Origin of the sequence: Psychroflexus planctonicus, from assembly GCF_014640195.1 — a bacterium.
In the GTDB taxonomy this organism is placed as follows: domain Bacteria; phylum Bacteroidota; class Bacteroidia; order Flavobacteriales; family Flavobacteriaceae; genus Psychroflexus; species Psychroflexus planctonicus.
Genome location: NZ_BMGM01000004.1, coordinates 230,687 through 275,357, shown reverse-complemented (window position 1 = coordinate 275,357; position 44,671 = coordinate 230,687). Strand labels below are relative to the sequence as shown.

At 33.4% G+C, this 44,671-nt stretch carries 41 protein-coding genes and 1 tRNA gene (1 of these 42 only partly in view); 24 read left to right on the top strand and 18 right to left on the bottom strand.

Features of this window, described 5'->3' with window-relative positions; all coding sequences use genetic code 11:
- Positions 1 to 124: 124 nt before the first annotated feature.
- Together IEV72_RS06125 and IEV72_RS06120 are read right to left on the bottom strand one after the other, a co-directional pair.
- Positions 125 to 301, bottom strand: a complete 177-nt coding sequence (locus IEV72_RS06125; protein WP_188458212.1) for a hypothetical protein — start codon at positions 299 to 301, stop codon at positions 125 to 127.
- Between the two features lie 765 nt (positions 302 to 1,066).
- Complete coding sequence (locus IEV72_RS06120; RefSeq protein WP_188458211.1) at positions 1,067 to 4,519, bottom strand: pyruvate carboxylase; 3,453 nt, start codon at positions 4,517 to 4,519, stop codon at positions 1,067 to 1,069.
- A gap of 193 nt (positions 4,520 to 4,712) precedes the next feature.
- Here IEV72_RS06120 and IEV72_RS06115 point away from each other — a divergent pair, with 193 nt between their 5' ends.
- Positions 4,713 to 5,819 (top strand): alkene reductase, encoded by a 1,107-nt coding sequence (locus IEV72_RS06115; protein ID WP_188458210.1) that lies wholly within the window; start codon positions 4,713 to 4,715, stop codon positions 5,817 to 5,819.
- A gap of 66 nt (positions 5,820 to 5,885) precedes the next feature.
- Here IEV72_RS06115 and IEV72_RS06110 read toward each other — a convergent pair whose 3' ends face one another.
- The 7 genes from IEV72_RS06110 to IEV72_RS06080 all read right to left on the bottom strand — a co-directional run bounded on the left by IEV72_RS06110 (position 5,886) and on the right by IEV72_RS06080 (position 13,841).
- Positions 5,886 to 6,341 (bottom strand): DUF4168 domain-containing protein, encoded by a 456-nt coding sequence (locus tag IEV72_RS06110; RefSeq protein WP_188458209.1) that lies wholly within the window; start codon positions 6,339 to 6,341, stop codon positions 5,886 to 5,888.
- A 111-nt stretch (positions 6,342 to 6,452) separates the two neighbouring features.
- On the bottom strand, positions 6,453 to 7,238 hold the full coding sequence (gene mazG, locus IEV72_RS06105; protein ID WP_188458208.1) for a nucleoside triphosphate pyrophosphohydrolase: 786 nt from the start codon (positions 7,236 to 7,238) through the stop codon (positions 6,453 to 6,455).
- A gap of 1 nt (position 7,239) precedes the next feature.
- A complete protein-coding gene (lysA, locus tag IEV72_RS06100; protein ID WP_188458207.1) occupies positions 7,240 to 8,469 on the bottom strand; it encodes a diaminopimelate decarboxylase in 1,230 nt (409 codons plus the stop codon).
- A gap of 121 nt (positions 8,470 to 8,590) precedes the next feature.
- Positions 8,591 to 9,328: a hypothetical protein gene (locus IEV72_RS06095; RefSeq protein ID WP_229731819.1), complete on the bottom strand. Its 738-nt coding sequence runs from the start codon at positions 9,326 to 9,328 to the stop codon at positions 8,591 to 8,593.
- A gap of 86 nt (positions 9,329 to 9,414) precedes the next feature.
- Complete coding sequence (pheT, locus tag IEV72_RS06090) at positions 9,415 to 11,838, bottom strand: phenylalanine--tRNA ligase subunit beta (protein ID WP_188458206.1); 2,424 nt, start codon at positions 11,836 to 11,838, stop codon at positions 9,415 to 9,417.
- A gap of 216 nt (positions 11,839 to 12,054) precedes the next feature.
- Positions 12,055 to 13,410, bottom strand: a complete 1,356-nt coding sequence (locus IEV72_RS06085; RefSeq protein ID WP_188458205.1) for an NAD-dependent succinate-semialdehyde dehydrogenase — start codon at positions 13,408 to 13,410, stop codon at positions 12,055 to 12,057.
- Between the two features lie 29 nt (positions 13,411 to 13,439).
- Positions 13,440 to 13,841: a DUF2452 domain-containing protein gene (locus IEV72_RS06080; protein ID WP_188458204.1), complete on the bottom strand. Its 402-nt coding sequence runs from the start codon at positions 13,839 to 13,841 to the stop codon at positions 13,440 to 13,442.
- Between the two features lie 149 nt (positions 13,842 to 13,990).
- On the opposite strand from IEV72_RS06080, the gene IEV72_RS06075 reads away from it, so the two are divergent.
- Entirely contained in the window at positions 13,991 to 15,778 is a 1,788-nt protein-coding gene (locus IEV72_RS06075) for a DNA polymerase III subunit gamma/tau (protein ID WP_188458203.1), read from the top strand.
- 3 nt (positions 15,779 to 15,781) lie between these two features.
- Positions 15,782 to 16,363: a MiaE family protein gene (locus IEV72_RS06070; RefSeq protein ID WP_188458202.1), complete on the top strand. Its 582-nt coding sequence runs from the start codon at positions 15,782 to 15,784 to the stop codon at positions 16,361 to 16,363.
- Positions 16,364 to 16,621: 258 nt separating this feature from the next.
- Here the strand turns inward: IEV72_RS06070 and porQ are convergent, their stop codons facing one another.
- From porQ to IEV72_RS06055, 3 genes are all read right to left on the bottom strand, one after another.
- A complete protein-coding gene (porQ, locus tag IEV72_RS06065; RefSeq protein ID WP_188458201.1) occupies positions 16,622 to 17,638 on the bottom strand; it encodes a type IX secretion system protein PorQ in 1,017 nt (338 codons plus the stop codon).
- Positions 17,639 to 17,753: 115 nt separating this feature from the next.
- On the bottom strand, positions 17,754 to 20,204 hold the full coding sequence (lon, locus tag IEV72_RS06060) for an endopeptidase La (RefSeq protein WP_188458200.1): 2,451 nt from the start codon (positions 20,202 to 20,204) through the stop codon (positions 17,754 to 17,756).
- Between the two features lie 893 nt (positions 20,205 to 21,097).
- Positions 21,098 to 21,598 (bottom strand): hypothetical protein, encoded by a 501-nt coding sequence (locus tag IEV72_RS06055; protein ID WP_188458199.1) that lies wholly within the window; start codon positions 21,596 to 21,598, stop codon positions 21,098 to 21,100.
- Positions 21,599 to 21,758: 160 nt separating this feature from the next.
- Between IEV72_RS06055 and IEV72_RS06050 the strand changes: the two genes are divergently transcribed.
- Genes IEV72_RS06050 through IEV72_RS06035 form a run of 4 tightly spaced genes read left to right on the top strand, consistent with a single transcriptional unit; the run spans position 21,759 to position 25,622 of the window.
- On the top strand, positions 21,759 to 22,820 hold the full coding sequence (locus tag IEV72_RS06050) for a 3-oxoacyl-ACP synthase III family protein (RefSeq protein ID WP_188458198.1): 1,062 nt from the start codon (positions 21,759 to 21,761) through the stop codon (positions 22,818 to 22,820).
- Between the two features lie 26 nt (positions 22,821 to 22,846).
- Positions 22,847 to 23,731: an FkbM family methyltransferase gene (locus IEV72_RS06045; RefSeq protein ID WP_188458197.1), complete on the top strand. Its 885-nt coding sequence runs from the start codon at positions 22,847 to 22,849 to the stop codon at positions 23,729 to 23,731.
- Positions 23,732 to 23,776: 45 nt separating this feature from the next.
- Positions 23,777 to 24,751, top strand: coding sequence for a T9SS type A sorting domain-containing protein (locus IEV72_RS06040; RefSeq protein WP_188458196.1), 975 nt, complete (start codon positions 23,777 to 23,779; stop codon positions 24,749 to 24,751).
- A 10-nt stretch (positions 24,752 to 24,761) separates the two neighbouring features.
- Positions 24,762 to 25,622, top strand: coding sequence for a glycosyltransferase family 2 protein (locus IEV72_RS06035; protein ID WP_188458195.1), 861 nt, complete (start codon positions 24,762 to 24,764; stop codon positions 25,620 to 25,622).
- A gap of 9 nt (positions 25,623 to 25,631) precedes the next feature.
- Here the strand turns inward: IEV72_RS06035 and IEV72_RS06030 are convergent, their stop codons facing one another.
- Positions 25,632 to 26,930 carry an NAD(P)/FAD-dependent oxidoreductase gene (locus IEV72_RS06030; protein ID WP_188458194.1) on the bottom strand — a complete coding sequence of 433 codons (1,299 nt, stop codon included), beginning with the start codon at positions 26,928 to 26,930 and terminating at the stop codon, positions 25,632 to 25,634.
- Positions 26,931 to 27,051: 121 nt separating this feature from the next.
- On the opposite strand from IEV72_RS06030, the gene IEV72_RS06025 reads away from it, so the two are divergent.
- The gene (locus IEV72_RS06025) at positions 27,052 to 27,738 is read left to right on the top strand and encodes a cell division ATP-binding protein FtsE (RefSeq protein WP_188458193.1); all 687 of its coding nucleotides are present in this window, start codon (positions 27,052 to 27,054) and stop codon (positions 27,736 to 27,738) included.
- Here IEV72_RS06025 and IEV72_RS06020 read toward each other — a convergent pair.
- A complete protein-coding gene (locus IEV72_RS06020) occupies positions 27,735 to 28,556 on the bottom strand; it encodes a 2OG-Fe(II) oxygenase (protein ID WP_188458192.1) in 822 nt (273 codons plus the stop codon). The genes IEV72_RS06025 and IEV72_RS06020 overlap by 4 nt on opposite strands.
- A 55-nt stretch (positions 28,557 to 28,611) precedes the next feature.
- On the opposite strand from IEV72_RS06020, the gene IEV72_RS06015 reads away from it, so the two are divergent.
- From IEV72_RS06015 to panB, 4 genes are all read left to right on the top strand, one after another.
- Positions 28,612 to 29,523, top strand: coding sequence for a glycosyltransferase family 2 protein (locus IEV72_RS06015; RefSeq protein ID WP_188458191.1), 912 nt, complete (start codon positions 28,612 to 28,614; stop codon positions 29,521 to 29,523).
- Positions 29,516 to 30,454, top strand: coding sequence for a glycosyltransferase family 2 protein (locus tag IEV72_RS06010; protein ID WP_188458190.1), 939 nt, complete (start codon positions 29,516 to 29,518; stop codon positions 30,452 to 30,454). The genes IEV72_RS06015 and IEV72_RS06010 overlap by 8 nt, the downstream gene beginning before the upstream one ends.
- Positions 30,455 to 30,524: 70 nt before the next feature.
- Positions 30,525 to 31,790: a mechanosensitive ion channel family protein gene (locus IEV72_RS06005; RefSeq protein ID WP_188458189.1), complete on the top strand. Its 1,266-nt coding sequence runs from the start codon at positions 30,525 to 30,527 to the stop codon at positions 31,788 to 31,790.
- A gap of 110 nt (positions 31,791 to 31,900) precedes the next feature.
- A complete protein-coding gene (gene panB, locus IEV72_RS06000; RefSeq protein ID WP_188458188.1) occupies positions 31,901 to 32,719 on the top strand; it encodes a 3-methyl-2-oxobutanoate hydroxymethyltransferase in 819 nt (272 codons plus the stop codon).
- A gap of 189 nt (positions 32,720 to 32,908) precedes the next feature.
- On the opposite strand, the gene IEV72_RS05995 is transcribed toward panB, so the two are convergent.
- Genes IEV72_RS05995 through IEV72_RS05985 form a run of 3 tightly spaced genes read right to left on the bottom strand, consistent with a single transcriptional unit; the run spans position 32,909 to position 34,151 of the window.
- On the bottom strand, positions 32,909 to 33,157 hold the full coding sequence (locus IEV72_RS05995) for a DUF6952 family protein (RefSeq protein ID WP_188458187.1): 249 nt from the start codon (positions 33,155 to 33,157) through the stop codon (positions 32,909 to 32,911).
- A complete protein-coding gene (locus IEV72_RS05990) occupies positions 33,138 to 33,452 on the bottom strand; it encodes a thioredoxin family protein (RefSeq protein ID WP_188458186.1) in 315 nt (104 codons plus the stop codon). Before IEV72_RS05990 ends, IEV72_RS05995 begins: the two co-directional genes overlap by 20 nt.
- Positions 33,453 to 33,512: 60 nt before the next feature.
- Positions 33,513 to 34,151: a peroxiredoxin gene (locus IEV72_RS05985; protein WP_188458185.1), complete on the bottom strand. Its 639-nt coding sequence runs from the start codon at positions 34,149 to 34,151 to the stop codon at positions 33,513 to 33,515.
- A gap of 277 nt (positions 34,152 to 34,428) precedes the next feature.
- On the opposite strand from IEV72_RS05985, the gene IEV72_RS05980 reads away from it, so the two are divergent.
- From IEV72_RS05980 to IEV72_RS05970, 3 genes are all read left to right on the top strand, one after another.
- Positions 34,429 to 36,048 carry a family 16 glycosylhydrolase gene (locus IEV72_RS05980; RefSeq protein ID WP_188458184.1) on the top strand — a complete coding sequence of 540 codons (1,620 nt, stop codon included), beginning with the start codon at positions 34,429 to 34,431 and terminating at the stop codon, positions 36,046 to 36,048.
- Positions 36,049 to 36,171: 123 nt separating this feature from the next.
- Entirely contained in the window at positions 36,172 to 36,474 is a 303-nt protein-coding gene (locus IEV72_RS05975) for a nucleotidyltransferase domain-containing protein (protein ID WP_188458183.1), read from the top strand.
- Complete coding sequence (locus IEV72_RS05970) at positions 36,464 to 36,805, top strand: HepT-like ribonuclease domain-containing protein (RefSeq protein WP_188458182.1); 342 nt, start codon at positions 36,464 to 36,466, stop codon at positions 36,803 to 36,805. The genes IEV72_RS05975 and IEV72_RS05970 overlap by 11 nt, the downstream gene beginning before the upstream one ends.
- 597 nt (positions 36,806 to 37,402) lie before the next feature.
- Here the strand turns inward: IEV72_RS05970 and IEV72_RS05965 are convergent.
- A tRNA-Gly gene (locus IEV72_RS05965) sits at positions 37,403 to 37,475 on the bottom strand.
- A 132-nt stretch (positions 37,476 to 37,607) separates the two neighbouring features.
- On the opposite strand from IEV72_RS05965, the gene IEV72_RS05960 reads away from it, so the two are divergent.
- The 9 genes from IEV72_RS05960 to crtID all read left to right on the top strand — a co-directional run.
- Entirely contained in the window at positions 37,608 to 38,162 is a 555-nt protein-coding gene (locus IEV72_RS05960; protein ID WP_188458181.1) for a ClpP family protease, read from the top strand.
- Between the two features lies 1 nt (position 38,163).
- Complete coding sequence (locus tag IEV72_RS05955; protein WP_188458180.1) at positions 38,164 to 38,601, top strand: GNAT family N-acetyltransferase; 438 nt, start codon at positions 38,164 to 38,166, stop codon at positions 38,599 to 38,601.
- Positions 38,594 to 39,334, top strand: coding sequence for a M15 family metallopeptidase (locus IEV72_RS05950; RefSeq protein ID WP_188458179.1), 741 nt, complete (start codon positions 38,594 to 38,596; stop codon positions 39,332 to 39,334). The genes IEV72_RS05955 and IEV72_RS05950 overlap by 8 nt, the downstream gene beginning before the upstream one ends.
- A gap of 73 nt (positions 39,335 to 39,407) precedes the next feature.
- On the top strand, positions 39,408 to 40,925 hold the full coding sequence (gene gpmI / locus IEV72_RS05945; protein WP_188458178.1) for a 2,3-bisphosphoglycerate-independent phosphoglycerate mutase: 1,518 nt from the start codon (positions 39,408 to 39,410) through the stop codon (positions 40,923 to 40,925).
- The gene (locus IEV72_RS05940; protein WP_188458177.1) at positions 40,922 to 41,482 is read left to right on the top strand and encodes a thioredoxin family protein; all 561 of its coding nucleotides are present in this window, start codon (positions 40,922 to 40,924) and stop codon (positions 41,480 to 41,482) included. Before gpmI ends, IEV72_RS05940 begins: the two co-directional genes overlap by 4 nt.
- Positions 41,483 to 41,493: 11 nt before the next feature.
- Positions 41,494 to 41,922 (top strand): BT0820 family HAD-type phosphatase, encoded by a 429-nt coding sequence (locus IEV72_RS05935; RefSeq protein WP_188458176.1) that lies wholly within the window; start codon positions 41,494 to 41,496, stop codon positions 41,920 to 41,922.
- Positions 41,923 to 42,723, top strand: a complete 801-nt coding sequence (map, locus tag IEV72_RS05930) for a type I methionyl aminopeptidase (RefSeq protein WP_188458175.1) — start codon at positions 41,923 to 41,925, stop codon at positions 42,721 to 42,723. It abuts the gene before it with no gap.
- Between the two features lie 158 nt (positions 42,724 to 42,881).
- Entirely contained in the window at positions 42,882 to 43,781 is a 900-nt protein-coding gene (locus IEV72_RS05925) for a MerR family transcriptional regulator (protein WP_188458174.1), read from the top strand.
- A gap of 1 nt (position 43,782) precedes the next feature.
- A protein-coding gene (crtID, locus tag IEV72_RS05920; protein ID WP_188458173.1) for a bifunctional phytoene desaturase/3,4-desaturase crosses the window boundary here: on the top strand, positions 43,783 to 44,671 show its 5' portion. The gene runs 569 nt beyond the window's last position; the window shows 889 of its 1,458 coding nt (coding positions 1-889); it begins with the start codon at positions 43,783 to 43,785; the stop codon falls past the right edge of the window.

The following is a 44,671-nucleotide window of genomic DNA, read 5'->3' as shown; positions in this document are numbered from 1 at the left end:
ATCTAGCATAATTACTAATCTTATTAGGAAGAACTATACTAACACTAAAAGATTTATTATGGAGCCAATGTGCCAAATTCTCATGATATACACCAGTTGCTTCCATTACAAAAATTAAATCAGATTAATTAGTCTGCAGTTCTTTAAGCCATTTGAGAAGCTTTGAAAATCCTTTGCTGTTATTTTTAAAGGTTGCAAAAGTTCTAATAAATGTTTTTAAATCATCTGATAATACTGCATAACAACAAACCAGTTCAACTTGGGCAACATCAATACCCACAATTTGCTTTAATAATTTCATAATTAAGTTTTACAGGTTAATAAATAAAAGTGGATGTCTCCCTTCGTTTTTTCTCCTGGTTGAATATTGTTGCTACAAAAACTAGAAGCTTATGTGCATTACATTCTGTTTAAACTCTAAGAGAAAGAAAGAGATGAGGCTATGATCTTCGCATGAATATACTTTGAAAAAGCTATTAAGTTTGCAATAGGCTCTCATCTCTCACCACTACTTTTTAAAGATAAAACAAACATAGGAGTTTGCAACTTCGCAGAGTCAGTAAGAAGTTAGGTTAGAGTTATACTCGGATTTCAAATCCGAGTTATCACAGTTTTAGCATCGAGCGAAGTCGAGATGTGGCTGGTTCTCGACGCTATGCGAAGTTTGCAACTTCTCATCATTCAAAATGTATCATTTCATTCAGTTTATACTTTTTACAACTTGCTGCGAAGTCTCAGACTTCGCAGTGCTAGTTTTGTAATTTTATTTAATATAAAATAATATTTTTAGTACTGTTTTAGCATCGAGCGAAGTCGAGATGTAGCTAGTTCCTCGACGCTATGCGAAGCTTGCAAATTCGCAGAGTCAGTAAGAAGTTAAGTTAGAGTTATACTCGGATTTCAAATCCGAGTAATCACAATTTTAGCATCGAGCGAAGTCGAGATGTAGCTGGTTCTAGACTTCGAAAAGCTAAGTTGTACTCGGATTTCAAATCCGAGTAATCACAATTTGCAAAATACTAGCGCTATGCGAAGCTTGCAACTTCGCAGCATTCAAATTAGCTAATTATTCCAAACGAATAACCAAATCGTCAGCAAAAACCATGACACCAGGTTGCAATACCACTTCTTCCACTTTTCCGGAAGCGTTTGCGGTTACTGTGGTTTCCATCTTCATGGCTTCAATCACAAACAAAGCTTGATTTTTCTCCACCGTATCGCCTTTCTTCACCAAAATTTCAGTTAAAGAACCTTGCAGTGGTGCACCGATGTGTTTTTCGTTTTCCTTATCAATTTTCTGGTGTTGAACTTTATCGACCTTAATGCTTTCATCGCGAATTAACACCGTTCGGGTTTGTCCGTTTACTTTAAAGAAAACGGTTTTAAGCCCATTATCGTCAACTTCGCCAAAGGAAACAAAAGTGATTAACAGCGTCTTTCCGCGATCCAGTTCCACTACAATTTCTTCTCCGGGTTCCATTCCATAGAAAAAATTCTTGGTGGGTAAATTGAATACGTTTCCATATTTCGCGTGGTTTTCATGCGCATCCTTGAAGACTTTTGGATATAATTTATACGAAAGAAAATCGGTTATTTCTAGTTCACGATCCATTCCATCAGCAAATTCTTTTTGAAAAGCCTTGAACTCCTTATCAAAATCGATAGGTTCTAAATGTGCATTTGGTCGATCGGTATAGGGTTTGTCGCCTTTCAAAATAATTTTTTGAATACGTTCTGGAAAACCACCCACAGGTTGACCTAAATCGCCTTTAAAGAAATTGATGACCGACTGCGGAAAAGAAAGGCTTTCGCCTTTGTCCAACACATCTTGAATACTCAAGTTGTTGCTCACTAAATACTGTGCCATGTCCCCAACTACTTTGGAGCTAGGCGTTACCTTGATGATGTCTCCAAACAACTGATTGACTTGCGCATACATATCGGTAATTTCATGGAAACGGTCTGCCAATCCAAGCGATTCGGCTTGTGGTTTTAAATTGGAATATTGTCCACCCGGGATTTCATGTTTGTATACTTCTCCACTACCCGACTTCAGTCCAGATTCAAATGGATAATAATAGGTTCGAACTTGTTCCCAGTAAATAGAATATTCATTCAGTTTTTCTAAATTTTGTGGATTTTCGCGTTTGTGGTACTTCATCACTTCAGCAAAAGCGTTGAAATTGGGTTGTGAAGTTAATCCTGATAAACCACCTAATGCAACATCTACCACGTCTACTCCTGCTTCTACCGCATTCAAATAGGTTGAAGCTTGCATGGAAGTGGTGTCGTGCGTGTGTAGGTGAATAGGAATGTTGATTTCCGACTTCAAAGCTGTAATCAATTCTGTTGCGGCTTTGGGTTTCAACAAACCTGCCATGTCTTTGATGGCTAAAATGTGTGCACCCGCATTTTCTAAATCTTTGGCAAGTTGAAGGTAATATTTTAAGGTATATTTTTTTCGATTTGGATCTAAAATATCGCCCGTGTAACACATGGCAGCTTCCGCTAAACCTTGGGTGTTATTTCTTACATATTGTATACAAGGCTCAATGGATTTCATCCAGTTTTGTGAATCGAATATTCTGAAAATATCTACACCATTTTCCCAAGATTCGGTTACAAATTTTTCGATTAAATTATCAGGATAAGCAGTATACCCTACTCCATTTGAACCGCGAAGCAACATTTGCAACAACATATTCGGCATGGCTTTTCTGAGTAAACGTAAACGTTCCCAAGGATTTTCATATAAAAATCGCATACAGACATCAAAAGTAGCTCCACCCCAAACTTCCATCGAAAACACTTCCGGATGATTCTTAGCAAATCCTTCGGCTACTTTCATCATGTCATAGGTTCGCATTCGGGTTGCTAACAAACTTTGGTGCGCATCGCGCATGGTGGTATCGGTATACTGAATTTTGTTTTCGTTCTTCAACCAATTGGCAAATTGCTCTGGTCCTAATTCGGTTAACTTATCTTTTGTTCCTTTCGGATAATCTCCTTTTACATCAAATTTGGGTACAGCCGGTTTTAGGAATTTGGCATCTGGATTCTTCTTTTTTACGTTGGGATTTCCGTTTACGGTTACATCTCCGAGAAAGCTCACTAATTTTGTAGCTCGGTTTCTAGGTTCTTTGATGTCAAACAATTCAGGTGTGTTTTTAATGTAATTCACCGTTACTTTTCCATCACGGAAAGTTTGATCTTTTAGAATGTTATCGAGAAAAGCAATATTGGTTTTTACACCACGTACTCTAAACTCCGCTAACGCACGGCGCATTTTTTTACAAGCATCATCTAAAGTTCGGCTGCTTGCTGAAATCTTTACTAACATGGAATCGAAAAACGGGGAAATGGTTGCCCCTTGGTAAATGCTACCTGCATCTAAGCGAATTCCAAAACCGGAAGCACTTCGGTAAGTGGTGATGGTTCCGTAATCCGGTTTAAAGTCGTTTTTAGGATCTTCCGTAGTAATTCTACATTGTACGGCAAATCCGTTCAACTCCAACTGTTCTTGACTTTCGATATTGATTTCTGGGCTGTTTAATGGATAACCACCAGCAACATACAATTGGGTTTTAATTAAGTCAACTCCGGTAACTACTTCGGTAACCGTGTGTTCTACTTGAATTCTTGGATTTACTTCAATAAAATAAACGCTTCCATCATCATCTACTAAAAATTCAACCGTTCCAACATTATTGTAGTTTACTGCTTTGCAAATTTTCACTGCATAAGCATACAATTTTTCTTTCAAATCGTCACTCAAACCGTATGATGGTGCCAGCTCAATTACTTTTTGGTAGCGGCGTTGAACCGAACAATCCCGTTCAAATAAATGCACGGTGTTTCCGTGGTTATCAGCTACAATTTGAACTTCAATATGCTTGGGATTTTCTACAAATTTTTCTAGGAAAACGGTTTCATCTCCAAAGGCATTTTTGGCTTCACGTTTGGATTCAGTGTAGGCATTTTTAAGTTCTTCAATAGACCTTAGCACACGCATACCACGTCCGCCGCCGCCAGATGCGGCCTTCAACATTAATGGAAACCCGATTCTGTTAGCTTCTTTGGTGGCAATTTCAAGATTGGTAAGCGATTCTTGATTCGATTCGATAATAGGAATGTCGTTTTCAATAGCCACGGTTTTGGCCATGATTTTATCCCCTAAGGATTCTAAAACAGAAACTTTGGGTCCTACAAAAATGATGTTGTTTTCTTCACAAGCTTTAGCAAACTTGGCATTTTCAGAAAGAAATCCATAACCGGGATGAATAGCATCTACATTGTTCTTTTTGGCAACCCGAATAATTTCATCGATATCTAAATACGGTTTCAGCGGTTCTTCATCTTGACCCACTTGATAAGATTCATCTGCTTTATATCTATGTAATGAATACCTGTCTTCAAAAGTGTAAACTCCAACGGTACGAATTCCCATTTCTGTGCAAGCTCTGAATATTCGAATAGCAATTTCTCCACGATTGGCGACCAGTACTTTTTTAATTTTCATCTTGATTTGTTTAGGGTGATTGTAATTTTCTTAAAAATATAAATATTATAAATGGAAAGCTGAATCTATTGAAAATTAAAAGCTAATTTTAACAAACAGACTTATTAGATGGTGTTCTTATTTATTCTATTTCATTTATTAAAGCTTTAACTAGCTTAAACTTATCTATTAAATACATTTGAATAAAAAATTTATGAGTGAAAAACAAGCCTTATTACAACCAATGCAACTAGGTGCAGTTGCTTTGAAGAATAGAGTTATTATGGCTCCTATGACCAGAAGTAGAGCTGACAATCCAGACAAAGTTCCTACTGATTTGCATGTAGAATACTACAAACAAAGAGCAAGTGCTGGATTAATTATTACCGAAGGTGCTCAGGTTTCTGAACGTGCCGTTGGATATGTAAACACACCAGGGATACATACTATAAAACAGTTAAATGCTTGGCGAAAAGTTACCAAAGCAGTTCATGAAGAACGCGGAAGAATTTTCATACAATTATGGCACGTAGGTAGAATTTCGCATCCAGATTTTCATAACGGAGATAAACCTTGGGCGCCAAGTGCTATAAACCCTAAGACCAAATCTTTTACACCGGATGGTTTTAAAGATACCGTAACTCCACATGAAATGAGTACTGATGAAGTTAAAGCCACCGTACAAGAATTTAAAACTGCTGCTAAGTTTGCAGTTGATGCAGGTTTTGATGGTGTTGAAATTCATTCTTCAAACGGATATTTATTTCACCAGTTTTTCAATAATTCATCTAACCAACGTACAGATGAATACGGCGGAAGTGTTGAAAACAAAACACGTTTCTTTTTTGAAGTTTTAGAAGCAGTCAAAATTTTCTTTCCAGAAGATCGAATTGGAGTTCGATTGAACCCTTCTTTACATGGAATTTTTGGAATGGAAGCTGATGAAGAAACCATTCCTACTTTTGAATACATCGTGAAGCAGTTGAACAATTATGACTTGGCTTACTTACATTTATCTGAACCTTTTAACGATGTAAGTGAATATGATTTTTTAGTAGATAACATCGCTAAACATTTCAGACCGCTTTACCATGGGAACTTAATGATTAATGCAGGATTTGATAGAGAAAGTGGAAATGAAGTAATCAATAATGAAGAAACAGATTGTGTTGCATTTGGAAAGCTTTTTATTTCCAATCCGGATTTAGTGGAACGATTTGAAGATAAAGCCATGTTAGCTGATTGGGATGAAGATACATTTTATACGCCTGGTAAAAAAGGATATACAGATTATCCAAAACTTCCCGTTAACCAAGATTAGGACTTGAATTTATGCAAAAAAAAAGCTCGCAAATTTGCGAGCTTTTTTTTTATAAAATAGTGGAATTTATTTTTGACCTTGACCTTGTTGACCTTGTCCTTGGAAACGTTCCATCAATTTTTGTTGCATTTCTGGATCAGTTTGTACCAATTGGAAAATTTCTTGGTATTTTTCCATGCTTAAACCTGAAGCTTTAATTTTTTCTTCCATCTGAGCTTGCAATTTTTCATTTTTAGCTTCTAACTTAGATAATGCTGCTTGATGTTGCTTCTTTTCTTTAGCAGTAGCATCAGATTCTGTATTAAGATCTATACTTGCTTGATGAATTGTATTAAAACGTTCTGCAGTTAAACCTTCTTCTTCAATAACAGCAACCATTTCCATCTGAGCTTTGTTATTTTCTTGTTGAACAGTTTGAAATGCTTTTGCAAACTTGTCAAATTGCTCGTCTGTAACTTCTTGTGCGAATAAAGCAGTTGTACCAAGAGCGAATACAAGTGCAAATGCGAATACTTTTTTCATTTTTAAAATATTTAAGTTTTTTGCGAATATAAAGATAAGTGCTAAAAATGAAAATTAGCAGAAAAAATGTTTAACTTTTTAACCCTAATTTATAGAAATGGGATACAAATGTTAAATTTTCTTTTCTTTTTGTTTTGCTTCATTCCAAAATACATCCATTTCGTCTAGGGATAAATTTTTTAAATTCTTGCCTTTTTCTTTGATTTTGTTCTCCAAAAATTGAAAACGATTAATGAACTTTTTGTTGGTACGCTCAAGTGCATTTTCAGGATCAATATTCAAAAAACGAGCATAGTTGATCATCGAAAATAACACATCGCCAAACTCTGCTTCCATTTTTTCTTGGTTTTGTGTATGTACTTCATTTTGAAATTCTCCTAATTCTTCTTGAAGTTTTTCAAAAACCTGTTCGGGCTTTTCCCAATCAAAACCAACTCCAGCTGCTTTATTTTGAATGCGATTTGCTTTTACTAAAGCAGGTAAACTTTTTGGCACTCCGCTTAAAACGCTTTTGTTTCCTTCTTTTAACTTTAGCTTTTCCCAGTTTTGCTTTACTTCTTCTTCGTCTTTAACTTCAATGTCTCCATAAATATGCGGATGCCTATCAATGAGTTTTTCGCATAAACTGTTACAAACATCTGCAATGTCGAAAGCTTTTTTTTCGCTTCCTATTTTAGCGTAAAAAACCAAATGCAAAAGAATGTCTCCTACTTCTTTTTTCACTTCATTTAGGTCGCCATCTAAAATAGCTTCCCCTAATTCGTAAGTTTCTTCAATGGTTAAGTGGCGTAAACTTTCTAAAGTTTGTTTTTTGTCCCAAGGACATTTTTCGCGTAACTCGTCCATGATATCTAAAAGACGACCAAAAGCGGCTAATTTTTCTTCTTTGGTATGCATTTTAAATGGTTTCTACTGCGTTTGCTTCAATAGGCAGTTCAATTTGGTTGTGAATTAAATCTTCAAAAGTTTCTCTTTTTCTAATTAAATGTGCTTCGCCATTGTACCATAATACTTCAGCAGGACGATATCTTGAATTGTAGTTACTCGCCATAGAAAAGCAATAGGCTCCAGCATTTTTAAAAGCTAAAATATCGCCTTCACTAATTTCATTAATCATTTTGTTATTGGCAAAAGTATCGGTTTCACAAATGTAACCTACAACCGAATAGAATCGTTTTTTAGCATTTGGATTCGAAATGTTTTCTATTTCATGTTTTGAGCCATAAAACATGGGGCGAATTAAATGATTGAACCCAGAATCTACGTGAGCAAAAACAGTTGAAGTTGTTTGTTTCACCACATTTACTTTTGCTAAAAAGAATCCGGCTTCGCTAACTAAAAATTTTCCTGGCTCAAAAGCTAAAGTTAAATCTCTACCGTAAGATTTGCAAAATTGATTGAAACGCTTTGTTAATTTTTCACCTAATTCTTCTACATCTGTTTCAATGTCATTATCGTGATATGGAACTTTAAACCCACTACCAAAATCTAAAAATTCAAGATTTTTAAAATTTTCTGCAGCTTCAAATAAAATTTCAGCTGCGTGAAGAAATACGCCAATATCTAGGATATCGCTCCCTGTATGCATGTGTATTCCATTGATATGCATTCCAGTGTTTTCAACAATTCGTAAAATATGTGGCATCTGGTGAATGGAAATTCCAAATTTAGAATCGATATGACCTACTGAGATATTTGTATTTCCACCAGCCATAACATGTGGATTAATCCTAATACAAACCGGTACTTCGGGATGTTTAGCCCCAAACTGTTCTAAAATAATCAAGTTATCTATATTGATTTGTACGCCTAATTTTACGGCTTCTTCCAACTCTTCAACAGATACGCCGTTGGGTGTATAGATAATTTTTTCAGCAGGTACGCCTGCTTTTAAACCCAACTTTACTTCTTGAATAGAAACCGTATCTAATGCACTTCCTAGACTATTAAATAATTTTAAAACAGAAATATTGGACAGCGCTTTTACGGCATAATGCAAACGCAAGTGTTTGACTTTTTGAAAAGCATTTTCAAGGCGTTTATACTGCGAAATCATTTTTTCGCTGTTGTAAACATAAACTGGGCTTCCGTGCTCCAATGCAATTTTCAATAAGTCTGTTCTTTCCATTGAACTAATATTAGTAGATTAATAAATTTAAATTTTGATTTTAGACGCACAAAAATGCGAAAAGTTTAGTGGTATTTTTGAGATAAGCAAAAAAAATCCCGCTCATTGGCGGGATGTATATCTAAGCATTAAAAAACTTACTCCGCCATATTGCTGTATTAAAGTTTTTACCCTTTGCAAATCCGTAATATAAGGCAATGCCGCCTAACCATTTAAACATAAATATAAAGAGTAAAAAGAATTCTGTTCCTGAATTTTGATCCATGAAAAATCCTTTGGGTACTAGATAGGTAAATAATAAACTAGTTAAAAATATGGTGAAGATAAAAGTTTCAAAAGTCTTGAAAGGCCACATCATTATTTTTCTAAGCGGATGCAAATCTGAACCCCATTTATGAATAAAATAATAATAACCATTTCCCATAGGTGCAAACAACAATGGATCGTCAGCATTTTCTAATTTGAATAATTTTGATGGTGCCATCATTTTAAAACCATTCAAAGTAGTATTGTGTTTATTTTCTAGTTCTTTAATTTTCGAAATGGCTTCGTAAGGTAAATCGCCTTTATATAATTTAGAATCTAAAAAACGTAATCGGTAATCGATACAAATTTTGCCTATTTGTGAAATGTGATAGATGTTTTCCGATTCTAATAAATCAAAATTGAGCTGATTAGGAATCTCTGTATCCGAATTTTCAATTCTATCTACAATTTCTTGATCGTCCTTATGCGTCTGATTTAAAATGGATTGCACTTCATTTAATACATCAATGCTGCTTGTACTAGACTTTTCCCTTACAGCATCCAATCTATTCTTGATATTCGTCTTTTCTAGCATAGCTTTTTTTTCTGACATAAAAGTAAGAAGCTTAAAGCATTATCTACAAATACAAATCGAATTTTAACTTCTGTTAAGCAAATATTGAAGCGTTGGACAAAAACTTAACGCAAACTTGCGCCAATTTCCTGCTGAAACTGTTTTAGGAATTTATCCATTGTTTTGTCAATTTGCTTATCGGTCAAGGTTTTGTGAGCATCCTGAAAAGTAAAACTCACCGCATAACTTTTTTTACCTTTGGGTAAATTTTCTCCTTGATATACATCAAATAAGTTAACCGATTTCAATATTTTCTTTTCTGTCTTGTAGGCAATTTGCGAAATAGCATCAAAACTAATTGCATCATCTACTAGCAAGGCAAAATCTCTTCTTACACTTGGAAATTTAGGAATATCTTGAAATTGAAAAGTAGATTTCTTAGCTAATTTTAATATGTAATTCCAGTTAAAATCTGCATACAACACATTTTGATCGATATCAAACTCCTTTAAAATAGATTGATTTACTCTTCCGAAAGTCACTAAGTTGTTGTCCTTTATTTGAAAAACTAATCCTTCAGCAAAAATACTAGCATCCGATTTAGTAAATTGATAATCGGTAATTCCTAAACGTTGTAAAATGCTTTCAATGATGCCTTTGAAATAGAAGAAATCGGCATGGGCTTGTTTTAGCGTCCAACTTTCTGAATGAGTTGAGCCAGTAACCAACAAACTTAAATGTTTGTATTCTTCCCGTTTTTCCTTTTGGTGATAGGTTTTTCCAAATTCAAAAAACTTTAAATCTGAGTTTTGACGATTCAAATTATAAGCTAAGCTTTCTAAACCTGAAAACAACATACTTTGTCTCATTACAGACAAATCTCGACTCAACGGATTTAAAATTTCTACGTTTTCTGAAGCAGTTAAATCTTTTGTAAACTCAATGTATTTTGGCGTCGTTAATGAATTCGCCATTGTTTCATAAAAACCTTTTGCTACTAAAAGTTGCGCTGTAATCTGTTGAATTTTATGATCTTCAAATTTATCAGAAATGGCAACTGAAACATTAAATTTATCATTTAGCTTGATGTTGTTGTAGCCATACACCCGAAGGATTTCTTCAATTACGTCTACTTCTCTTCTAACATCTACACGATAAGCTGGAATAGTTAAGCCCATTCCGCTTTCTGAAACATTATTTACCTTAATTTCTAATGAAGATAAAATGGTTTTAATAATTCCCGAATCAATTTCTTCACCAATAAGTTGATTGATTTTATCGAAGGTTAAAAACACTTGAAAATCTTCAATTTTCTTCGGGTAGAAATCGTCTATATCGCTACTTATTTTACCGCCGGTAAGTTCTTCAATTAAAATAGCTGCGCGTTGTAATGCATATTCGGTGATATTGGGATCAATTCCACGTTCAAAACGAAAAGATGCATCTGTATTTAAAGCATGCCTTTTGGCTGTTTTCCGAACACTAACTGGATCAAAATAAGCACTTTCTAGAAAAATACTGGATGTAGATTCTGTCACACCCGATTCTAAACCACCAAAAACACCAGCAATACAAAGTGGTTTCTTTTCATCACAAATCATTAAATCTTCTTCGTGCAATTCGCGTTCTACTTCGTCTAAAGTGGTAAACTTTGTCCCTTTAGGAAGTGTTTTTACAATGATTTTGTTTCCTTTTATTTTATCTGCATCAAAAGCATGCAAAGGCTGACCTAAATCGTGAAGTACAAAATTAGTGACATCTACCACATTATTAATGGGTTTTACGCCAATTGCTTTTAGTCTGTTTTGTAACCATAAAGGTGATTCTTTTACTTGAATGTCACTGATGGTTAAGCCACAATATCTCGGAGCTAATTTAGAATTTTCAACTTTTATGTTGATGCGTTTGCTTCTATCTTCTACATGAAAACTACTTACTGGAGCAGTGTTTATCGGTGCATTTTTTTCAATTTGAATTAAAGCTGCTCTTAAGTCGCGAGCAACTCCCCAATGACTCATGGCATCGGCACGGTTAGGCGTTAATCCAATTTCAAAAACTTTGTCTGTTTCAATTTCAAAAATTTGGTTGAGCGGCGTACCCGGTTTTAAGCTTTCATCTAGAACCATAATTCCGTCATGGCTTTTACCAAGTCCAATTTCATCTTCAGCGCAAATCATTCCGTGACTTGCTTCACCACGAATTTTCCCTTTTTTAATTTTCCAAGCTTCGCCTTTTTCGTCATACAGTGTGGTGCCAATTACAGCAACGGGAACTTTTTGACCCGCTGCAACATTAGGTGCTCCACATACTATTTGTAGATTTTTATCTTCGCCTACATTTACTTCGGTAAGTTTTAATCGATCTGCATTTGGATGTTGCTTACATGTTACAACTTCTCCCACAACAATGCCTTTTAAGCCACCTTTAACCGATTCAAAATCTGTAATTCCTTCTACTTCTAAGCCTAAATCGGTAAGTAATTCGCCTACTTTTTCTGCGCTTAGTTTAGTGTTGATAAATTGCTTTAACCAGTTGTATGAAATCTTCATTAGAAAATGTTTAGCGGTTAGTTATTGATTTTTATTGTACTATATGAAAAAAACAAAAATCATTACCGCAATTTTGAAGCTGCAAATATAAACATCCTTAGATTTTTCTAACCAATATTTATCAATTGAATTTAATTGTTTTTTACCCAAATAAATGAATGCTGAGTTACTTTTCAAGTTGTTTCAACATTTATGAAATTTTAGGTTTAAAGTAAATTAACTTTCTACGTAAAGCGTTTTGATGTTTGCAAATTCTAGCAAACCTTCTTTTCCTAGTTCACGACCATAACCTGAATCTTGGCTTCCTCCAAATGGAAGTCTAGGGTCACTTTTTACCAATGAATTTACAAATACAGCTCCATCGGTAAATTTTGTAGCTATCTTTTTGGCCATTTCAATATCTTTTGTAAATAAAGAAACACCTAATCCATAATGCTGATGGTTTGCTAATTTTATGGCTTCATCTGTATTTTTAAAAGATGTGACCGCCAAAAGCGGCCCAAAAGTTTCTTCTTCAAAAACAGGCATCTTGGGGGTGACATGTTCAACAAGAGTAGGTTCAAAAAAGGTAGATTTTCTATTTCCACCACAGCGAATTTTTGCTCCCATTTCTACAGATTTTTTCAACTGATTTTCTAAATTTTCAGCTAAATCTTCTCTTGCTAAAACGCTAATGTAGGTTTCGTTTTCTGCAGGATTTCCAACCACGAGTTCCTTCACTTTTTGCTCTAACTCTAGCATAAATTCTTCATAAATAGCTTCGTCAAGCAAAAGGCGTTTTCCTGCAATGCAACTTTGACCTGTGTTTTGAAATCGGGCTTTCACACAAATATTTACGGTAGTTTTTACATCGGCATCTTTAAAAACAACCAAAGCGTTACTTCCGCCCAATTCTAAGACCGATTTTTTAATGTGTTTTCCTGCTAATTTTGCAACTGCTTTACCGGCTTTTGTACTTCCTGTTAAAGTGACTGCTTTTACATGCGGATTCGCAATAATCAGTTCTGTTTGCTCTTCTTTTATAATAAGATGTTGAAAAATGTATTTGGGAAACCCAGCTTCTAAAACCAAATTTTCTAGCAATTTAGCAGACTGCAATACATTATCTGCATGTTTCAAAACAACAGCATTTCCCAACATAACTGCTGGAGCCAAACAACGCAATACTTGCCAAAATGGATAGTTCCACGGCATAATGGCTAGCAAAATTCCAGAAGCTTCATAATGAATTTCACTAAGCTGAGCATCAGTTCTAACTTGTTTAGGAGTTAAAAAAGAAGCTGCATTTTCTGCGTAAAATTCGCAAACCCAAGCACATTTTTCAATTTCTGCTTTGGCTTGAGCAATAGGTTTTCCCATCTCAAGCATCATAGAAGTGGCTAATTTGCTTTTATTTTCTTTTAAAAGAGAAGACAAATTTCTTAAACCTTTGCTACGTTCTTCAAACGGAATCTGCTTGTAATTTCTGAAAGCCTGGTGCGCATTAGTAATTGCAGCTTCAACATCTGTATTCGAAATGTATTGAAACTCGTTTAAAAAATCTCCATTATATGGATTGTATTGTTGAATCATTTCAAATTAGTTTTTAAGCAGTCCTAAATTTAATCTATTTTCACCCACATTTTATCTTCGTTTAAACGGAAACTTCCTTTAAAGTTGAAATTACATTCGTTTGGAGCAATTAAGGAAAGGAAAATTCCTTTTTTTTCGTGTTCATATAAATGATAAGTTTCGCCTACAATGGGTTCAAAGTTATAAGTGGCATTATAAATTAAATTGTTGTATTCATATTGCTCCATCAAAGCTTCGTATTCCTTTTTCAAAGCATCATACTTCGTTTTTATTTGGTGATTTACTTTTTGGACATTGTTGTTTTTCCAAGACGTAACATCGGTTGGCGTTATTTTTGGAGCACCCGTATTACTTGCGTACGGGAGTAAACTTGCGTTGTATTTTTCTTCTTCTTCATCAAATACTACTTGATCTGGTTTTTTCTTCGCCATTCATTTTTTTTTCAAAAATCACTATTTAAAAGCAGTAAATGCAAGCACTTAAAACAATTTTAAGGTTTCTTTTTTAAAAGAATAAAATTCTATTGAAGTAATTTTGAAATTAGATTTTTAGGTTTACATGGCTAATGTATATTTGTAGCATGGAACATTTTGTAGTATCTGCCCGAAAATACCGACCGGAAAAATTTAAAGATGTAGTTGGACAACAAGCCATTACTAATACTTTAGAAAAAGCCATTGAACAAAATCATTTGGCTCAAGCTTTATTGTTTACGGGTCCACGTGGCGTTGGAAAAACTTCTTGTGCTAGAATCTTGGCCAAAAAAATCAACCAAGATGATGCTTCAGATGCTTCAACAGATTTCACTTTCAATATATTTGAATTGGATGCTGCATCGAATAACTCGGTGGAAGATATTCGGAATTTAACCGATCAGGTTCGGATTCCTCCGCAAACTGGAAAATATAAAGTCTATATTATAGATGAAGTTCACATGCTTTCTCAATCGGCATTTAATGCTTTTTTGAAAACCTTAGAAGAACCGCCGAAACATGCTATTTTCATTCTAGCAACTACCGAAAAGCACAAAATTATTCCAACTATTTTGTCGCGTTGTCAGATTTTCGATTTCAAACGCATTACGGTAAACGACATTAAAATGCATCTGCATGAAATTGCCAAAAAAGAAGGCGTAAATGCAGAAGATGATGCCTTGCACATTATTGCTCAAAAAGCAGATGGTGCCATGCGGGATGCACTTTCTACTTACGATCGGGTGGTGAGTTTTTCGGGAAATAACTTAACCCGAAAAGCGGTTACCGAAAATTTAAACGTGCTGGATTACGAAGCTTTTTTTACGGCTACCGACTTCATTTTAGATAATAAAATTCCAGATTTGCTGGTGTATTTCAATTCCATTTTAGCAAAAGGTTTTGATGGGCAACATTTTATTGGTGGTCTGGCCAATCATTTTAGAGATTTGTTGGTTTGTAAAAATTCCGCCACTATTCCACTGCTTGAAGTAGGCGAAAACACCAAAGAAACCTACAGAACTCAATCTGAAAAAACACCTTATTCATTTTTAATGAAAGGAATAGATTTAGCCAACACCTGTGATTTTGAGTACAAAACGAGTTTAAATCAGCGTTTGCATGTAGAATTATGCTTGATGAAGCTGGCTTCGATTACCAATGCAAGCGAAATCGAAAAAAAAAAGACTAACCAACGCATCTTAAGTCCGAATGAAGTGGAAGCTCCAAAAGCTTCAATGGAGAAAAAACAAGTTCATTCTGAAAGAAGTTCTAATGAAAATAATGAAGTTCCTCAGGCTTCAACTGAAACACCTAATTCTAGAGTTGAAAATAATCAAGCTTCAACTGAAAAAAAAGTAGAAAACTACATAAATAACACCCATTCTAATGTTGAAATTCAACAACAAAAAGTAGAAGAATCTCCAGCTAATGAAGAAAACAAACCTGCTTCTGGCTTATCATTAAGCGCTATTAAAAAGAAGAAACAGCTTTTAGAAGAACAGCAAAAAAACAAAAAGGAAGATGTAGTGCTTAATGAAAAATTCACTGAAGAAGATTTTCAAAAAGCTTGGAAAGATTATATTGAAAACTTAGAAAAGAAAGGCAATAAAATTTTGCCTTCTACTTTAGCCACTGGAAATCCTGTGCTAAAAGGAACCAGCATACATTTAACTTATCCAAACAACACGATGAAAGATAGTGTTTTAAGGGCTCAAAATAAGTTGCTTGCATTCTTAAAAGAGCGATTACAAAATACACATCTCAACTTACAAATTGAAGTTGATTTTCAAGAAGTTAAAAAATATGCCTACACTCCAAGAGAAAAGTACATGAAAATGATGGAAGCCAACCCAGCATTAGATACATTACGTAAAACCTTTGATTTAGATATATAAAATATGTTAGGATTAAAACTTCCCACCGACCCGAGATGGGTGAATATTGCAGAGAAAAACATCGATGAAATTTTGATTGATCATGCTCATTGCGAACAAAAAGCAGCATCAACTGCTATTTCATTAATCGTAAGTTTTCCTGAATATACGGAGTTGGTTAATGAAATGACAGATTTGGTTCAAGAAGAAATGAGCCATTTTAAAATGGTACACGATTTATTAATTGAAAAAGGAATTGCATTAGGTCGAGACCGAAAAGATGAATATGTAATTGCGCTATTGAAATTTTTTCCAAAAGGTGGAAGTCGGGTTGACCAACTTACTCACCGTTTGATGTATGCTGCCTTAATTGAAGCCAGAAGCTGTGAACGTTTCAGGTTGCTCTCTGAAAACTTAAAAGACACCAAATTAGCTCGTTTTTACCGTAAACTAATGATCAGTGAAGCTGGACATTATACTTTATTTTTAAAACTAGCTAGACAGTATGGTGATGAAAATACGGTGAATGACAAATGGCAACAACTTTTAGCTTTTGAAGCTGAAATCATGAAAGATTTGAGTAAAAAAGAGTCCATTCACGGCTAAAACCTGTGCTCGCGGATTTGCAATCCGTGAAAACAAAACACCATCTAAAAACTGTTATTCGTGAGTTCGCGGATTTGCAATCCGTAAATCGAAATAATTTAAAACTGTCATGCCGTAATCGGCAATAGCCGATATATGGCATCTATATGTATTTAGTTCTGATGTTACTTAGCACAATAATTCCGTTTCTCAGGCATGAGATACCGCATCAAGTGCGGTATGACGGTTCTGATAAGGCTGCGCCGACTGGAAAACGGGTTACTTTAAATCAATATCCACTCCGAAGAAGCTGGAACTGGCAGCTTGATTGAAACGCATGTAGGAATAACTGAAGCGGAAGCGATTGAATTTAATTTGAAAACCACCGCTTAAACCAGCAAAAGAACGCTGATCGATTACTCTTAATTCTTCTGCTCGTCTGAAACTATAACCTAAACGAACAGTAAATCCACCATTGGGAAACAATTCAACTCCAAAAACGGTATGTCGAAAAACATTATTTAGAAAACTAGGGTCATCTCTAGTTACGTTTCCTTCTAGGTCAGTTTCATCTCGGGATGGATTTCTAAAGGCCAAATCCCATTCTTGCATATTTTCTAAAGTTACGTGCCAACGGATAGGCACTTTTTCTAATTCTTTAGACATTCCAAAAATCAACTCCAAAGGCAGAGATTCTGTAACTTCATCAAAAGCTTTAAGTTGTCCTCCAGCGTTTCGTAAAACTCCAGAAAAAATCCATTTGCTTTCGGGGTTATAATAGGTTACGCCAATGTCTGAAGCCATTCCGAATGAAGAATACTGCTCTAAACGGGAAGTAATAGCTTTAATATTGATTCCGAATGAAAATCGTGTATCTGGAAGTTGATATGCGTAACCCATACTTACTGCAACTTCGTTACCACCAAAATCTGCAGTTTCGTTACCAAATTCATCAAACCCATCAAAATTACCATAATCTATATAGGTAACTCCAGCTTGAAGAACGCCGTATTTCTCATTTACTTTGTGAGCATAAGAAGCAGTACCATAACCAATATCTGCAATGTAATTCATATAATTAGCGGAAACTTGTCCGGCCATATCTTCATTAATATTAGCAGGATTAAGCAAACCCATAGATGGATTATAACTCAGACTGGTAACCACTTTTCCACCCATGGCAGATTGCGCAGGATTAACAGGAAGGTTTAAAAATTGATAGGTATTTTGTCCTCCAATTTGCGAAAAGCCAAATTGAGCAGTTAGAAATAGAACGATAAGAAATTTATACTTCATGAAAAAACACCTTCAATACTAGTAAACGAATAATGTGCAAATTATTTCATTAAAAATAAAAAACTGGATGAAATAGTACAACATCCAGTTTCCAAACATATTACTTTTTATTGAATTATAGGTCTTTTGGCTTTGCAACTTTTTGCTTTAATAAAGCAATGTCTAAGACTTCAGACATATCTTTCACATAGTGAAAAGTCAAACCTTTTAGATATTCTTCTTTAATTTCTTTGATATCCCGTTCATTCTCTTCACATAAAATAATCTCTTTAATTTTTGCACGTTTGGCAGCAAGAATTTTTTCTTTGATTCCACCAACGGGTAAAACTCGTCCACGTAATGTAATTTCTCCAGTCATGGCTAAATTTCGTTTTACTTTTCGCTGACTAAATAGAGAAACTAAAGATGTTAACATGGTAATACCTGCACTTGGACCGTCTTTTGGAGTTGCTCCTTCTGGAACGTGAATGTGTACGTTGTATTTTGAAAAAACTTCGCTATCTAAACCAAAATCTTCTGCATTGGCTTTGATGTATTCCATTGCTAAAGTAGCAGATTCCTTCATTACTTTACCTAAGTTTCCGGTAATGTTTAAATTTCCTTTTCCTTTAGACAAAGTCGATTCTATAAATAAAATATCGCCTCCAACACTTGTCCAAGCCAATCCAGTTACTACTCCGGCAACTTCGTTATTTTCGTAAGAATTCAGATTTACTTTCTGGCTACCTAAAATTTCTTCAACTTGTGCTTTGGAAATTTTCTTTTGGTAATCTTCTTCCATAGCAATATTTTTGGCTACGTTTCTTACCACTTTAGCCAATTGTTTTTCCAATCCACGAACACCAGATTCTCGAGTATAACCTTCTATAATTTTTTCCAGTTCTTTTTTACCGATAGAAATATCGCTTTTCTTTAAGCCGTGTTCTTTAATTTGTTTTGGAAGCAAATGCCTTTTGGCAATTTCTACTTTTTCTTCAATGGTGTAACCTGTCACGTTAATAATTTCCATACGGTCGCGCAAAGCAGGTTGAATGGTAGATAAATTATTAGAAGTGGCAACAAACATCACTTTAGATAAATCATAACCCAGCTCTAAAAAGTTATCGTGAAATTCTGAATTTTGCTCGGGATCTAAAACTTCTAACAAAGCGGAAGATGGATCGCCTTGATGCGAATTTCCGATTTTATCAATTTCGTCTAAGACAAAAACGGGATTGCTTGTTCCTGCTTTTTTCAAACTCTGAATAATTCTACCCGGCATGGCTCCGATATAGGTTTTTCGGTGTCCACGAATTTCTGCTTCATCACGTAATCCACCTAAAGAAACGCGAACGTATTCTCTGCCAAGCGCTTCAGCAATAGATTTGCCTAAGGAAGTTTTCCCGACGCCCGGAGGTCCATACAAACATAAAATTGGCGACTTCATGTCGTTTCTTAGTTTCAAAACCGCTAAATATTCAATAATTCTACGTTTTACATCTTCTAAACCATAGTGGTCGCGGTCTAGAATTCGCTGAGCACGTTTTAAATCGAATTTATCTTTGCTGAATTCATTCCAAGGTAATTCTAAGAATAAATCTAAGTAATTGCGTTGAATAGAAAATTCTGCTACTTGCGGATTCATGCGTTGTAGCTTGCTTAATTCTTTGTCAAAATGCTCTTTTACATCTTTGTCCCATTTTTTGTTTTTAGACTTGGCACGCATTTCTTCAATTTCTCCTTCTTGTGAAGCGCCACCCAATTCTTCTTGAATGGTTTTCATTTGTTGGTGTAAGAAATATTCACGCTGTTGCTGATTCATATCGCTATGCACCTTATTTTGAATATCATTTCTCAGTTCTAATTTCTGATATTCTAAATTCATGTGCTTCAAAGTAGTAAGCGCTCTAAGTTTTAAATCTGAAATTTCTAAAAGCTCTTGCTTCTTGTCTACTTCCAGACTCATGTTAGATGAAATAAAGTTGACTAAAAACGAAGAACTTTCTATGTTCTTAATAGCAAATGAAGCTTCTGAAGGAATGTTTGGACTTTCCTTTATAATTTTTAAAGAAAGGTCTTTAATGGTGTCTAAAATAGCCAGAAATTCAGTGTCTTCTGGACTTGGTTTTACTTCGTTAAAAGCTTCCACTTTACTTATTAGATAGGGAGTTTCTGCTACGGGTTCTGTTATTTTAAAGCGTTTCTTGCCTTGAATAATTACCGTGGTATTTCCGTCGGGCATTTTCAAAACCCGAAGGATTTTGGCTACAACACCAATTTTGTTTACTGCATCGAAATTGGGGTCTTCATCTTCATCTTCTTTTTGCGAAACTACTCCAATTACTTTGCTATTCTTGTTCGCTTCATTTATAAGCTTGATAGATTTGTCACGTCCTGCTGTAATTGGAATAACTACACCTGGAAACAAAACCGTGTTTCTGAGAGATAAAATAGGTAATTCATCAGGCAGTTCTTCACGGTTAATGGCTTCTTCATCTTCTGGCGTCATTAACGGAATTAATTCTGCATCTTCATCTATAGCTTGTGAAGACAAATTGTCAAGGCTAAATATTTTTGATCTAGACATATTTTGTATTTGCGACAGCTTGTCAGTTTTTGGCTGACTACTGTTGGATTAAAAGTATATTTTTTATTAAAATTTGCATTTATCAACCAAATTAACAAACGCTATTAATATGGTTCAATTCTTATGCCAAGCGGAATATTTGTTATAAGCGAAGCTAATTTTAAAAAAGTGAATTAGCATTTTAGATAAAATACTTTCAATTCGAATGAATTTCAAGATTGAAATGAGTGAAACCTAAGTGTAGGGAGTATCGAGAATAAGAATTTTTCGATATGAATTGGTTCTCGACACGATTTTTTTATGAAAAATCACTACTACTGACATTCTTATAACCTGAGTTCGATTAAAAAAAAATAATAAAGTATTGAAAATCAATATACACCATCCTTAGTCCTCCCTCAAGGGAGGATACTTGTAGTGAAAATATCCCCTGGAGGGGATTATAGGGGTGTTATTATGTCGAAATATTATTGTATATAGGTTAAATAATTGAAATACAATGATATATAAGTCGAACTCAGGTTTATAATAATTTGTCTGTTTTCAGCTACTTTCAAAAAGCTTCACTTATTTTATCTTTAGTAAATAAGATTGATTAAATAAATTTCCCTAAAGGGAAATGCCGAAAGGCAAAGGATGTTTTTCGTATTTTAGTTTACACCCATCCCTTACCCTTCCCTTAATGGAAGGGAAGCTGCTGATTCATAGTTTAAATGAAAAATTTTGTTTTGATTATCACTTGCCATTAAATGAAATTGTAAAAAATTTCCTGAGACTCGATCCTGTCTTATTAAACAGGCAGGCAGGCTTACATTACGCTATCAATTTTAACTCAAAATGCACAACGGGTTGTATTAGTATTTTTCTACAAAAAACAATAGATTACTTCTGTGTTAGAAGAAGACTCTAACAAAAGGCATCCAAGCTCGTGGGTAGATATTTCTATCTTCATCAAATAGCACATTATACCTGATGCCAATTGTAAAGTTTTGCTGGCGGTAACCTATTCCAAGAAAAAGAGCTGTGTTCCAAAAATCATCTTTCACTCCATTTGCTAATCGATTATTAACCCGTAATTGCTCTAATTCTGTTGAAATTTGGACTTCTGGGATTGGGGTAAATATGTTAAGCCAGCTCCCACCATACAAGTGAGAAGTAAAGTTATTTTTACTTCTTAGATAACTGTATTGTAAACCAACACCAGTTGCAAAATAAGATTTTAATGGATAAATAGCTTGCGGCGAAACACTTATGCTTGTAAAATTATTAGAAATATTTAAAGCTCCTGTTCCACCCCATTGCATGCGGTTCCAAAAAGTAGAATCTGAATCCGGATTTTGTGCATGTACTACACTGAAAAAACAAAAACTAATTATGAGAATGGTTTTTTGCATCAATTTGAAAAATTTAGTGAGCAGTTTCAAATATACAATAAATGAAGTGTATATTTTTTTGTAAAATAATATGATAAATACCAGTTTTATGGAATTTATGTATTTTTAAATTATTTAGCAAAGCAAAACATTTATTAACTTGCACCCCAAAATAAAACCTATGGCTCAAGTAAAAATTACAGGTACGGGAAGCTATGTTCCGAATGTAATTCAAAAGAATGAAGATTTTTTAAATCATCAATTTTACAACGAAGATGGTTCCGCTTTTGACGAGCATCCTGAGCTTATTATTAAAAAATTTGAAAAAATTACAGGAATACAGGAAAGAAGATATGTAGAAAACAATCTTAACGTTTCTGATATTGCGGCTGTTGCGGCTAAAAAAGCCATTGAAGATGCAAAGGTTGATGCTGAAGAATTAGACTATATTATTTTTGCACATAATTTTGGGGATGTAAAATTTGATAGTCAACAAACCGATATTGTACCTAGTTTAGCATCACGAGTAAAGTATAAGCTCAAAATTAAAAACCCAAAATGTGTTGCATACGATTTAATTTTTGGGTGTCCAGGCTGGATTGAAGCTAGCATTCATGCCAAAGCTTTTATTGAAGCAGGTCTGGCCAAAAAATGTTTAATTATCGGCGCTGAAACTTTGTCTAGAGTTATAGACCCACATGATCGCGATAGTATGATTTATGCCGATGGTGCTGGTGCAACTATTTACGAAAGCATTGATGAAAAAGGCGGAATTTTAACCCATGAGTCGGCTAGTTTTACCTACGATGAAGCCAGCTATATTTATTTTGACCGTACCTTTTCTCCAAAGATTAAAGACAACACGGCTTACATTAAAATGTATGGCCGTAAGATTTATAATTTTGCTTTAACAAACGTTCCTGATGCAATGAAAACTTGTTTAGACAAAAGCGGAGTTGACATTAAAGACTTAAAGAAAATTTTTATACATCAAGCCAATGAAAAAATGGATGATGCCATCTTGAAACGCTTTTACGAATTATACGATGTTGCCGTACCAGAAGGTATTATGCCAATGACTATTAAAACCCTAGGAAATTCAAGCGTTGCTACCATACCAACTTTATACGATTTATACAAAAAAGGCGAACTAAATAATGAACCACTTCAACCTGGAGACGTTGTTATGTTTGCAAGCGTTGGCGCTGGAATGAATATTAACGCAATTGTTTATCAGGTATAATATTTAGCTAATAATTCTTAAACATCTTGATAAAAAAAATCATATACAACAAGTACGTTAATTTTTGTTTAAGAAATCTTAGTTATATTTTTAGGAGCATACTTCCTGAAAAATTTAAAATTCCTGTTTCAGGAACTTTCAGACTTAAAATAAGTAAAGACAATGCAATAAAAATAAATACTAATCCAACAAGTTATATTTCTAAACAGCTCTTTTGGAATGGAAGTGATAATTATGAATTTACTCTATTATTCAAAAAAATAATAAAAACATCTTCTAGTTTTATAGATATTGGAGCAAACTTTGGATATTACAGTCTCTTGGCTGCTAAATTAAATAAAGAAATAAAAGTACATTGCTTTGAGCCTAGCCCAGGACCTTTACAGTATTTAAATGAAAATGTAAAATTAAATAGTTTAGAAAATAAAATATCGATATACAATTTAGCCTTATCAGATCAAAAAGGCAAATTAAATTTTCATGTTGTTGAAAACAAAAAGTTTTCAAATTTTTTAAACCTTTCAGGCGAACACAATACTGGCAGTAAGAAATTAAAATACTCAAAACAGATTCTTGTTGAAAGTGTTACTTTAGATTCATTATTTCTTTCTAATAGAATCAAATTTGTAGATTTAATAAAAATAGATGTAGAAGGTGCAGAACACCTTGTAATTCAAGGTGCAAAATCTATCATTCAAGAATGTAAGCCTATTATTATTTGTGAGATTTTAAAACAAGAAAATGCTACATACATTCAAAGTGAGCTGAAACAAATGGGTTTTGAAGCATACATTTTTTCAATTGGAAAATTAGTAAAAGTTGATCATATTAGGGTTGATGAATTAAACAAAAATGATTATTTCTTTATACATTCTGAAAAAAACAAATCCAAATTAGGGTTTGCTATGTAATGATAGCCAATTAAATAAAAAATAATATATTTGAAAAAAACCATTATGAAAAATTTAGTGATTATACTTTTTGTAACAATTTTTTCAATATCACAAAACCTAAATTCACAACTTATTCCAGTTGTTCATTATAAATTTGATGGGAATTTTGAAGATTCTTCAGAAAATAATTATGATGCATCTAATATGGGAGCCACTTTTGCAGAAGACAGAAATGGAATTCCTGATAATTCATTATATTTTAACGGAATTGATAGCTTTATAAATTTACCAAATGAAGATGATTTGAAGCCCGCTATGCCTTTTACAATTTCTTTCTGGATAAAATATTCAAGTACATCTTACGATGATCAAGAATTATTTGAGCTTTCGTATGAAGAAAATAGAAATTCTGGAGTTTACTTTAATTCTGAGATGAGTTCTGGAAAAATGGCTATAAATATTTCAAACGGCTTATATAATTATATAGCATCGGCAAGAAAATCTTATGTGAGTAATAATGTAATTGAAGTTGGAGAATGGATTAATGTATTTGTTGTGGTAAATGATCACGATGACATGGAAATTTATTATGATTGTGATGGTATAGGTGGTGATTATAGCGGCTTTGCAAACACACTTGTATATTCAGATACAAATGGTGTAATTGGAAAAAGACAACGTAATTTATACCAAAGCCCCAATTATTTTCATGGCTACTTAGATGATTTTAAAATTTGGGATACAGCTCTCAACGAAAGTATAATTAACAGATTATGTGATCACGATTCTTTAAACCTTAATTCTTTTGAAAACAATTTAGAAACCCCAAAAATTTATCCAAATCCAAGCAATGGTTTCTTTAAGATAAAATCATCTATTCAATATGAAGAAATAGTGGTTATTAATCAAATAGGAAAAACCATTCACACTTATAATTATGATAATCAAATAGACCTTACTCACTTATCATCAGGTGTTTACTTTTTGAAATTCATCAAAGATGATTCTTCAGACATTAAAAAAATAATAATAAATTAAATATGCTTTGTTGAACATCTGCATTATCATTCCTGCGCACAATGAAGGAAAATGCATAGGCTTGTGTTTGCAATCGCTTGTAGAACAAACTTATACTGCGTCAGAAATAATTGTTGTAAACGACAATTCTACCGATGACACTGCAAAAATGGTAGAAGAATTTAGTAAAAGATATGCTTTTATTCAATTAGTTAACTTACAATCTTCAAATAAACATGAACCTGGAAGCAAAATCATCAATGCTTTTTATAAAGGATTTCAGAATATAAAAAAGGAGTACGACATTATCTGTAAGTTTGATGCCGATTTAATTTTTCCGAAAAATTATTTATTTGAAGTAAATCAAGCTTTTCAAAAAAATGCTAAACTCGGTATGTTTGCTGGATTTTGTTATGTTGAAGATACAAGTGGAAACTGGAAAAAAGAAAAACTAACTAACAATGACCATATTCGTGGACCAATAAAAGCCTACCGAAAAGAATGCTTTAAAGCCATTGGTGGTTTAAAAAAAGAAATGGGTTGGGATACAGTAGATGAATTGCTGGCGCGATATTATGGATGGCAAACGCAAACCGATGAAAACTTGAAAGTTAAGCATCTCAAACCAACAGGGAAATTATATCAGTCCACATTAGCTAAACGCTATGGAAAAGCCTTGTATAAAATGGATCACGGTTTTATATTGAGCTTTTTGAGTTTACTAAAACTTGCCTTACTAAAAAAACAAATCTTCTTTTTTATAAAAGGTATACTTTCCTATGTAAACTCAGCATTGTTCCAAAAACCAAAGAAAATGGTAAATGCTTCAGAAGGAAAATTCATTAGAAATTACCGTTGGAAAATGATAATGAAGAAATTTAGATTAAATTAAAACTTAAGTTTAATCTGTATCACTCATTTCTACCTTTTTATGCTTAAATGGTCTTACAATTAATCGTGCTGCTCGATCGTAATTAACATAACTATAAACCCAATTGAAAAAGGTAACAATTCGGTTTCTAAAACCGACTAAAAACCACAAATGAACAAACATCCAAATAAACCAAGCGAAAAATCCACCAAACTTCAGTTTACCTAAATCTACAACCGCTTTATTTCTTCCTATAGTAGCCATGGTGCCTTTATCGTAATAAGAAAATGGCTTCATCTCTTCGTTATTTAGTAAGCGTAGTAAATTTTTTGCTAGATGTTCTCCTTGCTGTATGGCAGGCTGAGCTACCATAGGATGACCTTTAGGATAATCTTCGTTTTGCATAAGTGCGATGTCGCCAATGGCAAAAACATCTGTATAACCTTTAATTTGATTAAATGCATTTACTTCGTATCGGTTCGCTTTCTCTACAATAGCTTTGGCTTGTAAACCTTTAACAGGCGCGCCAGTTACTCCAGCTGACCAAATAAAGGTTTCGGTATTAAATTGCTTTCCTGTATTTGTAGTAACAATATTGTTTTTGTAATCTTCAACAAAGGTGGAAGTATGCACATGAACTCCTAAACCTTCTAGAAAACGTTGAGCATTTGCAGAAGATTTTTTGCTCATAGGTGGTAAAACAAGATCTTCACCTTCTAGTAGATGAACTTGAATTTCTTCTTTATTTAAGTCTTTATAATCTTTAGAAATAATATGATTTTTCAACTCAGCTAGAGCTCCGCTCAACTCAACACCAGTCGGTCCAGCACCTGCAATAACGAAATTCAATAATGCCTTTCTTTTTTCAACATTATCTGTAATAGTTGCTTGTTCAAAATTTTCTAAAATTAAGCTTCTTAAGTTTAAAGCTTGCGGTACAGACTTCATCCAAACTGCATTTTTTTCAACATTCTCGTTTCCAAAGAAATTCGTTTTAGACCCGGTAGCAATAATTAAATAGTCGTAACTTAATGTTCCGATATTGGTTTTTACTTCTTTTTGGTCAGCATTAATTTGGTCTACTTCAGCCAATCGAAAAAAAGAATTATTCGATTTATTGAGAATTTTTCGCAATGGGTAGGCAATAGAATCAGGTTCTAAGCCAGATGTAGACACTTGGTAAAGCAAAGGTTGAAAAGTATGGTAATTTCGTTTATCCAACATTACCAATTGTACTTTTTTATCAAAGAGCTTTTTAGCAACAGAAATGCCTGCAAATCCACCTCCTATTATGATCACTCTGGGTAATTCAGAATTTGGAATATTCATTAAATAGTTTTACGGTAATATACGATAGGAATTTCAACTCAACAATTAGTTTAACTTTGCTTTGTAATTCTACAGTAGTTTTATTTATAAATGATATATTTAACCCTGTAAAATTTTACTTATGCCAGAAGTTATTTTAGAATTGAATAACGCCAGTATTTTTCAACGGGAAAGTTTAGTGCTTTCCGATATTAACATCCAAATAGAAAAAGGAGAGTTTGTATACCTCATTGGTAAAACAGGAACCGGTAAAAGTAGTTTCATGAAAACTTTGTACGGCGATTTACCTTTGAAGGAAGGCAGAGGAAAAATTGTTGGTATGGATTTAAACTCCTTAAAAGAAAAGAATATTCCACACTTAAGAAGAAAATTAGGAGTGGTTTTTCAAGATTTCAAATTGTTGAACGATCGAAATGTGGAACAAAATTTAATTTTTGTTTTACGAGCAACGGGTTGGAAGGACAAAGATAAAATGAAGAATAAGGTTGTTGAAGTCCTTGATAAAGTAGATATGAAAACCAAAAACTTTAAATTTCCTTATCAGCTTTCTGGTGGAGAACAGCAGCGTATTGCTATTGCAAGAGCTTTACTGAATGATCCTGAATTAATTTTAGCAGATGAACCTACTGGAAATTTAGACCCACAAACTTCTGTTGAAGTAATGGAAGTGCTTCAAGAAATCAACCGAAATGGAAACACTATTTTAATGGCTACGCACGATTACGCATTGCTACTTAAGTATCCATCTAAAACTTTAAAATGCGACGGGCAAAAAGTATTTGAAGTTATCCAAAAGAAGGCGGGTTAATCTTCGTCTTTTTTATAAACGTGAGGATTTTCTACAATTCCTTTTCTGAAAATTTTCCTGATTCCCATTCGTATCCAACTGTCTAGTTGTAAGATTTTATCTTTTAGCATTTCATTTGGTCTGCCGCGGAAAGATGTTACATGAAATTCATCATTTAAACTAAAAGGTTTTTTTGAAAAATAATAGTTAGAAATACAACATCTAAAACCAATATATTTTACTGGAGAAACTGAATGCAAGGATTCTTGATGCGTTGCCATTACTACTAAACGATTAAATTTAGAGTGAATAGTTATGGGTTCTCCCTTTAAACCATTTGGCCATAGTTCTAAATTACCACCATAACTAACTTCCCAAGAAGGAGTTACATAATAAAGTAAATTTAAAACACGCCAAAGTTTTCGGTCTTTATCATGAGAATTGTCTAAATGTGGATTTAAAAATTGGTTTTCACCCATACTTGAAAGACCGCCTGCATATAAATTTTTATCAGGCAATGCTTCTTGTATGTTACAAATGTCTGAAATTAATTTAACCACTTTTGGTTCTTGAAAGGCATAAATACATTCTTCTAAAAGCGAGTTGTACTTATTCATCTCAAAGCCTACATATTTATTTTCACGGATGCTATTTTTGTGCATCATTTCATTCACTTTTGGAAAATAATTAAAAAGTTGAAGTGCGAGCTCATCAGGTAACAATTCGTCTAAAAAAAAATAAGGGATGGCATCTTTGTTCTGTTCAAATTCAAATTGAAGTTGCTGTTTATGTGCTAAAAGATGTTTATAGATTTGGTCTGCAATTTGCCTTCGGTTCATAACAAAATGGATGAAATTAATTAACTAACTTTGTAAAGTTAGTAAAAATCTGAAATTGTTAAGCATACTCATACCTAATTTCAACGATCAATGCCAAAATTTGGTTTACAGCTTAGTAGATGAAATTGAAAAACTAAATGCTCAAATTGAAATTATTATTGGCGATGATGCTTCTACTCTAGCACATATAACTGAAACTTACACAAAATTTGAAGAATTCACCAATGTTCATATTATACAAAACCAAAGCAATTTAGGCAGGGAAAAAACGCGAATAAAATTGGCTGATGAAGCCAAAAATAACTGGTTGCTTTTTCTAGATGCGGACGTATTTCCTCAGCAAAAAAACTATATTAGCAACTACGTTGAAGCAATTCAGAAAAATAACGAATTAGATGTAATTTTTGGTGGAATTGCGTATCAAGAAAAGCCTAAAGACAAGAATTATCTACTCCGATGGAAATATGGGAAAGCCAGAGAAGAACAAAATTTAATAGCCCGAACAGAAAATAAATATAGAAGTTTGGTAACTGGAGCAATTTGTATTAAAAAATCAGTTTTTTTAAAGCACAGCACCGTTTTAGAACACATTTACGGTTTAGATATTTTATTGGCTTACCAATTGAAGAAAGCAAATGCAAATGTACTTCACATCAATAATCCAGTATTTCATTTGGGTTTAGAAACCAATTCCGTTTTTCTTTCCAAAACCAAAGATGCTTGGAAAAGCTTGATTTTGTTAGAAGATAAAAATTTAATTTCAAAAGATTTTAGACCCATCCAAAAAGCCTATTTAAAACTAAAAAAGTTAAGATTGCTTAATTTATGTAAATGGCTTTACAAACTTTTTCACGTTATTTTATGTAAACAAATTACAGGAAAATCACCCAGCCTTTTTTGGTTTGACGTATACCGAATGCTCTATTTTTGTTATTTAAAGGAACTCAAATCAATTGAAAATGAGTAAGCTAAATCCTTTTTTTTCAGTGGTTATTCCTTTGCATAATAAAGCAAATTTTATTGAAGCTTGCGTAGAGAGCGTTCTTCAACAAGATTTTAAAAACTTTGAATTGATTATTGTCGATGATGGATCGACAGATGATTCTATTGAAAAAATAAACAATTTCAAAGACAATAGAGTTGTTTTAGAACAGCAACAAAACAAAGGTGCTGCCTATGCTAGAAATCGCGGTGTAGAAATTGCAACAAGCCATTGGATTGCCTTTTTAGATGCAGATGATTTTTGGAAAGAAAATCATTTAAGCGAGTTTTATAAAGCTGTGCAATTATTTCCTGACGAAGTTGTTTTTTCTTCTAAACCTAGCATAATTAAAGAACATAATAAAACAACTACTGCTCAATATAGTTTTGAATTGGATTCCAAAATGAAGCCTCTGTCGTATTTTGAAAATAGCACAAAACACAGCTTGCTAATTACTTCTGGAATGCTTATTAAAAAAGATTTTTTTAAGCAAATTGGCGGATTTAACGAAGCTATTTATTCAGGACAGGATACCGATTTATTCATTAGAATTGGGCTTCAAAAAAAAATAGTTTTCAATCCCAAATCAACTTTCACCTACTATGTATCTTCAGAAAATAACATTTCCAAAACACCCCGATTTAAAGAAAGGTTGACGTTTATAAATGCATATCAACATCAAGCTGAAAAAAATCCTGCTCTACAAAAATACTTAGACCTAAACCGGTTTTCGATTGTGTTGAGAGCAAAAATGCATGGCGACTCTACTTGGAAAGTTGCACAGCAAGAACTTAATGAAAATAGTTTATCTAAAAAACAGTTGTTTTTATTGAAATTGCCAGGTGGTTTATTAAAAGTCTTAAAAAGCATTCAACAAAAATTATTGCAGTTTGGAGTAGAAAAATCTGCTTTTTAATAAAAATATACTTCTTCAGGTATTCGCTTAATATCAAACTAACTTTGCTATTTTTGAAAAAAATCTTTAAATGGAAACCAAAGTACTAACGCGCTATTTTTATCGCTTATTTAAAGAAGAATTTGAGCTTCAAGAGCAACTAGCTATTTATTTAAATTTGTTGATTAATGTTGTAGTAACATTACTTTTGGCATATGTTATTTATAAAGTACTCAGGGTTTTTTCTGAAAATGTAGTCCACCGACTTGCTTCAAAATCTAAAACACAATTCGATGATTTTCTAGTAAAAAACAAAACCTTTTTACACCTATCTAATTTACTAACCGTAAATTTTATATCCTTCCTAATCCCTTTTATACTAGTAGATTTTCCAAGCTTTGAAGTCTACGCTGAAAAATTAGTTGGATTACTAACCGTAGTTTTTGTAATTACCTTATTAAGAAGCATTTTACTCACATTTAAGGATTTCTTAAAAACCATAGAATCGCTTAAAGACAAGCCTGTTGAAAGTTACATACAGGTATTTATGATTGTTGTTTGGTTAATTGGAATTGTAATTATATTCAGCATAATCACCGATCGTTCGTTAACTAAATTATTTACGGGCTTAGGTGCACTTTCTGCGGTTTTGCTTTTGGTATTTAAAGATACCATTTTGGGTTTTGTAGCCAGTATTCAAGTTTCTGTGAACGATACTGTAAGACTTGGCGATTGGATTACAATGGAAAAATATGGTGCAGATGGAGATGTTTTTGAAATTAATTTAGCTTCGGTTAAAGTCCGAAATTTTGACAATACCATAACTACAATTCCAACTTATTATTTGATTTCAGATTCGTTTAAAAACTGGCGTGGGATGAGTCAATCTGGTGGAAGAAGAATTAAACGTGCCGTTTTAATTAAAGCTAGTTCAATTCAATTTTTAAATCCTGATGAAATAAGTGAATTTAAAAATATACAATTGATATCAGATTATGTAAACAAACGTTCTTCTGAAATCAATTCGCATAATGAACGCCTAAACGCAGACAAGTCTGTATTGATTAACGGAAGAAATCTAACCAATTTTGGTTTGTTTAGGAAATATGTAGACGAATATTTAAAACAAAATCCAGCTGTTAACAAAGATATGATGGTCATGAGCCGTCAGTTAGCTCCTACTCCAAACGGAATTCCCTTAGAGATTTATGCTTTTAGCCAAGATAAAATTTGGAAAAATTACGAACACATTATGGCCGATATTTTTGATCATATTTTAGCCAGTATTCCTTATTTTAAATTAGAAGTTTTTGAGTATCCAACCGGAAAAGACTTACACATCAAATTAAAAAAATAATCTATAACAAAGCTTCAAGGTAAATAACAAATTGAATTGATTACGATAGAGCCAGCGCTTTAATTTTCAATTCGTCTTAAAATCCTACCTTTGTCAAAAAACAATATAACATGTCTGTAGCCAAGAAACAATATAAAAGAATTACCGTAAAATCTTTAGTAGATATGAAAGCGAATAACGAACGCATATCGATGCTAACTTCGTACGATTTTACCATGGCCAAAATAGTGGACCAAGCCGGAATAGATGTAATTTTAGTTGGCGATTCTGCATCTAATGTAATGGCAGGACATGAAACTACTTTGCCCATTACTTTAGACCATATGATTTATCATGCAACAAATGTTGTACGAGCCATAAACCGTTCTTTAGTAGTAGTAGATTTACCTTTTGGAAGCTACCAAAGTGACCCCAAAGAAGCTCTGCGTTCTGCAATTAGAATAATGAAAGAAAGCGGAGCTCATGCAGTAAAATTAGAAGGCGGTAGTGAAATTAAAGATTCTATAAAACGAATTTTAAAAGCAGGAATTCCTGTGATGGGACATTTGGGTTTAACGCCGCAATCTATTTACAAATTTGGAACCTACACCGTCCGAGCAAAGGAAGAAGCCGAAGCAGAAAAACTTAAAGAAGACGCTTTATTACTAGAAAAATTAGGCTGTTTTGCATTGGTGTTAGAAAAAGTGCCTGCCAAACTTGCCGAAGAAGTAGCTAAAAGCATTAGCATTCCTGTTATTGGGATTGGCGCTGGAAATGGTGTTGATGGACAAGTCTTAGTAATTCATGATATGCTGGGCATGGATCATGAATTTAATCCGCGTTTTTTAAGACGTTATGCAGACTTAAACACTATTATGACCAAAGCCATCCAAGATTACAATAAAGATGTAAAGTCTGGAGATTTTCCAAATGAAAATGAGCAGTATTAACTTGCCAATTATTTTTTAAAATTACCAAAACAAAAAAGGCTATAACTTAAACTAAGTTATAGCCTTTTTTATATAAAAGCCCTTATAATTCAATTGTTATTGTAAACACTCAACCTAAAACAATCATGAAAAATAGGAAACAATCGAAATTATAAAGGCTAATCTAATAATATTAAATTGTGGTTTTGGCTACTGATCTATAGAACCTAACACGCGTTTTGCAAAGGTATTTGCTGCATCTTTTTCAGACATGCCTTCTTGTATCAGTTTATCCATTTCAACAGCACCTGCTAAATTTGTAATTAGCTCACCTACTACATCCATTTCATTCTCTTTAACAGAACGATGTTCGCAAAAAGACTCTAAAACTTCCATAGTATGATTTAGCTTTTCAACATCATTGTTTTTCTGCAAATGTTTAATTACTGGTAACTTCATCTACTAATTCTTTTAAAGATTCAAATTTATTTGTCTGTACTTGATTTTTAAATTCTCCATTTTCAAAAATGGCAAAAGTGGGTAAATTGTTCACGTTTGCTAATTTTCTAGATTCTGGATTTTTTTCAGCATCGATTAATATAAATGGAATTGTCTCATTTTCACCAGCCAATTTTTTAAATTTTGGCTTCATTAATCTACAATTTCCACACCAACTTGCAGCATATTGTACTACTACTTTATCGTTGCTATCTACTACTTCTTTTAAAGTATCTTCTTTTAATTCTTGGAACATAATTTTCAATTTAAAATTGTTGCTCATGCAAGCGCAAACTTGCATGAACTCTTTTTTATTTTATTTAGTTGCTAAGTAAGATGCAACTCCTTTGCGGTCTGCTTTCATAGCATCTTTTCCTTCTTCCCAGTTTGCTGGACATACTTCACCGTGTTTTTGAACGTGAGTGTAAGCATCGATCATTCTTATAAATTCTTGAACGTTTCTTCCCACTGGCATAAAGTTTATACCTTCGTGAAATACCAAACCATCTTCATCTATTAAGTAAGTAGCTCTGTAAGTTACATTATCACCATCTACTAGATAATCTCCTGTTTCATCATCGTAACGCTCGTTGGTAATATCAAGAATTCCTAATTTTCTACTTAAATTTCTATTGCTATCAGCAAGAATTGGATACGTTACACCTTCAATACCACCATCATCTTTAGGAGTATTTAACCAAGCAAAATGAACTTCTGGAGTGTCGCAAGATGCACCAATTACAATTACACCACGCTTCTCTAATTCTGCTTTTGCTTCTTCAAATGCATGTAACTCTGTTGGACACACATAAGTAAAATCTTTTGGATACCAAAACAACAATACTTTCTTGTTGTTTTTCTTTGCTTCTTCTAATACATTAATTTTGAAAGTATCGCCCATTTCATTCATGGCGTCTACTGTTAAATCTGGAAAGGTTTTACCTACAATTGACATAGTTTATTGTTTTAAATTATTAGTTGCAAAAATAGCTAATAGATAAGATTGAGATGCTAATAAATTCTTATCATTTTTTATAAAGCTATAAGCTTTTACTATTTAATATATTTTAACAATTGATATTGCTTATCAACTAAGATCAGTGTATAGATTAATCAACTACACTATTCTAGGCTTTAAGGATAAAAACCCTACATCACTACAACACAACAATAGTTTAAGAGTATTGATTTGCGACAAATAAGACAAACCTTTATATTCGGAAAAAAAATTCATGAACAAGATTATAATTTTATTAGTTAGTTTACTACTATCCATTTCAATTAATGCACAATTATTAGAAGACAATTTTGATGGAAACAGCACAATTTCAAGTTGGATAGGTGATGATTGCGAGATTATAGAACCCATTTTAAATCCATATCAAGAATCAATCAATTTATCAGAAAATGTAATGAGCTACCACGATACTGGTGGAAGTTACGCCAATGTATATTTTGACTCTTCAGAAAATATTAATTTAGGAAGCAATACAACTTTTACCATAAAGATATATGTTCCTTCAGATGAAATTACTGGAAATCAACCCAATCAAATTTCACTTAAGCTACAAAATAACCAAATTAATGCTCCGTGGTCTACTCAGACTGAAATAGTTAAACCATTGGTTTTAGATGAATGGCAGGAAATTATTTTCGATTTTGCAAATGATTCTTACATCAATTTGAATTCAGACTCACCTAACCCATTAAGTAGAAATGATTTTAACCGAGTTTTACTTCAAATAAATGGAGAAAATAACAATGATGAAGTCTTAGCTTATATCGATGATTTTTATTTTGAAGGAGAAGAGTCTGATGATGAAAATCCAGTAGATGATCCGGTTTATGATGAATTGGTTTGGTCTGATGAATTTGATACTGACGGAGCGATAGATTCCGAAAAATGGCATCATCAAACTGTTTTACCAAATGGAAACTCTTGGTTTAATGGTGAAGTTCAGCATTACACAGACAGAACCGATAATTCTTATGTAAGTGACGGAGAATTGCATATAGTTGCAAAAAGTGAAACTTTTACAGACCAAGGAATTACTAAAGACTACACATCTGCCAGACTGAATTCTAAATTTGCTTTTACTTATGGTCGCGTAGAAGTTGAAGTAAAATTACCTACAGGAGTTGGAACTTGGCCAGCAATTTGGATGTTAGGCAAAAACATAGAAGAGTTAGGAACCTATTGGGATAATGAAGGATTTGGCACCACGTCTTGGCCAGCATGCGGAGAGATTGATATTATGGAACATTGGGGAAGTAACCAAAATTTTGTTCAAAGTGCAATGCACACACCGTCTAGCTTTGGCGGAACAATTAATCACGGTGGACAAGTTATTCCAACCGCTTCAACAGATTACCATGTTTACGCCTTAGACTGGTATCCTGACCGTATGGTTTTTAGTGTAGACGATGAAGTACATTATGTATATGAACCTGATGTACAAGACGAAAACACATGGCCATTTGACGAAGACCAATTTTTGCTTTTAAACATTGCCATTCAACCCAGCATTGTTCCTGAATTTACTGAAAGTAGTATGGATATTAAATACGTTCGTGTTTACCAAGAAAGTAGTTTAAGCAGCATAGATGTTGAAAAAGAAAACGAGCTTAGAATAGCTCCAAATCCTGCTGAAAATTCAACCAAAATTCACGCTTCATCTGAAGCCCTTGGAACTAAATTAGAAGTTTACAATATGCAAGGCAGAAAAATAAGCGAACTTAAATTAAATAGTCAAGAAACCACAATTAATACCAGTAACTGGTCTGCAGGTGTGTATTTGATAAAAGAAGCTAATACTAAAAGTATGCAGACTTACAAGCTTATAAAGATATAGGTTGTTTCTTTTTCTTCAGTAACCATCGCAAAATAACCTTTGCTGTTATTATAAAAAAGCTGTGGCTAATATTGAAAAAAAATCAAAGAATGAGTTGAACTAAAATTTGAGTATTTTTGTTGTATGAAAATATCTGAAAAAAATATTAATCGAATTAAGAAACTTTGTAAACAATACAAAGTAAAGACTTTTTCCGCTTTTGGCTCTGTTACTCGTGATGATTTTAAAGATGATTCTGATATTGACTTCGTTGTTGATTTTGATGAAACAGATCCTTTTAAATACACAGACTTATATTTTCAACTCAAAGAGAGTTTAGAAAAATTATTTCAGCAACAAATTGACTTAATTGAAGAACGTGGAATAAAAAATCAATTTTTCAGAAAAGAGCTTGATAGCACAAAAATTCTGATTTATGGACAATAGAATTAATGCTTGGTTTGAAGACATAATTAAATCTATTGATGAAATATTTGAGTTTTTACCCGAAAAAAGAAATTTCTTTGAGTATCAAAAAGACTTAAAAACAAAAAAAGCAGTTGAAAGAAATATTGAAATAATCGGAGAAGCAATAAACCGAATATTTAAACACAAAGAATCTAATTTTCAAATAAACACCGCTCAAAAGATAATCGGAACTCCAAATAGAATCGCTCACGAATATGATAGCATTTCTGACGAAGTTATTTGGACAATAATAGTTCGAGAACTACCTGAATTGAAAAAAGAGATCCAGATCATGATGGGAAAGCACTAGCAACATAGACACACAACAAAAATGACTAAATTTTTGATGAAAGGAGAGTTTTGTGTATTTATAATGTGAAGGCTTAACCTGCCTTTGCCAGCCTTTAGATAAACAAAGTGAAAAGTTTCGCTTTTTAGGTTGTCACTTTCGTTATGCGCTAGACGCAAAGTAAGTAAACAGAAATATCGCTATCAAAAACAAACAAATTTCGCGTCTCGCTTTAGTTCGTGCGGAAATGACAGATTCAATTGCAGTACAATTTCAATACGTTGAGCGGGAGACTGGATTTACCCTGATTTCTCGAGCATAAACTTCTCACCCGGCAAGTATTTTCAGACTTCTTCAATAAAAAAACCATACTCATTTTCAAGTAAGGTTTTGTTGAGCGGGAGACCGGGTTTACCCGATTTCTCGAGAATAAACTTCTCACCCGGCAAGTATTTTCAGACTTCTTCAATAAAAAAACCTTACTCGTTTTCAAGTAAGGTTTCGTTGAGCGGGAGACCGGGTTTACTCGATTTCTCGAGCATATACTTCTCACCCGGCAAATATTTTCAAACTTCTTCAATAAAAAAACCTTACTCATTTTCAAGTAAGGTTTCGTTGAGCGGGAGACCGGGTTCGAACCGGCGACATTCAGCTTGGAAGGCTGACGCTCTACCAACTGAGCTACTCCCGCAATTATTGCAAATATAAAATTAATTCAGAAAAAAAAGCAACAAAAGTTTTTGTTAATTGTAAAGCAATCTAAACTTCAAATCTCTAATTAAATGTAACTTTACGGCCATTAAAACAATTTAAAACATCGAGAATGAGTTCAAAAAAAGGAAAAGTTGAAGATTTAATTGAACAAAAATTTTTAGAACATAGAACCGTTTTTTTAAACGGACAAGTAGATGGAAAATCTGCAAAACATGTAATAGATCGATTACTGTACTTAGATATGGAAAACCATGATGAAATTAAGTTCTTCATTAACAGTCCAGGTGGCTATGTTACAGACGGTTTTGCCATTTACGATACAATTCAGTCCTTGAAAAGTCCAGTTAGTACAATTTGTAGCGGTCTTGCCGCATCAATGGGTTCTATTTTACTTTCTGCTGGAAAAAAAGGGAGACGTTTTATACAACCACTTGCAAAAGTTATGATTCACCAACCTATGGGTGGCGCACAAGGTCAGGCTTCTAATATTGAAATTCAAGCTAAAGAAATTTTAAAAACAAAAGAGTTAAGTGCGAAAATTTTAGCTGAAAACTGTGGACAAAAATTCGAAAAAGTAATGGACGATTTCAAAAGAGATTATTGGATGGATGCAGATGAATCTATTGCATACGGAATTGTAGACGATCATTTTAAGAATATGTAAAATGACTATTAAACAAATTTCAGTAGCAGAGACCATCCCAATTCGGCATGCTGTTTTACGCAAAAACAAACCTATTGAAACTTGTTATTTTACAGGAGATTATCTAGAAAGCACCTTTCATTTAGGTGTTTTTTTAGATAATAATTTAGCTGGAATTTGCACTTTAGTGAACAATGAAAAAGTGATCGTGCAAAAATTATATGCCTATCAATTACGTGGAATGGCAATTCTAGATCAATTTCAAGGAAATAAACTTGGAAAATCGCTAATGGAATTTTTACCCGAATTTTTAAAGACAAACAAAATATTAAATATCTGGTGTAATGCGAGAGTAAGCGCTGTAGATTTTTACCAGAAATTCGGTTTTAAAGCTTATGGGGAACCTTTTGAAATTCCTTATGTTGGACCACACCAGTTGATGTTGAAAAGTTATGAATAGAAGAAAGTTTGCATTATATCTAGGGAAGTCAATTTTAGCTATTCATTTCCTACCACGGCTAATTCCCTACTCAACTAAATCTAAAAAAGATTTTTTAATGGGAAAAAGTAAGCTTTCACAATTCACAAAACTTGGCGATCATTATTTAGAAAATGAAACCGCTGCTCAGTTTCAATTAATGAAAAAAGCAACTAGAAAAGATGGCATTCAAATACAATTGATATCTGCTTTTAGAAGTTTCACCAGGCAAAAAGAAATTTTTGAAGCAAAGTTTTTAAAGCTTCAACAAACCAACTTAAGTGAAATGGAAACCATCCGCCAAATTACACAATATTCTTCAATACCAGGAACTTCTAGACACCATTGGGGAACCGACATCGATCTGATTGAAAAAAGAAGTACAAACCATAAAGTTGAAGATGTTTTACAACCAAATCATTTCAAAAAAGAAGGAATATTTTCGAATTTACACCTTTGGATGCAAGAAAATGCTGCTTCATTCGGATTTTACTTAACCTACACAAATAATCAGGAAAGAACTGGTTATGAATATGAACCTTGGCATTATAGCTATATACCCAAAGCAAAAGTATACTTACAAGAATACCTTGAACTAAATATGGCTAAAAAATTAAATTCAGAAAAAATAAAAGGCTTAGAAAACATGGACGTAAATTTCTTTGAAAAGTACATTTCTGATTATGTTGAAGGCATAAATTCTAGTTTAAGATAAAAAAGCTTCTTAAAGATAAAGGATAAAAAAGATTAGATTGATTATTTTAGCACATTACAAATAAATATTAGCGATGAGTAAGAAAGTAATATTAACCATTTTAGACGGTTGGGGAATTTCTCCAGACCAAAAAACTTCTGCTGTAGATCAGGCCAAAACTCCGGTGATGGACGCTTTATATAAAAAGTATCCAAATGCAAAGCTTAGAACAGATGGATTGCATGTAGGTTTACCAGAAGGACAAATGGGAAATAGCGAAGTAGGACATATGAACTTAGGCGCTGGCAGAATTGTTTACCAAGATTTGGTAAAAATAAACATAGCTGTAGAAAAAGACACCTTAAAAGAAGAACCCGTTTTACAACAAGCCTTTCAGTATGCTAAAGAAAAAGACAAGTCGGTTCATTTTTTAGGTTTGGTTAGTGATGGCGGAGTACACTCGCATATCAATCATTTGAAAGGTTTAGTTAAAGCTGCTGAAGACTACGGAATTACTAAAAAATATGTCCATGCATTTACCGATGGCCGTGATGTAGACCCTAATTCAGCTAAAGGATTTATTGAAGATTTATTACCTTATTTTAAGCAAAATCAAACAAAGTTAGCAACTATTATAGGTAGGTATTTTGCCATGGACAGAGATAAACGCTGGGAACGCGTTAATAAAGCCTACCAATTACTGGTTAATGGTAAAGGCGCTTCCACCGAAAATCCATTAGAAGCTATTCAAGAAAGTTACGACAACAAGGTAACAGATGAATTTATCGAACCAATTGTAATAACAGAAAACAACAAGCCAGTTGCTAAAATTAGTGAAGGAGATGTAGTTGTGTTTTTTAATTTTAGAACAGACCGTGGTCGCCAGCTAACTCAAGCTTTAAGTCAACAAGATTTTCCAGAGTTTGACATGCACACTCTACCTTTATACTACGTTACTATGACGAAGTATGATGATACTTTTAAAAACATCAATGTAGTTTATAAAAAAGAAAATATAAAAGCCACTCTAGGCGAAGTTTTAGAAGCCAAAGGAAAAACACAACTTCGAGCTGCAGAAACAGAAAAATATCCACATGTAACTTTCTTTTTTTCTGGCGGCCGAGAAGAAGCTTTCCGTGGAGAAAAAAGACTCATGGTAAATTCTCCTAAAGTAGCTACATACGATTTACAACCTGAAATGAGCGCTTTTGAATTGAAAGACAAACTGATTTCAGAAATTGAAGACCAATCTTCAGATTTCATGTGTATTAATTTTGCTAATCCAGACATGGTTGGCCATACAGGAGTTTTTGAAGCTGCTGTAAAAGCATGTGAAACAGTAGATACCTGTCTTGGAGAATTAATTGAAAAAGCCGAAGCCAACAATTATAGTATGATTGTAATTGCAGATCACGGAAACTCAGAAACCATGATTAATCCTGATGGAAGCGCAAACACAGCTCATACTACTAATCCAGTTCCTATAATTTTAGTAGACAAAGAAATTAAAACCATAAAAAATGGTATTTTAGGCGACATTGCTCCTACAATATTAAAATTGATGGAAATTGAACAGCCAGAATTAATGACCCAAAAATCCCTTGTAGATTGAAAAAGTTAAGAAAATATTTTAGCATTACCTTGCTAATAGCTGGTCTATCTTTCATTTATGCGAATGAATGCCAACCCAGTTTACAAGATGAAAATTCGCTAGAAGAACAAGAAACAATTCTTTTAGGTGAACTGAAATTAAGTGATATTGAAGATTTTGAATGGTACAAAGAAAATTTCAATTCTTATAAACCAGACATAAGTATTGTAGAATCCATTTCAAAAAAAGCAAAAAACAGAGATTTAAAAATTGAAATTTATTTTGGCACTTGGTGTCCTGATAGCCAACGCGAAGTTCCTAGGTTAATTAAACTCTTAGAAATAAGCAATTTCAACATGAATAATGTAAAGTTAATTGGCTTAGACAGAGACAAAATTGTACCCAACTTAACTGAAAAAAAAGCTAAAGAATTAGATATACAAATGGTACCTACCTTTGTATTTTACGAAGACAATACATACTTAAATCGGTTTGTAGAATTTGCCGTAAAAACCTTAGAAGACGATGTATTATCTATTCTTTCAGATGAAGATTACCAACACAGCTACAAGTTTTAAACTAATATAAGATGATTTCGAACTCAAAACCAACACTTGCCGTAGATTTTGATGGAACAATTGTAGAGAGTAAATATCCTAAAATTGGTAAACCAATTTTATTTGCATTTGAAACACTGAAAAAATTGCAAAATGAAGGATTTACTTTAATTTTATGGACTTACCGTTCTGGCAAACGTTTAGATGAAGCTGTTGAGTTTTGTAAAGACCACGGAATTGAATTTTATGCGGTAAACAAAAGTTATCCCGAGGAAGAGTTTGATGAAACTATAAGTAGAAAAATTGCAGCAGATATATTTATAGACGATAGAAACGTTGGTGGTTTTATTGGCTGGGGAAATGTATATAAGGAATTAGTAGGTGAAAATTTAAGTCCGGTTACAATTCCAAAAAAGGAAGGAATATTAAAAAAATTATTGAATAAATTGAATACCAAATAAATGATTATATCTAAAAGTCCAGAAGAGATTGAGCTCATGCGAGAAAGCGCACTCATCGTCTCCAAAACTTTAGGCATGATTGCCAAAGAAATTAAACCAGGTGTAACTACATTAAGTTTAGATAAAAAAGCAGAAGAATTTATAAGAGACCATAATGCCGTACCTGGATTTTTAGGTTTATACGATTTTCCAAACACTTTGTGTGTAAGTCCAAATGCACAAGTTGTTCATGGTGTTCCTAATAAAAATCCACTGCAAGAAGGAGATATTATTTCTGTAGATTGTGGAGCCATTAAAAATGAATATTATGGAGACCACGCCTATACTTTTGAAGTTGGCGAAGTTTCTGCTGAAGTAAAAAAGCTTTTAGAAGTTACTAAAGCATCACTATATAAAGGCATTAAACAATTTAAAGAAGGAAATCGAGTTGGCGATGTTGGTTTTGCTATCCAAAAACATGCAGAACAAAATGGCTATGGTGTGGTTAGAGAATTAGTTGGACATGGACTAGGAAAAACAATGCACGAAGATCCAGAAATGCCAAATTATGGTAAACGTGGTCGTGGTAAAAAATTTATAGAAGGAATGGTTGTTGCCATAGAACCCATGATTAATATGGGAACAAAACGTATAAAACAACTTCCTGATGGCTGGACAATACTCACATCCGATGGTTTGCCTAGCGCTCACTTTGAACACGATGTGGCCTTGATTAATGGTAAACCACAACTACTTTCTACCTTTGACTATATTTACGAAGCACTTGGAATTGAATCTGATGAAGAAGCAGAGTTTAAATAAAACACCAACTTATTCATTTCAAAAGAGCATAAATAGAAGGTCTCAATTGCCATTAACAAATGATTATACATTATTAAATTATTTTGTTTAATTTTTAACTTCATTTTTTGAACAAAATATTCCAAAATAAAATATTTTTGGAATTGTTAAATGAAACTATGGGAAATATTAAACAAAATTTCAGTATTAAAGATTTAGAATCGCTCAGCGGTATAAAAGCACATACCATTCGTATGTGGGAAAAACGCTATGGTGTTTTACAGCCAAACCGTACTGATACCAACATTAGGACATACGGTGTTAGCGGACTACAAAAGATTTTAAATATCGCTTTTCTAAACGAAAACGGTTATAAAATTTCGCGTATTTCCAAAATGACAAACGGTGAAATTTCGGAGCTAGTGCAACGTATTACCACCAGTAAAAGTAACACTAATAGAGCAGTTAAATCGCTTAAGGTGGCTATGATGAATTTCGATCAGCCTTTGTTTTTGAGAACTTATGACGGCTTGCTAGAAAAGCTAACCTTTAGAGATATTTACAATCAGGTTTTTATACCACTCTTACAAGAAATAGGTATATTGTGGCAGGCAGGAACAATTACTCCAGCGCACGAACAGTTTATTTCGTCTCTAATCAAACAAAAGCTATTCATTAATATTGAAATGCTACAAAGAGAACAACCTGCAAAAACAAATCGCGTTTTTGTATTATTCCTACCTAATGAAGAAATTCATGATGTAGGCTTATTTTACGCTAATTACGAAATTTTGTTACATGGCTATAAAGTAATATTTCTAGGACAAAGTCTACCCATGGAAGATTTAGATTATCTTTCAAAAATATTCGATAACACAACATTTGTTAGCTACTTGACAGTAAAACCTGAAAATGTAGAAGAATATATTAAACGTTTCAATACTGAAATCTGTACTTCTAAAGAATGTGAGTATTGGTTATTGGGAAGAAAAGCTGTTGAATTAATAGACAATAATGTTACGTTACCAGAAAGAGTAAGAGCTTTCAAAAATATAAACGAACTAACACTCAATTTGTAATATGCCTAAATCGGTTGCCATAATTGGATCTGGATTTTCATCCTTATCTGCAGCTTGTTACCTTGCCAAAGCTGGATTTAAAGTACAAGTTTTTGAAAAAAACGATAGCATAGGCGGAAGAGCTCGCCAATATAAAGCAGAAGGATTTACCTTTGATATGGGACCATCTTGGTATTGGATGCCTGATGTTTTTGAACGTTTTTTTGCTGATTTTAATCATCAAGTTTCAGACTTCTATCAATTAGATAAATTAAATCCCGCATACTCCGTATATTTTGGAGAAAATGATAAAATTGATATTGAAGATTCACTAGATAAAATTTTTAAAGTTTTTGAAGCTGAAGAAAATCATTCAGCTAGAAAATTAAAAAAGTTTATGGATGAAGCTTTAGACAATTACAATATTGCCATCAAAGACTTAGTGTACAAGCCAGGCGTATCTCCAATGGAGTTGGTAACTTGGAAAACAGCTAAAAGAGTAAATCAATTTTTTGGAAACATTTCTGACGATGTGGACAAGGATTTTAAAAACGAAAGACTAAGACAAATTTTAAAATTCCCAGTTTTATTTTTAGGAGCAAAACCAAGCGATACCCCATCCTTTTACAATTTTATGAATCATGCAGATTTTGGTTTAGGCACGTGGCATCCAAAAGGTGGAATGTACCAAGTAGTGGCTGCAATGGAAAAACTAGCCAAATCTTTAGGGGTAGCGTTTCAAACCAAAGCAAATATTGAAAAAATTGAAGTGAAAAATGGAAAAGCAGTTGGTTTAGTGTGCAATGGTAAAACAGTTCAAGCAGATATCATTTTAAGCGGAGCAGATTATCACCATACGGAAACGCTTCTTGACGAACATCATCGTCAATATTCAGAAAAATACTGGAAAA

Coding starts and splice junctions, on each gene's coding strand:
- IEV72_RS06125 (WP_188458212.1), bottom strand. CDS start 301: ATGAAATTATTAAAGCAAATTGTGGGTATTGATGTTGCCCAAGTTGAA.
- IEV72_RS06120 (WP_188458211.1), bottom strand. CDS start 4,519: ATGAAAATTAAAAAAGTACTGGTCGCCAATCGTGGAGAAATTGCTATT.
- IEV72_RS06115 (WP_188458210.1), top strand. CDS start 4,713: ATGAGTGAAAAACAAGCCTTATTACAACCAATGCAACTAGGTGCAGTT.
- IEV72_RS06110 (WP_188458209.1), bottom strand. CDS start 6,341: ATGAAAAAAGTATTCGCATTTGCACTTGTATTCGCTCTTGGTACAACT.
- mazG (WP_188458208.1), bottom strand. CDS start 7,238: ATGCATACCAAAGAAGAAAAATTAGCCGCTTTTGGTCGTCTTTTAGAT.
- lysA (WP_188458207.1), bottom strand. CDS start 8,469: ATGGAAAGAACAGACTTATTGAAAATTGCATTGGAGCACGGAAGCCCA.
- IEV72_RS06095 (WP_229731819.1), bottom strand. CDS start 9,328: ATGTCAGAAAAAAAAGCTATGCTAGAAAAGACGAATATCAAGAATAGA.
- pheT (WP_188458206.1), bottom strand. CDS start 11,838: ATGAAGATTTCATACAACTGGTTAAAGCAATTTATCAACACTAAACTA.
- IEV72_RS06085 (WP_188458205.1), bottom strand. CDS start 13,410: ATGATTCAACAATACAATCCATATAATGGAGATTTTTTAAACGAGTTT.
- IEV72_RS06080 (WP_188458204.1), bottom strand. CDS start 13,841: ATGGCGAAGAAAAAACCAGATCAAGTAGTATTTGATGAAGAAGAAGAA.
- IEV72_RS06075 (WP_188458203.1), top strand. CDS start 13,991: ATGGAACATTTTGTAGTATCTGCCCGAAAATACCGACCGGAAAAATTT.
- IEV72_RS06070 (WP_188458202.1), top strand. CDS start 15,782: ATGTTAGGATTAAAACTTCCCACCGACCCGAGATGGGTGAATATTGCA.
- porQ (WP_188458201.1), bottom strand. CDS start 17,638: ATGAAGTATAAATTTCTTATCGTTCTATTTCTAACTGCTCAATTTGGC.
- lon (WP_188458200.1), bottom strand. CDS start 20,204: ATGTCTAGATCAAAAATATTTAGCCTTGACAATTTGTCTTCACAAGCT.
- IEV72_RS06055 (WP_188458199.1), bottom strand. CDS start 21,598: ATGCAAAAAACCATTCTCATAATTAGTTTTTGTTTTTTCAGTGTAGTA.
- IEV72_RS06050 (WP_188458198.1), top strand. CDS start 21,759: ATGGCTCAAGTAAAAATTACAGGTACGGGAAGCTATGTTCCGAATGTA.
- IEV72_RS06040 (WP_188458196.1), top strand. CDS start 23,777: ATGAAAAATTTAGTGATTATACTTTTTGTAACAATTTTTTCAATATCA.
- IEV72_RS06030 (WP_188458194.1), bottom strand. CDS start 26,930: ATGAATATTCCAAATTCTGAATTACCCAGAGTGATCATAATAGGAGGT.
- IEV72_RS06025 (WP_188458193.1), top strand. CDS start 27,052: ATGCCAGAAGTTATTTTAGAATTGAATAACGCCAGTATTTTTCAACGG.
- IEV72_RS06020 (WP_188458192.1), bottom strand. CDS start 28,556: ATGAACCGAAGGCAAATTGCAGACCAAATCTATAAACATCTTTTAGCA.
- IEV72_RS06010 (WP_188458190.1), top strand. CDS start 29,516: ATGAGTAAGCTAAATCCTTTTTTTTCAGTGGTTATTCCTTTGCATAAT.
- IEV72_RS06005 (WP_188458189.1), top strand. CDS start 30,525: ATGGAAACCAAAGTACTAACGCGCTATTTTTATCGCTTATTTAAAGAA.
- panB (WP_188458188.1), top strand. CDS start 31,901: ATGTCTGTAGCCAAGAAACAATATAAAAGAATTACCGTAAAATCTTTA.
- IEV72_RS05995 (WP_188458187.1), bottom strand. CDS start 33,157: ATGAAGTTACCAGTAATTAAACATTTGCAGAAAAACAATGATGTTGAA.
- IEV72_RS05990 (WP_188458186.1), bottom strand. CDS start 33,452: ATGTTCCAAGAATTAAAAGAAGATACTTTAAAAGAAGTAGTAGATAGC.
- IEV72_RS05985 (WP_188458185.1), bottom strand. CDS start 34,151: ATGTCAATTGTAGGTAAAACCTTTCCAGATTTAACAGTAGACGCCATG.
- IEV72_RS05980 (WP_188458184.1), top strand. CDS start 34,429: ATGAACAAGATTATAATTTTATTAGTTAGTTTACTACTATCCATTTCA.
- IEV72_RS05975 (WP_188458183.1), top strand. CDS start 36,172: ATGAAAATATCTGAAAAAAATATTAATCGAATTAAGAAACTTTGTAAA.
- IEV72_RS05970 (WP_188458182.1), top strand. CDS start 36,464: ATGGACAATAGAATTAATGCTTGGTTTGAAGACATAATTAAATCTATT.
- IEV72_RS05960 (WP_188458181.1), top strand. CDS start 37,608: ATGAGTTCAAAAAAAGGAAAAGTTGAAGATTTAATTGAACAAAAATTT.
- IEV72_RS05955 (WP_188458180.1), top strand. CDS start 38,164: ATGACTATTAAACAAATTTCAGTAGCAGAGACCATCCCAATTCGGCAT.
- IEV72_RS05950 (WP_188458179.1), top strand. CDS start 38,594: ATGAATAGAAGAAAGTTTGCATTATATCTAGGGAAGTCAATTTTAGCT.
- gpmI (WP_188458178.1), top strand. CDS start 39,408: ATGAGTAAGAAAGTAATATTAACCATTTTAGACGGTTGGGGAATTTCT.
- IEV72_RS05935 (WP_188458176.1), top strand. CDS start 41,494: ATGATTTCGAACTCAAAACCAACACTTGCCGTAGATTTTGATGGAACA.
- map (WP_188458175.1), top strand. CDS start 41,923: ATGATTATATCTAAAAGTCCAGAAGAGATTGAGCTCATGCGAGAAAGC.
- IEV72_RS05925 (WP_188458174.1), top strand. CDS start 42,882: ATGGGAAATATTAAACAAAATTTCAGTATTAAAGATTTAGAATCGCTC.